At 63.4% G+C, this 57,492-nt stretch carries 51 protein-coding genes and 1 riboswitch (1 of these 52 running past the window's edge); of the genes, 32 read left to right on the top strand and 19 right to left on the bottom strand.

Features of this window, described 5'->3' with window-relative positions; translation table 11 throughout:
* On the top strand, positions 1-293 hold the 3' end of the coding sequence (locus ADIAG_RS07280) for a cystathionine gamma-synthase (protein ID WP_007270693.1). Its footprint begins 916 nt before the window's first position; the window shows 293 of its 1,209 coding nt (coding positions 917-1,209); its start codon lies off the left edge, out of view; the stop codon is at positions 291-293.
* Positions 294-500: 207 nt separating this feature from the next.
* Entirely contained in the window at positions 501-1,508 is a 1,008-nt protein-coding gene (locus ADIAG_RS07275) for a bile acid:sodium symporter family protein (RefSeq protein ID WP_007270692.1), read from the top strand.
* A 174-nt stretch (positions 1,509-1,682) separates the two neighbouring features.
* Here ADIAG_RS07275 and ADIAG_RS07270 read toward each other — a convergent pair whose 3' ends face one another.
* Positions 1,683-1,982 carry a hypothetical protein gene (locus ADIAG_RS07270; protein ID WP_007270691.1) on the bottom strand — a complete coding sequence of 100 codons (300 nt, stop codon included), beginning with the start codon at positions 1,980-1,982 and terminating at the stop codon, positions 1,683-1,685.
* 549 nt (positions 1,983-2,531) lie between these two features.
* Between ADIAG_RS07270 and ADIAG_RS07265 the strand changes: the two genes are divergently transcribed.
* The gene (locus ADIAG_RS07265; RefSeq protein WP_007270690.1) at positions 2,532-4,061 is read left to right on the top strand and encodes an FAD-dependent oxidoreductase; all 1,530 of its coding nucleotides are present in this window, start codon (positions 2,532-2,534) and stop codon (positions 4,059-4,061) included.
* Between the two features lie 50 nt (positions 4,062-4,111).
* Here the strand turns inward: ADIAG_RS07265 and ADIAG_RS07260 are convergent, their stop codons facing one another.
* The 3 genes from ADIAG_RS07260 to ADIAG_RS07250 all read right to left on the bottom strand — a co-directional run bounded on the left by ADIAG_RS07260 (position 4,112) and on the right by ADIAG_RS07250 (position 6,427).
* Positions 4,112-4,708, bottom strand: coding sequence for a hypothetical protein (locus tag ADIAG_RS07260; RefSeq protein WP_007270689.1), 597 nt, complete (start codon positions 4,706-4,708; stop codon positions 4,112-4,114).
* Between the two features lie 95 nt (positions 4,709-4,803).
* Positions 4,804-5,862 (bottom strand): Gfo/Idh/MocA family protein, encoded by a 1,059-nt coding sequence (locus ADIAG_RS07255; RefSeq protein WP_007270688.1) that lies wholly within the window; start codon positions 5,860-5,862, stop codon positions 4,804-4,806.
* Between the two features lie 40 nt (positions 5,863-5,902).
* Positions 5,903-6,427, bottom strand: a complete 525-nt coding sequence (locus tag ADIAG_RS07250) for a gamma carbonic anhydrase family protein (RefSeq protein WP_007270687.1) — start codon at positions 6,425-6,427, stop codon at positions 5,903-5,905.
* 281 nt (positions 6,428-6,708) lie between these two features.
* On the opposite strand from ADIAG_RS07250, the gene ADIAG_RS20045 reads away from it, so the two are divergent.
* The 3 genes from ADIAG_RS20045 (at position 6,709) to ADIAG_RS07235 (ending at position 9,984) form a co-directional block, all read left to right on the top strand.
* Positions 6,709-7,296 carry a hypothetical protein gene (locus tag ADIAG_RS20045; protein WP_007270686.1) on the top strand — a complete coding sequence of 196 codons (588 nt, stop codon included), beginning with the start codon at positions 6,709-6,711 and terminating at the stop codon, positions 7,294-7,296.
* Between the two features lie 96 nt (positions 7,297-7,392).
* Positions 7,393-7,857, top strand: a complete 465-nt coding sequence (locus tag ADIAG_RS07240; protein WP_007270685.1) for an OsmC family protein — start codon at positions 7,393-7,395, stop codon at positions 7,855-7,857.
* A gap of 267 nt (positions 7,858-8,124) precedes the next feature.
* Complete coding sequence (locus ADIAG_RS07235) at positions 8,125-9,984, top strand: heavy metal translocating P-type ATPase (protein ID WP_007270684.1); 1,860 nt, start codon at positions 8,125-8,127, stop codon at positions 9,982-9,984.
* Positions 9,985-10,062: 78 nt separating this feature from the next.
* On the opposite strand, the gene purU is transcribed toward ADIAG_RS07235, so the two are convergent.
* On the bottom strand, positions 10,063-10,911 hold the full coding sequence (gene purU / locus ADIAG_RS07230) for a formyltetrahydrofolate deformylase (protein ID WP_007270683.1): 849 nt from the start codon (positions 10,909-10,911) through the stop codon (positions 10,063-10,065).
* Positions 10,912-10,972: 61 nt separating this feature from the next.
* Complete coding sequence (locus ADIAG_RS07225; protein ID WP_007270682.1) at positions 10,973-12,079, bottom strand: flavin-containing monooxygenase; 1,107 nt, start codon at positions 12,077-12,079, stop codon at positions 10,973-10,975.
* Between the two features lie 92 nt (positions 12,080-12,171).
* A riboswitch (ZMP/ZTP riboswitch) is annotated at positions 12,172-12,259 on the top strand.
* A gap of 62 nt (positions 12,260-12,321) precedes the next feature.
* Between ADIAG_RS07225 and glyA the strand changes: the two genes are divergently transcribed.
* The 7 genes from glyA to ADIAG_RS07190 all read left to right on the top strand — a co-directional run bounded on the left by glyA (position 12,322) and on the right by ADIAG_RS07190 (position 20,658).
* The gene (glyA, locus tag ADIAG_RS07220; RefSeq protein WP_007270681.1) at positions 12,322-13,608 is read left to right on the top strand and encodes a serine hydroxymethyltransferase; all 1,287 of its coding nucleotides are present in this window, start codon (positions 12,322-12,324) and stop codon (positions 13,606-13,608) included.
* Positions 13,609-13,670: 62 nt separating this feature from the next.
* Complete coding sequence (locus ADIAG_RS07215) at positions 13,671-14,552, top strand: bifunctional methylenetetrahydrofolate dehydrogenase/methenyltetrahydrofolate cyclohydrolase (RefSeq protein WP_007270680.1); 882 nt, start codon at positions 13,671-13,673, stop codon at positions 14,550-14,552.
* Between the two features lie 119 nt (positions 14,553-14,671).
* The gene (locus tag ADIAG_RS07210; protein ID WP_007270679.1) at positions 14,672-14,998 is read left to right on the top strand and encodes an SHOCT domain-containing protein; all 327 of its coding nucleotides are present in this window, start codon (positions 14,672-14,674) and stop codon (positions 14,996-14,998) included.
* A gap of 345 nt (positions 14,999-15,343) precedes the next feature.
* Positions 15,344-16,459: a fatty acid desaturase family protein gene (locus ADIAG_RS07205; protein WP_007270678.1), complete on the top strand. Its 1,116-nt coding sequence runs from the start codon at positions 15,344-15,346 to the stop codon at positions 16,457-16,459.
* A 457-nt stretch (positions 16,460-16,916) separates the two neighbouring features.
* On the top strand, positions 16,917-17,951 hold the full coding sequence (locus ADIAG_RS07200; RefSeq protein WP_007270677.1) for an iron ABC transporter substrate-binding protein: 1,035 nt from the start codon (positions 16,917-16,919) through the stop codon (positions 17,949-17,951).
* A gap of 5 nt (positions 17,952-17,956) precedes the next feature.
* The gene (locus tag ADIAG_RS07195) at positions 17,957-19,549 is read left to right on the top strand and encodes an ABC transporter permease (RefSeq protein ID WP_051059853.1); all 1,593 of its coding nucleotides are present in this window, start codon (positions 17,957-17,959) and stop codon (positions 19,547-19,549) included.
* A 38-nt stretch (positions 19,550-19,587) separates the two neighbouring features.
* Complete coding sequence (locus tag ADIAG_RS07190) at positions 19,588-20,658, top strand: ABC transporter ATP-binding protein (RefSeq protein WP_043473985.1); 1,071 nt, start codon at positions 19,588-19,590, stop codon at positions 20,656-20,658.
* Between the two features lie 85 nt (positions 20,659-20,743).
* On the opposite strand, the gene ADIAG_RS07185 is transcribed toward ADIAG_RS07190, so the two are convergent.
* Entirely contained in the window at positions 20,744-22,144 is a 1,401-nt protein-coding gene (locus ADIAG_RS07185; RefSeq protein WP_007270674.1) for an MFS transporter, read from the bottom strand.
* A 134-nt stretch (positions 22,145-22,278) separates the two neighbouring features.
* On the opposite strand from ADIAG_RS07185, the gene ADIAG_RS07180 reads away from it, so the two are divergent.
* Positions 22,279-23,196: a LysR family transcriptional regulator gene (locus ADIAG_RS07180; protein ID WP_007270673.1), complete on the top strand. Its 918-nt coding sequence runs from the start codon at positions 22,279-22,281 to the stop codon at positions 23,194-23,196.
* 87 nt (positions 23,197-23,283) lie between these two features.
* On the opposite strand, the gene ADIAG_RS07175 is transcribed toward ADIAG_RS07180, so the two are convergent.
* The 4 genes from ADIAG_RS07175 to ADIAG_RS07160 form a co-directional block, all read right to left on the bottom strand.
* The gene (locus ADIAG_RS07175; protein WP_007270672.1) at positions 23,284-24,684 is read right to left on the bottom strand and encodes an MFS transporter; all 1,401 of its coding nucleotides are present in this window, start codon (positions 24,682-24,684) and stop codon (positions 23,284-23,286) included.
* Positions 24,685-24,767: 83 nt separating this feature from the next.
* Positions 24,768-26,018: an NAD(P)/FAD-dependent oxidoreductase gene (locus ADIAG_RS07170; RefSeq protein WP_007270671.1), complete on the bottom strand. Its 1,251-nt coding sequence runs from the start codon at positions 26,016-26,018 to the stop codon at positions 24,768-24,770.
* Positions 26,019-26,023: 5 nt separating this feature from the next.
* Entirely contained in the window at positions 26,024-26,347 is a 324-nt protein-coding gene (locus ADIAG_RS07165) for a 2Fe-2S iron-sulfur cluster-binding protein (RefSeq protein ID WP_007270670.1), read from the bottom strand.
* 65 nt (positions 26,348-26,412) lie between these two features.
* Entirely contained in the window at positions 26,413-27,705 is a 1,293-nt protein-coding gene (locus ADIAG_RS07160; protein ID WP_007270669.1) for a cytochrome P450, read from the bottom strand.
* A gap of 114 nt (positions 27,706-27,819) precedes the next feature.
* On the opposite strand from ADIAG_RS07160, the gene ADIAG_RS07155 reads away from it, so the two are divergent.
* A complete protein-coding gene (locus ADIAG_RS07155) occupies positions 27,820-28,716 on the top strand; it encodes a LysR family transcriptional regulator (protein ID WP_007270668.1) in 897 nt (298 codons plus the stop codon).
* A gap of 256 nt (positions 28,717-28,972) precedes the next feature.
* Here ADIAG_RS07155 and ADIAG_RS07150 read toward each other — a convergent pair whose 3' ends face one another.
* A complete protein-coding gene (locus ADIAG_RS07150; RefSeq protein ID WP_007270667.1) occupies positions 28,973-29,686 on the bottom strand; it encodes a response regulator in 714 nt (237 codons plus the stop codon).
* Positions 29,683-30,918 (bottom strand): sensor histidine kinase, encoded by a 1,236-nt coding sequence (locus ADIAG_RS07145; RefSeq protein ID WP_007270666.1) that lies wholly within the window; start codon positions 30,916-30,918, stop codon positions 29,683-29,685. The genes ADIAG_RS07150 and ADIAG_RS07145 overlap by 4 nt, the downstream gene beginning before the upstream one ends.
* A 244-nt stretch (positions 30,919-31,162) precedes the next feature.
* Between ADIAG_RS07145 and ADIAG_RS07140 the strand changes: the two genes are divergently transcribed.
* From ADIAG_RS07140 to ADIAG_RS07115, 6 genes are all read left to right on the top strand, one after another.
* Entirely contained in the window at positions 31,163-31,990 is an 828-nt protein-coding gene (locus tag ADIAG_RS07140) for a GAP family protein (RefSeq protein ID WP_007270665.1), read from the top strand.
* 175 nt (positions 31,991-32,165) lie between these two features.
* Positions 32,166-32,690 (top strand): hypothetical protein, encoded by a 525-nt coding sequence (locus ADIAG_RS07135; RefSeq protein ID WP_007270664.1) that lies wholly within the window; start codon positions 32,166-32,168, stop codon positions 32,688-32,690.
* An 82-nt stretch (positions 32,691-32,772) separates the two neighbouring features.
* Positions 32,773-33,618, top strand: coding sequence for an exodeoxyribonuclease III (locus ADIAG_RS07130; RefSeq protein WP_007270663.1), 846 nt, complete (start codon positions 32,773-32,775; stop codon positions 33,616-33,618).
* Positions 33,619-33,634: 16 nt separating this feature from the next.
* Positions 33,635-34,672, top strand: a complete 1,038-nt coding sequence (gene trpS / locus ADIAG_RS07125; RefSeq protein WP_007270662.1) for a tryptophan--tRNA ligase — start codon at positions 33,635-33,637, stop codon at positions 34,670-34,672.
* 2 nt (positions 34,673-34,674) lie between these two features.
* Positions 34,675-35,232 (top strand): 2'-5' RNA ligase family protein, encoded by a 558-nt coding sequence (locus ADIAG_RS07120; RefSeq protein WP_007270661.1) that lies wholly within the window; start codon positions 34,675-34,677, stop codon positions 35,230-35,232.
* Positions 35,213-36,400, top strand: coding sequence for a YihY/virulence factor BrkB family protein (locus ADIAG_RS07115; protein WP_007270660.1), 1,188 nt, complete (start codon positions 35,213-35,215; stop codon positions 36,398-36,400). The genes ADIAG_RS07120 and ADIAG_RS07115 overlap by 20 nt, the downstream gene beginning before the upstream one ends.
* A 44-nt stretch (positions 36,401-36,444) precedes the next feature.
* Here the strand turns inward: ADIAG_RS07115 and ADIAG_RS21605 are convergent, their stop codons facing one another.
* The 6 genes from ADIAG_RS21605 to sdhC all read right to left on the bottom strand — a co-directional run bounded on the left by ADIAG_RS21605 (position 36,445) and on the right by sdhC (position 41,684).
* Positions 36,445-36,603, bottom strand: a complete 159-nt coding sequence (locus ADIAG_RS21605) for a hypothetical protein (RefSeq protein WP_161623946.1) — start codon at positions 36,601-36,603, stop codon at positions 36,445-36,447.
* A gap of 283 nt (positions 36,604-36,886) precedes the next feature.
* Positions 36,887-38,110 (bottom strand): IS4 family transposase, encoded by a 1,224-nt coding sequence (locus tag ADIAG_RS07105; RefSeq protein ID WP_007270658.1) that lies wholly within the window; start codon positions 38,108-38,110, stop codon positions 36,887-36,889.
* Between the two features lie 105 nt (positions 38,111-38,215).
* Positions 38,216-38,998, bottom strand: a complete 783-nt coding sequence (locus tag ADIAG_RS07100; protein WP_007270657.1) for a succinate dehydrogenase iron-sulfur subunit — start codon at positions 38,996-38,998, stop codon at positions 38,216-38,218.
* Positions 38,998-40,785 (bottom strand): succinate dehydrogenase flavoprotein subunit, encoded by a 1,788-nt coding sequence (gene sdhA, locus ADIAG_RS07095; protein WP_007270656.1) that lies wholly within the window; start codon positions 40,783-40,785, stop codon positions 38,998-39,000. The genes ADIAG_RS07100 and sdhA overlap by 1 nt, the downstream gene beginning before the upstream one ends.
* Positions 40,786-40,838: 53 nt before the next feature.
* Positions 40,839-41,285: a succinate dehydrogenase hydrophobic membrane anchor subunit gene (locus tag ADIAG_RS07090; RefSeq protein WP_007270655.1), complete on the bottom strand. Its 447-nt coding sequence runs from the start codon at positions 41,283-41,285 to the stop codon at positions 40,839-40,841.
* 3 nt (positions 41,286-41,288) lie between these two features.
* Complete coding sequence (gene sdhC, locus ADIAG_RS07085) at positions 41,289-41,684, bottom strand: succinate dehydrogenase, cytochrome b556 subunit (protein WP_083873975.1); 396 nt, start codon at positions 41,682-41,684, stop codon at positions 41,289-41,291.
* A 252-nt stretch (positions 41,685-41,936) separates the two neighbouring features.
* On the opposite strand from sdhC, the gene ADIAG_RS07080 reads away from it, so the two are divergent.
* From ADIAG_RS07080 to ADIAG_RS07030, 11 genes are all read left to right on the top strand, one after another.
* Complete coding sequence (locus tag ADIAG_RS07080; RefSeq protein ID WP_007270653.1) at positions 41,937-43,049, top strand: mannose-1-phosphate guanylyltransferase; 1,113 nt, start codon at positions 41,937-41,939, stop codon at positions 43,047-43,049.
* Positions 43,050-43,235: 186 nt separating this feature from the next.
* Positions 43,236-45,428 (top strand): choline BCCT transporter BetT, encoded by a 2,193-nt coding sequence (gene betT, locus ADIAG_RS07075; RefSeq protein ID WP_007270652.1) that lies wholly within the window; start codon positions 43,236-43,238, stop codon positions 45,426-45,428.
* Positions 45,425-46,933 (top strand): aldehyde dehydrogenase family protein, encoded by a 1,509-nt coding sequence (locus ADIAG_RS07070; protein WP_007270651.1) that lies wholly within the window; start codon positions 45,425-45,427, stop codon positions 46,931-46,933. Before betT ends, ADIAG_RS07070 begins: the two co-directional genes overlap by 4 nt.
* A 2-nt stretch (positions 46,934-46,935) precedes the next feature.
* Positions 46,936-48,540 carry a GMC family oxidoreductase gene (locus tag ADIAG_RS07065; protein ID WP_007270650.1) on the top strand — a complete coding sequence of 535 codons (1,605 nt, stop codon included), beginning with the start codon at positions 46,936-46,938 and terminating at the stop codon, positions 48,538-48,540.
* Positions 48,541-48,726: 186 nt separating this feature from the next.
* Positions 48,727-49,932 carry an amidohydrolase gene (locus ADIAG_RS07060; protein ID WP_007270649.1) on the top strand — a complete coding sequence of 402 codons (1,206 nt, stop codon included), beginning with the start codon at positions 48,727-48,729 and terminating at the stop codon, positions 49,930-49,932.
* Positions 49,933-50,203: 271 nt separating this feature from the next.
* Positions 50,204-51,310, top strand: a complete 1,107-nt coding sequence (locus ADIAG_RS07055) for a BMP family lipoprotein (RefSeq protein WP_007270648.1) — start codon at positions 50,204-50,206, stop codon at positions 51,308-51,310.
* A 209-nt stretch (positions 51,311-51,519) separates the two neighbouring features.
* On the top strand, positions 51,520-53,058 hold the full coding sequence (locus ADIAG_RS07050) for an ABC transporter ATP-binding protein (RefSeq protein ID WP_043473733.1): 1,539 nt from the start codon (positions 51,520-51,522) through the stop codon (positions 53,056-53,058).
* Positions 53,055-54,341 (top strand): ABC transporter permease, encoded by a 1,287-nt coding sequence (locus ADIAG_RS07045; RefSeq protein WP_007270646.1) that lies wholly within the window; start codon positions 53,055-53,057, stop codon positions 54,339-54,341. The genes ADIAG_RS07050 and ADIAG_RS07045 overlap by 4 nt, the downstream gene beginning before the upstream one ends.
* Positions 54,338-55,630, top strand: coding sequence for an ABC transporter permease (locus ADIAG_RS07040; RefSeq protein ID WP_007270645.1), 1,293 nt, complete (start codon positions 54,338-54,340; stop codon positions 55,628-55,630). The genes ADIAG_RS07045 and ADIAG_RS07040 overlap by 4 nt, the downstream gene beginning before the upstream one ends.
* Positions 55,631-55,634: 4 nt before the next feature.
* Entirely contained in the window at positions 55,635-56,039 is a 405-nt protein-coding gene (locus ADIAG_RS07035) for a cytidine deaminase (protein WP_007270644.1), read from the top strand.
* Between the two features lie 75 nt (positions 56,040-56,114).
* Positions 56,115-57,428 (top strand): thymidine phosphorylase, encoded by a 1,314-nt coding sequence (locus ADIAG_RS07030; protein WP_007270643.1) that lies wholly within the window; start codon positions 56,115-56,117, stop codon positions 57,426-57,428.
* Positions 57,429-57,492: the final 64 nt, after the last annotated feature.

The raw sequence follows: 57,492 nt of genomic DNA, 5'->3' as shown, positions 1-57,492 counted from the left end.
GCTTCGGCGGGATCGTCTCGATCCAGTTTGCCGGCGGGGAAGCCGCGGCCCGGGCGTTTGCCGAGTCGATGAAGCTCTTTGCGCTCTCGGTGTCTCTGGGCGGGGTCGAGTCGCTGGTTTGCTACTCGGCGGAAATGACCCATGCCTCGGTGGTTGGCACCCCGTGGGCGGTGCCGCGGAACCTGGTGCGCCTGAGCGTCGGAATCGAACAGGTCGAGGACCTCATCGCCGATCTGGAGCTCGGGCTGGCCGCCGCCCGGGACGCCTCGCGCCAGTACGTCGCGGTCAGATAAAGACTTGCGGTGGTCCCTTGCGCAGGTCTGAGGGGGCTGGAGAGGGACCACCGCATTCCCGTCCGGAACGACGGCGGTAGGAAATACGTGAAGCTCACGAAGTCGGATTGCCGCGATAAGTGGTATTTTTTCTGCGGCGAGCGGCTGGTGATCAACATATTGCTGTCACAAGTGGACACCGGTTGATCAGTTTGCGACTATCTTTCCATGTCAACTGAACGAAATGTGCAACCAGGGACCACGCTTGATGGCGAAGAACGCAGCGCGAAGGTCGCCGTGACGCTCTTCCCGCTGTTGGTGCTGGCAGGAGGGGCCTTGGCCCTGCTATCCCCGGATACCTTCAGCGGATTCTCCACGGCGATCAACCCGCTGCTGATGGTCATCATGTTTGGCATGGGCCTGACGCTGACGCTTCCGGACTTCGCGCTGGTTGTACGCAAGCCTCTTCCGGTCCTCCTGGGAGTGCTTGCGCAGTATGTGGTCATGCCGCTGCTGGGTCTGGGCATTTCGATGCTGTTGCAGCTTCCCCCGGCGCTGGCAGCCGGCGTCATCCTGGTGGGCTGTGCACCGGGCGGCACCTCTTCGAACGTGGTGACGTATCTGGCCAAGGGAGATGTCGCGCTCTCGGTGACCATGACCTCGATTTCCACCCTCTTGGCACCCATCTTCACCCCGCTACTGACCCTGTGGTTGGCGGGCCAGTACCTTCCGGTGGACGCCGGGTCGATGGCCGTATCGATCGTGCAGATCGTGCTGATCCCCGTGGTCCTGGGCCTGGTGCTGCGCGTGATCATGCCACGCCTGGTTGCCAAGGTGCTGCCTGCACTTCCCTGGGTCTCGGTCATCGCCATCACCGCGGTGGTGCTTATCGTGGTCGCCGGCAGCGCCGCGGCCATCTTCAGTGCAGGTCTTTTGATCCTGCTGGCGGTCATCATGCACAACGCCGGCGGCATGGCGCTTGGCTACGGAGTCGCCAAGCTCTTCAAGCAGCCCATGGCCACCCGCCGCACCATGGCCATCGAGGTCGGCATGCAGAACTCCGGGCTGGCCTCGGGCCTGGCCAAGACCTACTTCGCACCCGAGGCGGCCCTCCCGGGTGCGGTGTTCTCGGTCTGGCACAACCTCTCCGGTGCGATCATCGCCGCCTACTGGCGCCGCAGCAGTGCCAAGAACGCTAAGCGCGACGCCGCCGAAGCGGCGCTTGTTTCCAAGTGATCAATGATGGATCCGAACTTCCCGAAGGTTCTCTCGATGCGCCGCAAGGCAAGCGATCAGGGAACCTTCGGCGATTAACTGCACTATTGGATGGCCAAGGAACTTGTCTGATCGCGGATACGGCGATCGATCACGGGGAACCGTATGGGCGGCGTCATCACGCAAATTGCTGGTCTATTCGATGCCGTCGTCCAAAACGGTGGGCTTCACCGGGTTCCCTTTGACGTGGCGTGAGTGTGCGCGCCCATAAGGGCTGCGTGAATTTTGTTTCCACCACCACCAATCGGCGTGTGAGGCGGTCCTGCGCAGGAGGTCTGCACTGAGTGGAGCAAACCCGCTGGCGACCAGTTCTTGGTGGATGTCCTCGGCCGCACCATAGGCCATGTATTTCCACTGTTTGCGGCTGCGCACACCATGACGGTGGTCCTTGCACCACGCGTTGAGTCTGCCAAAGAGCTCTGCCCCTGTGTCCATGGTCGATTCTCCTAGCAGCTCGGGTTTTCCGAGCCAGGGATTTTCATGATTCCTCCCGGTGCCGGCGCACGTTGGGTACAAGCTGATTCTCGGTCGGGGAGTGGCCGTTATGCAAGCATAATTTTCCGGACCCGACTCCGAATTGGTTCCAGGGGCCAGAACCACCGCGGCTCTGGCAGCTGCTCGGTAAGCTGCCGGCCGGGTCCAAGGGAACCGAAGAGGCCAAGCGCCACACCGGCCCGACCCACGGCGGAAATTCAGGAGTATCCAAGGTTCTTGGCTTGGGTCGCTGCATGCCATTGATAAACCGGTGGCCACGGGTCATGATCGAGACAAGTCCACGATCGGGTCACGTTTTTGTGGGAGGAGGCATCGAGGGCGTGCAACCATCCCTCCCCGTGCATGGTGGTGGACTTCTCTCCCCTGGCGTTGCTCGCTCGCGGCTCTTGGCCCGCCGCGGCATCCCGGGGTCTCGCGACCGTCCTGCGCTCACGTCACCGCGGAACCCGAGAACCAACGACTCATGCTGGGCAACCCGAAGGAGACACCATGAACACCGCAGCGAACAGTGAACGGCTCGAGGGCGATCCGGTCTCCCTCTGGGTGGCCACCGGCGGGACCACCGATTACCCTGCCCTGCGCGGAGACGTGGAGGTGGATGTCGCGGTGATCGGCGCCGGCATCGCCGGGTTGACCGCGGCGTTGACGCTCAAGCGAGCTGGCCGGAGCGTCGCGGTCCTCGAGGCCGCTCGCGTGGGAACCGGCGTCACCGGCCACACCACCGGCAAGGTCACGTCCTTGCAACGATTGGTCTACACGCAGCTGCGTGAGAGCCATGGCACGGACACCGCCCGCGCCTACGGACAGGCCAACGAGGCGGCGCTGCGCCACATCGCGGACGTGGTGGCCGTCGAAGGCATCGACTGCGATTTCCGCCGCGTCGCGAACTACACCTACGCCGAATCTGACGATGCCCTGGCCCTGGTGCACACCGAGGCGGAGCTTGCCGCGGAGCTGGGCCTTCCCGCCACCTTCACCACCGACGTTCCGCTGCCCTTTGAAGTCAAGGGCGCGGTGAAGTTCGACGAACAAGCACAGCTGCATGCCGTGAAGTACCTCCAGGGCCTGTCCCGGGCGGTCCACGGGGACGGCAGCTACGTCTTCGAGCAGGCGCGCGCGCAGGGCATCGAGGAAGGCTCGCCCTGCATCGTGGGCCTGGAGAACGGCAGCGTCCGTGCACGCGATGTCATCGTCGCAACCAATGTGCCCTTCGGCGACAACGGCCGTTTCGACGAACGGTGCCATGCCCACCGTTCCTACCTCGTCGCTGGCCCAGTGGACACCGCACCGCTGGATGCCACGTTCATCAGCGTCGACGAGCCGATGCGCTCCATCCTGACGGTCGGCATCGACGGGGTGAGCTACATGCTCGTCGGTGGCGAGGGCCACCCGGCTGCGGAGTCCGGGAACTCGGCCCAACGGTACCGGCGGCTGGCTTCCTTCGCCCGCGACCGCCTCGGTGTTGAGGAAGTCGCCTACCGGTGGTCTACGCAGGACGGCATCCCGGTTGACGGCTTGCCTTACGTCGGGCCGATGACCCCCGAGTCCCAGCACGTGTACGTGGTCACCGGTCTGCGTAAATGGGGATTGACCAATGGGACCGCGGCGGCGCTGATCCTTGCCGACACCATCACCGGCCGGGAAAACCCCTGGGCGGCGATGTTCAACAGCAACCGCGCCGCCACGGCGGAAGCAGTGAAGTCGACCGCCGGGCGGGAGACCGAGGCAACGGAGGCCGCCGACGTCGGCGATTCTTCCGGGGTACGCACCCCTGCGGAACTGGCCCCCGGACAGGGCACGGTCATCGAGGCCGCCGGGCAGAGCACCGCAGTCTACAAGGATGCGGAAGGGGCACTCCACGCCGTATCCGCCGTTTGCACGCACCTGGGCTGCATCGTGGAATTCAATTCCGCCGACACCACCTGGGACTGTCCCTGCCACGGGTCGCGCTTCTCCACCGACGGCAGCGTCATCCAGGGTCCCGCCGTCGATGCCTTGGAGGCCAAGCCGGCACCCTGAGCGTGCCGCCGGGCCAGGACCGGAATTCGTACGGGCGCATTCCGGTGCGTCTACCCATCAAAGGGAGCAGGCAAGATGTCGCGGTGCGAAACGATGGACACGACTTCCAGCCGCGGGTCTTGGTGCAACGCCCGGAACAGCGCCGGCGCTGCGGCAATGACCAAGGAATCCGGGTACAGGCAGGTGCCCCAGGCGAAGGCATGGTGGGGATCCTCAACGAATTCCGGGACCTGGTCCCGGACGCCACGGAAGATGATTCCCTCGAGGCCAAGGTCTTCGTGGAGGTATTCCCGGCCGTGAAAGAGGCTGGTCAGTGCCTGGGGCGTAAAGGGGCGCGAATGCCCGATCCAACTCCGGGTGTGCAGCTGCACCTCCGCGTCCAAATGCGCACCCAGGATCTCGCGCAGGGCGGCCGCGGTTTCCCTGTCCAACCCGCCCAACGGGGCATCAGGCAGTTCGGTGCCGGGATGATCCACCAGGAAGGCGCACCAGAGTTCGTTCCAGTCCGCCGAAGCCTCCAACTCGGCCCCGGGAGGCAACAACGACGACCACCGCAGAGGGGCCTCGCTGCGGTCATGGGCCGGCAGGAAGAGTCGCAGCAAGTGCAGGGAACGGAATTTATCGCCGATGTAGTCACGGGCCAACATGGGCGGGGTCCTTTCGATGGGCGGCGGAAACGACAAAGGGTTTCGCGGTGCCTGAACCTGCCCCGACACTGCGAAACCCCTCGACGTTTTGCCGGCTACGCTACATAGGAATCGTTGGGATAGCGGATCCCCAACTGATGGCGGATTCCGTCGAAGATCGCCATGGTGTTCACCGAATGCTCCCACGGCATGGTGGGTGACTCGTTCAGTTCCGCCTGGATGCAACGGGTCGCTTCGCGGAACTCATAGGTGTAGTTCTCGCCCACCGGTTCGAAGACCTCGGTCCGCGCCGGTCCATTGAGTGGATGGATGAAGAGCTTCGTGGGGTTGTGCAGCGGTGCGTTGGTGCCCAACCACCCTTCGGTGCAAGCCACCCGGGCTTCCTTCGTCGGGGAGCTGGTCAATGAAACCATCAGCTGGGCGTGACGCACCCCGGAATAACCCAAGGTGATCGCGGTCTGGATGTCGACGCCGTCCTCATTGAGGTCGCCGCTGGCCTGCACCGAGGTCGGGAAGCCCATGGCCCCAATGGCCCAGGTGAGCGGATAGACCGCCAAGTCCAGCAGCGCCCCGCCGCCGGCGGCAGGATCGTAGAGCCGCCATTCTGGATTGTAGGGAGCCAGGAAGCCCAGGTCGGCTTGGACCCAGGAGGGATCGCCAAGCTCCCCGGATTCCAAGATCTCCATGGCCCGGGCGAAAACGGGGGTGAAGCGGGTCCAGACTGCTTCCATCAGGAACAGGTCCTGTTCCTCGGCTTCGGCGACCAGGACGCGGGCCTCCGCGGCGTTGATGGTCAGGGACTTCTCACACACCACGTTCTTGCCGGCCTTCAACGCGGCCATGGTGATCTCGAAGTGCTGTCCGTGCGGGGTGGCGATATAGACGGCCTCGATCTCCGGCTCGGCAAACATGGCTTCATAGGAGTCGTAGGCCCATTCGATGTCATGTTCGTCGGCGAAGGCGCGGGCACGTTCCTCATTGCGCGAGGAAACGGCAATCACATTGGCGTCCTCCAAGGACTGGAGATCGGCAACAACCTTCGAAACAATGTGCCCGGTGGAGACGATGCCCCAGTTCAGTGAGCGGCCCGTGGCCTTGATCGGCGAGGGGGCGCTTGAACCGGCGGCTGGTGGTGTCTGGATATAACGAACCATCGTACGTGTGCTCCCTATGCAGTTGGGCTTGGTGGTGCGCTTACAGTGCTGCGTTTGCCTCGCGGTGCTTGGCGGCCAGCACCAGGTAGTGTGCGGCGTTTTCCTTCAGGGACTCGACCTCCTCATCGCTGAGTTCGCGGCGAACCTTGGCCGGAACCCCGGCCACCAGCGAGCGTGGCGGGACTTCGGTGCCCTCGAGCACCAAGGCTCCTGCGGCAACGAGGGAATTGTCCCCGATGACCGCACCGTTCATGATGGTCGCACTCATGCCAATGAGGCAGTCGTTGCCCACGGTGGCCCCATGGACCACTGCCGAGTGGCCCACCGAGACGCGCTCGCCGATGGTGCAGGGGAAGCCCGCATCGCCGTGCAACACCACATTGTCCTGGAGGTTGGTGCCCTCCTTGACAGTGATGGTGTCCGAGTCGCCGCGGACCGAGACGCCGTAGAAGGCACTGGTGTTTGCGCCCAGGGAAACGTCCCCGGACAGTGTTGCTGTTGGTGCCACGAAAGCGGTGGCATCGACGGACGGAGTGTTTGAATCAATGGTGATGATGTGGGCCATGACACCCACTCTATCCGGTGCCCTGCGGGCTATTTGGTTGCGCGACACGACGTTGTCGATGGCGAATGCGGGACCGGGGGAGCCCCTGCCGGGGCCATGCGCCCAGGGAACCTGCCAGGCAGGTCACCGGAGGGCCACGCCCGGTCGGACGGAAGCGCGGGACCGGTGCGTGGTGGCCACTGGCCGGGGCAAGCAGATAGTGTTGATGCTTGGCTCCGTACCATGGGACTGCAGGGTATTTCATGGGGATCGGACACAGCAGAACAGGAGCAGCCGGGACAATGTGGCCGCAGCACAAGGTTGAGGTTTACGAGCGGATGGTCGCAGAACTCCGACACACCCTCGAGGGGCAGTCGCAGGGCATCCCGCCCCAGGTCCGGGAGCGGCTGGAGGGGATCATCCAAGGAGCGGTCCACACCATCGAGACCGGCGCCGAAATCGTGGCGGTGGGTCTCCCGGACCTCGCACCCGAGACGGTCGAGTTGCCTCCGGTGGACTCCGCAGTGGTCGGGCCCGTGGTGGCTGAACCTGAACCGGCTGAACCCGCACCGGCCGCCGCCAAGCCCGCCATCGATCCCTTCCGCCATGGCGCACACGCCGAGGCCAACAGGCTGGTCAAGGCCAGGCAGCTGGCCCGCTGGCTCTGGGACCGCAACATCACCGGCGAGCAGGTCCTGGGCTTCACCAACAAGTGGCGCAACAAGATTGCCCGGGCAGCCGGCGTCAATCCGCCCTCGACGCTGGAAACCTGGACGGTCGCGGTGGACCTGATGGCGCGCATGGAAGAACTGGCCGCTTCCGGGACCCAACCGGAGGCCAGCGAGCGTCACCACCTGGACGAGCACGAACAGTGGGCCACCGAAAGCTAGCCGGGGCGGATGCCTGCTCGTCCATGGGGAACGTTGTACACCACCCCCGTCTGTCGCGTGCGGAATCGGCCGGCGCGCTGGTGGCATGATGAATCCATGAGCGAAAACGAAGATCCCATGCTGCGTTCCGTCGAGCTGACCCGCACGGCAACCGGCCGTTACACCGTGCGCAATGCCGCGGGTGCGGAAATCGAATTCGGCCACGGCGAAGGGCTGCTTAGCCCGGTGGAGTTGCTGTTGGCAGCAATCGCCGGCTGTTCGTCGATCGACGTGGACACGGTCACCGCCCGCAGCGCAGAGCCCACGTCATTCAAGGTGGCGGCCACCGGCCGCAAGGTAGTTGAGGACGGCGCCAGCCGGGTGGACGGGCTGCACCTGTCCTTCAACGTGGAATTCCCCGACACGACCGAAGGCCAAAAGGCCGCAGGCATGGTCGAACGCCTGGTGGAACTCTCGCACGAGAAGTACTGCACGGTGTCACGGACGGTGGAACGCGGCACTGCCGTCACGAACGAGGTCCACGTGGGGCTCGGGGACAGCGGGCAGCCAAGACAGCAGTAGGGGCACCACCGGCGGGCAGCGCCCCGCCCGGAGCGTCGCTGTCCGGCAACCCGAGACGGCATGGGGTGCTCCGCCGTGCCTGCCGGTTCGTGCCGGGCAGTGCCTGGTGCGCTGCCCATGTTTGCTCCGTTCCGTCCCCTTGGGGTGGGGTGCGCCGTGGGAAGGTGAGCCTGTCCACGCTGGCAAGGAACCCCTTAACCGTCGAGGATGGGGGTGGGGAACCTTTCCCCTGTCTACAGACAAAGGTGAGATTGACCCGTGGGCCTGATGAAACGTTATCCGCTGGTGGTGGCAACGCTCGTGGTGCTGTCCGGCACGCTGCTGCTGCTTCCGTTCGGGATGGGCGAGGCTGCGCGCTGGATCGCGGGCATCTTTGCCCTGGGGGTCGCGCTGCAGCTGGGCTGGGGCATGGTGAAGGATATCGCCCGGGGGCACTGGGGCATTGACATCCTGGCGTTCACCGCCATCCTGGCCACGGTGTTCGTGGGGGAATGGGTCGCGGCACTGATCATCTGCCTGATGGTCTCCGGGGGCGAGGCCTTGGAAGACTATGCCCAGGTCCGCGCCACCCAATCACTTTCCGAGCTCATGGACCGGGTGCCAACCCGGACCCGGCTCATGGACGCCGCCGGGAATCTCACTGAGGTGCTGGTGGAGGCGGTGACCGCGGGGGACGTGCTGCTGGTGCGGCCCGGGGAAGTGTTGCCGGTGGATGGGGTGCTGCTTGAGGGCGAGGCGGACTTCGACGAATCCTCGTTGACCGGCGAATCGATGCCGGTGCACAAGCTCGCCGGGGAACAACTGTTATCCGGCTCCGTGAACGGGACCCGTGCCATCAGCATGCGGGCCGCTGCCAGCGCCGCCGACTCGCAGTACTCGCGCATCGTCGAACTGGTCCAGGAAGCCTCAAGCTCTCGGGCGCCGATGGTGCGCCTGGCCGACCGGTACGCCGTCCCGTTCACGCTGCTGGCCTACGTCATTGCCGGTGCGGCGTGGTGGGTCAGCGGGGACCCGGTGCGTTTTGCCGAGGTGCTCGTGGTCGCCACGCCCTGCCCGTTGCTGATTGCCGCACCGGTGGCCTTCATGGGCGGGATGAGTCGCGCGGCCAAGGGAGGAATCATCGTCAAGGACGGCGGCACCCTGGAAAAGCTTGCCGCGGTGCAATCCGTGGCCTTCGACAAGACCGGGACGCTGACCCGGGGCACCCCGGAACTGCGCGGCGTCAAGCCGGTGGAAGGGTTCGGTGCCGATGAGCTCCTGGGCCTGGTGGCCGCCGCTGAGCAGTACTCCTCGCACGTGCTGGCCGCCTCGATCGTGGCCGCCGCCGGGAAGCGCGCGCTGCCGATCGCCGAGGTGCAGGATGCCAGCGAGGAAGCGACCCATGGAGTCAGCGCCCTAGTGGGCGGGCGCCGAGTGCTGGTCGGCAAGCCGGCCTGGGTGGCGTCGCTGGCCGCCGGGGTGGTGCGCCGGGAGCTGGGTCCGGGGGAGTCCTCCGTCTACGTTGCGGTGGATGGCGTCTTTGCCGGGGTGCTGCTGCTGGCCGACGAGCTGCGCGAAGACGCAGGAGCGACGCTGGAGCGGCTGCGCGCATTGGGCGTGAAGGAAATGCTCATGCTCACCGGCGACCAGCAGGCCACGGCCGACCACATCGCCGCGGAGATCGGCCTGGACACGGTGTATGCCGAGTGCCTGCCCGAGGACAAGGTCGTGCACGTGCGCAAGCTGGAGCACCGCCCGGTGATGATGGTCGGTGACGGGGTCAACGACGCCCCGGTGCTGGCCGCGGCCGATGTGGGCGTGGCCATGGGGGCGCGCGGCTCGACCGCCGCCTCACAAAGCGCCGACGTGGTCATCATGACCGAGAACATCTCCCAAGTGGCGCACGCGGTGCGGATCGGCAAGGACACCCTGCGCATCGCGGTGCAGTCCATCTGGCTGGGCATCGTCTTCTCCGTGGTGCTGATGCTGGTGGCCGCCACCGGGGTGCTGCCGGCGGTGGCGGGAGCGCTGAGCCAGGAGGTCGTGGACCTGGTCGCGATCCTGTCCGCGCTGCGTGCCCTGAAGGGCGGGCGGAAGAAGGCCCCGGTGAGCCGGCCGGCACCCGCTGGATCGACAGTGGTGCGCTGAGCCGGACACCAAAAGCCATGGGCCGGCAGCAAGAAGAAAACCTGCTACCGGCCCATGCCCTTGGAGGAACCTTGTTCGCTAGGAGAACACCACGGTGCGGTAGCCGTCGAGCATGACCCGGCGCTCGGCATGCCAGGCCACGGCGCGGGTGAGCGTGCGCCCCTCCACGTCGCGACCCATGGCCACGAACTGTCCGGCAGTGCGCGCATGGTCCACCCGGATGACCTCCTGTTCGATGATCGGCCCCTCGTCCAGGTCCGCAGTGACGTAGTGAGCGGTCGCGCCGATGAGTTTCACGCCGCGAGCGTGGGCCTGGTGATAGGGCTTGGCCCCCTTGAAAGAGGGCAGGAACGAGTGGTGGATGTTGATGGCCCGACCGCTCAACGCGCGGCACAAATCGTCCGACAGGATCTGCATGTAGCGGGCCAGCACCACCAGCTCGATGTTGTGCTCGTCCACCAGGGCCAGCAGCTGTGCCTCGGCCTGGGCCTTGGTCGCTGCGGTGACCGGGATGTGGATGAATTCGATGCCATGGAAGTCGGCCATGGGCTTCAGATCAAGGTGGTTGGAGACGATGACCGGGATTTCCACCGGCAGGGTTCCGGCACGCTGGGCAAAGAGCAGGTCGTTGAGCGCGTGGCCTTCCTTGGACACCATGATCAGGGTCGTCACCCGGGAACCGGCTGCGGTGATGCCCAGTTCCATGCCGAATTCGTCGCGAACCGGACCCAGCGCGTTGCGCACAGCATCAATGTCCTGGGCTGTGGCCACGGCGATGCGCATGAAGAAGTTGTGGGTCTCGGGGCTTTCGAATTGCTGCGACTCGGTGATGTTGCAACCCGCGCTGAGCAGGGCTCCTGAAACGGCGTGGACGATGCCCGGACGGTCGGGACAAGACAGGGAGACAATGAATTCGTTGGTGGTCACGTATTCACGCTACATGCAGGTATCGCCGTGGCTGAATCCGGTGAAGGGAATGCGAACGCAACTATCGGGAATCGGCGGTGGCGGTATCGGCGGCCGCAGCTTCCTGGAGCCTGCCGGCGGCAACCGCTGCGGCCCTCCCGGCCCGGGTCGCCCCGATGGTGGATGCCGAGGCTCCGTAGCCCACCAGGAACAGGCCCGGGACCTTGGGGACAGACACCGAATCCTCGCCCATGAGGATCCCGCCGCCGGGTTCGCGCAGGCCCAGTGGCGCCAAGTGGTCAAGGGAAGCCCGGAACCCGGTGGCCCACAGGATCACGTCGATCTCCTCGGTGCTGCCGTCAGAGAAGGTGACCGAGCGGGCAGAGAGCGAGTTGATCGCACCGCGGGAGACCAACACCCCGGAATCGATGCCCGCCTGGTAGAAATCGGTCAGGGGGAGGCCCGTTACCGAGACCACCGACAACGGCGGCAAGCCGGAACGGGTACGGGCATTGACGTTGTTCTCAACCTCGATGCCCCACGCCTTGTTCTGTGGCGCTTCCCTCCACTGCGGCGCTCGCCGAGTGGACCATAGGGTGTCGATGCCCAGCGTGGAAAGCTGCAGGAGGAACTGGGCGGCGCTGGTTCCCCCGCCCACCACCAGCACGCGTTGTCCCAAGAGCTCCTCCGGCGCCACAAAGTCGTGGGTGTGCAGCTGGCGGCCGGTGAATCCGCGTTGCCCGGGGTAATACGGCCAATACGGCTTGTCCCAGGTTCCGGTGGCATTGATCACCGTGGCCGCGCGAATGGCGCGTCCGTCGGTGGCAGTGATCGTGAATCCGTCCTCGAGGGAACCCGTGACGTTGCGCACCTTAAACGGACGGACTACCGGCAGGGCAAAGGCCAACTCGTAGGCCCCGTAGTAGCGGGCAACCACCGCCGAGGCCGGCTCGCGGGGGTCGGGGGTGGCAAGGTCCATGCCGGGAAGCGAATGCAGCCCGTGGGCCCGGTCAAAAGTCAATGAATCCCAGCGGTGGCGCCAAGCCCCGCCCGGGCCGTCATTGGCGTCAAGCACCATGAAATCCTCAAAAGGTACAAGGCCCCTGCGCCGCAAATGGTGGGCCGCCGAGAGCCCCGCCTGTCCGGCACCGATGACGACCGTGCGCATTTGCCTGCTCGTGGACCGCATTCCCGGTTCCCTCCTTCAAGGACGTATCAGTTGAAGATTCAACGTTCTTAGTGTGTAACAGTCCCAACCGCGGGCCTATTCCGACTAATATTGGATGGTGTCGCAACTGGCGTTGGGTGGGATGAACCACCGGGGAGCGGCACATGAGCTAACCACGGACCGCGCGCCTGGGTCCGGGGGTTGAATGATTCGCAATGTGTACCTGCCCGAAGACCAACCCTCACCCATTGGAGTTCAACATCATGAGCAAGAATCCCGTGACCAACCAATCCCTCGCAGAGCTCGATCCGGAAATCGCCGAAGTCCTCAGGCTTGAGCTGGGCCGCCAGCGCGACACCCTGGAAATGATCGCCTCCGAGAACTTCGCCCCGCGCGCCGTCCTTGAGGCCCAGGGTTCGGTCCTGACCAACAAGTACGCCGAGGGCTACCCGGGCCGCCGCTACTACGGCGGCTGCGAGCACGTGGACGTGGCCGAGAACCTGGCCATCGAGCGCGTGAAGACACTCTTTGGATCCAAATTCGCCAACGTCCAGCCGCACTCCGGAGCCAGCGCCAACGCCGCTGCGCTCTCGGCCATGATCAAGCCGGGCGACAAGATCCTGGGACTGTCCCTGGCCCACGGCGGACACCTGACCCACGGCATGAAGCTGAACTTCTCCGGAAAGCTCTATGAGGTCGCCGCCTATGAGGTCGACCCCGAGACCTTCCGGGTGGACATGGACAAGCTCCGTGCGCAGGCGCTCGCCGAGAAGCCACAGGTCATCATCGCCGGCTGGTCCGCCTACCCCCGGCAGCTCGACTTCGCCGAATTCCGCTCCATCGCCGACGAAGTCGGCGCCAAGCTCTGGGTCGACATGGCGCACTTTGCCGGACTGGTAGCAGCGGGACTGCACCCGAACCCGGTTCCGTTTGCCGACGTCGTGACCTCCACGGTGCACAAGACCCTGGCCGGTCCGCGCTCGGGCCTGATCCTGACCAACGACCCGGAAATGGCCAAGAAGATCAACTCCAATGTCTTCCCCGGGCACCAGGGCGGACCGCTGATGCACGCCATCGCCGGTAAAGCCGTGGCCTTCAAGATCGCCGCCGGCGAGGAATTCGCCGAACGCCAGGCACGCACCCTTGAAGGTGCCACGCTGCTGGCCGAGCGTCTCACCGCGGCGGACGTCACCGAGGCAGGCGTCTCGGTGCTGACCGGCGGCACCGACGTGCACCTGGTCCTGGTGGACCTGCGCAACTCGGAGCTTGATGGCAAGCAGGCCGAGGACCTGCTACACGAAATCGGCATCACCGTGAACCGCAACTCGGTGCCCTTCGACCCGCGCCCGCCGATGACCACCTCGGGCCTGCGCATCGGCACCCCCGCGCTGGCCACCAGGGGCTTCGACTCCGCTGCCTTCACCGAGGTCGCAGACATCATTGGCATCGCCCTGCGCGAGGGACGGAACGCCGACATCCCGGCCCTGGCCCAGCGCGTGGAAAACCTGGCCAAGGCCTTCCCGCTCTACGAGGGCCTCGAAGACTGGTAAACGGCCACCGGCCCCCATCACGCGTGAGCGAACATACTTCCCTGAATGGAGCACCACTCAACATGACTGCACAGATTCTTGACGGCAAGGCAACCGCAAAGGCCATCAAGGCCGAACTGACCGAACGGGTCACGGCCCTGGCCGCCCGCGGCATCGTCCCCGGGCTGGGAACCATCCTGGTGGGCGAAGATCCCGGATCGAAGTGGTACGTCGGCGGCAAGCACAAGGACTGCGCCGAGGTCGGCATCAAGTCGATCCGCGTGGACCTGCCCGATGACACCACGCAGGAAGCGTTGCTGGCCAAGGTCCGCGAGCTGAACGAGAACCCGGAATGCACCGGCTACATCGTCCAGCTGCCGCTTCCGGCGCACATCGACCAGGACGTCATCCTCGAGGCCATGGACCCGGCCAAGGACGCCGACGGCCTGCACCCGATGAACCTGGGCCGTCTGGTGGCCAACGTGAACCGCCCGATGACCTCGCCGCTGCCGTGCACGCCCAAGGGCTGCGTGGAGCTGCTGGCCCGCCACGGCATCGATTTGAACGGCAAGAACGTGCTGGTCGTCGGTCGCGGGGTGACCATTGGCCGCCCGATCGGGTTGCTGTTGACCCGCCGCAGCATCAACGCGACCGTCACCTTGGCCCACACCGGAACCACCGATCTGGCCCGGCACCTCGCCGAGGCAGATGTGGTTATCGCCGCGGCCGGACAGCCTCACATGATCAAGGCCAAGGACCTCAAGCCCGGCGCCATCGTGCTGGACGTGGGCGTCTCGCGTGTCAACGATGAAAACGGCAAGGCAGTAGTTACCGGCGACGTGGAACCTGCCGCCTACGAGGTCGCATCCTGGATCTCACCGAACCCGGGCGGCGTGGGCCCGATGACCCGTGCCATGTTGCTGGCCAACGTGGTTGAGTCCGCGGAGCGCGCCGCCGGACTCTAAACACGTCCGCCACCGAGCAATGACGGCCCGTGTGGTCTCCCTTCACCCGAAGGGGGAACACGCACGGGCCGTTTGCTGTCCGGAACAGGACGCTGAAGCCCCTTGGCTAGGATTGCTCCATGACCGCCCGCAGCGCATCTGCCACGCGACGGCTCCGCCCGCCGCGCCCGCGGTGGGTCATCGGTCTGCTGGTGTTCGCAGCAGCCCTTCCCGCACATGCGTGGGAAACCGGACGCGGGCCGGGCTGGTTCATTCTGATTCCGATCTTCTGGATCCGGGTGATTGGCACGTTTATCTTCTTCAGCCGCCGCAGGTACTGGCGCCACCGGATGCAGGGCGATCCCACCAGTGCCGAAGGAGTCCTGCGCGAACGGTACACACGCTGGGACATCGACGAGACGGAATACCGGAAGCGCCTCGACGTGCTGCGTAGCAATCGGAAATAGAGTCCCAAGGGACCACTTTTCGGGCCGACCCCCAGGTGTTCCAACCTGGGGGTCGGTCCGTTTTTGCAGGCATTTCACAAGTGTGAGGCAGACAACAAATTCTCCAAGTGTTATATGTCGCGCCAATTTTGGGAACGAGAAATATCCCGGAATGACGGGACAGGATCGCTTTCGCCGTGGATTCACGCGGAATTCATGCGCAGAATTGAATCCAGATAATTAGTATCAACACTCAACGATCAGGCGCTTCACATGCGTAGCACGTAAGATCGAAGACATAGGAACCGAGACTTTCAGTTCTTACGACTGAAATTGTCGCCCTACCTCGCTTATCGGGAGTGACCCTTGAACAGTTCGAGTTCTACATTGTCCCCTTCGGCCCCGGAACAACGTGTTTCGCGTGGTTCTGCAGGAGCCAACAACTACCGCCACCTGAAAATTAAGGTTCGTGACGCTGGCTTGCTTGGCCGCCGCAAGGGGCACTACCTCGGGCTTGTCAGCGTCTTAGTGCTGCTCTTGGGTGGCGCAGTCACCGGTTTTGTCCTGCTCGGGCACAGCTGGTTCCAGCTGCTCATCGCTGCGGCGATCGGCATCATCCTGACCCAGTTCGCGTTCCTGGCCCACGAAGCCGCGCACCGCCAGATCTTGACCTCCGGACCGGCGAACGATCGGGTCGGTCGCTTCTTGGCCAACTTCGTGGTTGGCATCAGCTACCAGTGGTGGATGAACAAGCACAACAAGCACCACGCCATGCCCAACACCGTTGGCAAGGACCCGGACATCGAATGGGACACCATCTCATTCCAGACCGAGGATGCGAAGAAGCAAAAGGGCTTCCTTAAGTGGATCACCGAGCGTCAGGGATACCTGTTTTTCCCGCTGTTGACCCTCGAAGGGCTTAATCTTCATATGCGGTCGATGATCTACCTGTTCACCGGAGAGCGCGTCAAGGACCGTCGCCGCGAGATCATTTCGATCATCGTACGGCTGACCCTCTACGTGGCCGCCATCTACATCTTCCTGCCCGTGGGCATCGCTTCGGCCTTCATTGGCGTTCAGCTTGCCGTCTTCGGCGTGTACATGGGTGCCTCATTCGCACCGAACCACAAGGGCATGCCGATGATCCCGAAGGAGTCGCGCATCGACTTCTTCTCACGCCAGGTGCTGACCAGCCGCAACGTCATGGCCCGCTCGAAGTTCGGAAACCGAGTTCTTTCGCATGTCTTTGGTGGTTTGAACTACCAGGTTGAGCACCACCTCTTCCCGTCGATGCCACGCGCCAACCTCGCAGGTGTCGCGGCGATCGTGCGTGAATACTGCCAGGAGCTCAAGGTGCCTTACACAGTCACCTCGGTGAGCCAGTCCTATGGCCAGGTCATCACGTACCTCAACAAGGTTGGCCTGTCGGCCCGTGATCCGTTCGACTGCCCGATGGTCGGCGAATTCCGCCCGTACAAGTAGGCCGGAGCCCGTCACGGCAATGACCGTCGCGGCTTCCATTCAAAACGCATAACATTTGTTGCCCCCGGTGCCCACGTGGCACCGGGGGCAATATGCTTTGCGCTCGTGGCTCAGGGGTGGGGAGCGAGACAAATGTGACGCTGTACCAAGGGGTATGCTGTCCGGCCCGCCAAAGCGGCGCCGTCTGGTGAAAAGCGGGTGCCTAGCGGTCCGCTAGAGAAGCGAAAACGTCAACTCAGTAGGCCGAATTCGAGCATGGATTTGTTCGTTAAATCCAGTACTCTGCGCGGGATTCCCGGCTGTGTGCGGGAATTCCGTCTCGGCCTGCAGTCAAGGCGTGGAGAAGATGAGCATTTTAGTAGCGAATGAGGTAAGTCTTACCTAAGCTATATGAGCGGGCTCCTCGTCAATCGTTGGGTCCCACCGGAAGAATTCACTCCATAGAAAGCGCCGTTTCATGACGATTCGCAAAAACGTGCTGACTGGCCTCGCACTCTTGGCCACCGCAGCCCTCAGCCTGACCGCATGCTCCTCAGACGCTCCGTCCACCGACGCATCGGACGCGGGAGAGATCACGGTCTACAACGCTCAGCACGAGTCCCTGGCCAAGGAATGGGTCGACGCTTTCACCGCCGAGACCGGCATCAAGGTGACAGTACGCAACGGCTCGGACACCGAGATGTCCAATCAGATCATTCAGGAAGGCGATGCCTCGCCGGCGGATGTCTTCCTAACCGAGAATTCCCCCGCAATGACGCAGGTTGAAAATGCCGGTCTCTTTGCAGACATCGACGAGGCCACCGTCGAACAGGTTCCTGCCGATTTCCGTCCGTCCACCAACAAATGGATTGGCATTGCCGCGCGATCGACCGTGTTCGTATACGACGCCAAGAAGATCGACGAGGACCAGCTGCCCCAGTCCATGCTCGATCTGGAGAAACCGGAGTGGAAGGGCAAATGGGCCGCGTCCCCGACCGGCGCCGACTTCCAGGCCATCGTCGCTGCCCTGCTAGAGCTCAAGGGCGAAGAAGCCACCGCGCAGTGGTTGGCGGGCATGAAAGAAAACGTCACCGCCTATAAGGGCAACTCCACTGCCATGAAGGCAGTGAACGCCGGGGAAATCGATGCCGCGCTGATCTACCATTACTACTATTACGGCGACCAGGCCAAAACCGGCGAGAATTCAAAGAACGTCACCCCGTACTATTTCAAGAACGAGGATCCTGGGGCTTTTGTCTCCGTTTCCGGCGGTGGCGTCCTGGCTTCGTCCAAGCATGCTGAACAGGCCCAAGAATTCCTGAAGTTCGTCACCGGCAAGAAGGGCCAAGAAATTCTGAAGACCGGTACCTCCTTTGAATACGCTGTCGGATCCGATGTCGCTTCCAACGAAAAACTGGTTCCGCTGAAGGAGCTCCAGGCCCCGAGCATTGACCCGGCCAAGCTAGATTCGGCCAAGGTTGCCGAACTGATGACCAAGGCAGGACTGCTGTAACACTCATGAGTATGACTCCACTGGTGCCTGATACATCTCGGGACCCAAACATGGCGGGCAAGGGCGGTAGGCCTGGCCCGCCATCGGGCGCTACGACTCTGGTCATTCTGGCAACACTCATTGCCGCGTTCTCCCTGGTTCCGTTGGGCTACGTCGCTTTCATGACGTTGACCACCGGGTGGGACACCGTCATGGAGCTGGTTTTCCGACCACGTGTCGGAGAACTGCTGCTCAACACGATCCTGCTGGTGGTGGTCACGCTGCCGCTGTGCCTCGTGCTGGGAGTGGGAGGCGCCTGGCTGGTGGAACGCACGGATCTGCGCGGACACCGTTGGTGGGCGCTGGCCCTTGCCGCCCCGCTGGCGATTCCTGCCTTCGTCAACAGCTACGCCTGGGCCTCGACGATTCCCTCGCTCGCCGGTTTGGGTGCCGGTACCCTGATCGCCACGCTGTCCTATTTTCCTTTGATCTACATCCCTGTCGCAGCGACTCTGGGCCGACTGGACCCGGCCATCGAGCAATCCGCGGCTTCCCTGGGTTTGGGGCCGTGGGCCGTGTTTTTCCGTGTGGTGCTGCCGCAACTACGCATCGCGATGGCCGGCGGCTCCCTGTTAGTGGCATTACACCTGCTCTCCGAGTACGGCGCCTTCGCGATGATCCGTTTCGACACCTTCACCACCGCAATCATGATCCAGTTCCAGTCCACCTTCAACGGGGCCGCCGGCAACATGCTCGCCAGCGTCCTAGTCCTGCTGTGCCTTCTGCTCTTGGTCTCCGAGGCCAAGATCCGTGGCAACGCCCGATACTCACGCGTCGGATCCGGCGCCCAAGGGCTGGCCATCAGGATGCGGCTCGGACGCCATGAGATCGGCGCCCAATCGCTCTTGGTTGCCGTCCTGGTGCTCTCGGTCTGCGTGCCCTTGTACTCGGTGGTGCGTTGGCTCATCGCCGGGGGAATAGCCATCTGGGACCCCACCGAGTTCTTCCCCGCGCTCGCCCAGACCATGGGCTACGGACTCACCGGCGCCCTGGTGACCTGTGTCGTGGCCTTCCCCATGGCATTCTTGGCCGTGCGCCATGCCAATTGGTTCAGCAAGCTGCTGGAACTGTCCAACTACATCACCAGCTCGATGCCGGGCATCGTGGTGGGTCTGGCTTTCGTCACGGTCGCCATCCGATTGGTCCCGGGGATCTACCAGAGCGCCTACGTGCTGCTGGCGGCCTACGTGCTCCTTTTCCTGCCGCGCGCGTTGGTGAACCTGCGCGCCGGGCTTTCCCAAGCGCCGCGCGAACTTGAGGAAGCTGCACGCTCACTGGGCCGCTCACCGGCGGTGGCTTTCTTCCGCGTCACCTTGCGCCTGTGCGCTCCGGCGGCTGCCGGGGGAGCTGCACTGGTGTTCCTGGCCATCGTCAACGAACTGACCGCCACCTTGCTGTTGGCACCCAATGGAACCCGCACCCTAGCAACAGCATTCTGGGCCAAGAGCAGCGAGATCGACTATGCCGGGGCCGCGCCGTACGCGTTGCTGATGATCCTGATATCCATCCCCATGACCTACGTGCTGTTCCAACAGTCAAAGAAAGCGGCCGGCCAGTGACTACCGAAATCCCTCAGGCCCATAAGTTCTACGGACTCATGCCTGCCGTCAAGTTCCTGCGCACCAGCAATCTGGTGAAGGGCTTTGGTTCCAAGGAAGTCCTCAAGGGAGTCGACCTTGCCCTGAATGAGGGAGGAACCACGGCGATCGTTGGCCCTTCGGGATCGGGAAAGACCACCTTGCTGCGGCTGATCGCTGGCTTCGAGACCCCGGATGCCGGGACGATCGAACTGAACAACCGGATGGTCGCCGGGGACGCCTGGGTACCGGCGCACCGGAGGGAAATCGGGTACGTGGCGCAGGACGGTGCACTGTTCCCACACCTGACGGTGGCCCAAAATATTGGCTTCGGGTTGGACCATGCCTGGAATCCCGTGGGGCGGGCCGCCAATGCCAAGCGCGTGGCCGAACTGCTGGACATGGTTTCGCTTGAGTCCGCCATGGGTGAGCGACGCCCGCACGAACTCTCCGGCGGCCAGCAGCAGCGCGTGGCCCTGGCCCGGGCGCTGGCCCGCAAGCCCAAGCTGATGTTGCTGGACGAGCCATTCTCGGCACTTGATGCCGGGTTGCGCGTGGCCACCCGCAAGGCCGTGGCCGATGTCTTGCATGCCGCGGAAATTACCACGATTCTGGTCACCCACGATCAAGCTGAGGCATTGTCTTTTGCCGACCAGGTGGCAGTCATGCGCGGGGGAACCCTGGCGCAGACCGGCACACCGTTCTCCGTTTACACTCGGCCCGCGGACCTGGATACCGCCGAGTTCCTGGGCGACGCAGTGATGCTCGATGCGCTGCTTCAAGGATCCTTGGCGACATGTTCCTTGGGCGGCATTCCGGTGCGCCATGCAACGATCCAAGGCCGGGTGCGGCTAATGCTGCGCCCCGAACAGATCCGTATCACCGCTGATGGGCCCATCAGGGGGACAGTCGTCGACACCGTGTTCTTTGGTCCAGAAACCACGGTGCGGATCAAGCTTTTGCCGGTCCCGGGTTTGGACGGCGGCGGCGAGATCATCACCATCCGACATTGGAATGCCTCCATGGCGCGGCCCGGCATGGAACTGAACCTGCGGGTCATCGGCGAGGGCGTGGCCTTCGCCGCCGAATAGCCGGACGCTATCCACTACAGAAATAGCTGTGGCCCGCACCTCGTAAGGCGCGGGCCACAGCCGTTTCCGCAAAATGCGGGGGGCGTTAGCCGACGGTGACGGCGGGGGCTTCTTCGACGTGCTTGCGCTTGTCGAAGATGGTGGCCCCGATTTCCTGTTCGGCCTGGTTGTTGATCGAGAGGTCGATGCCCTGACGGTCGCGCAGCAGCGACACCGCGGTCAGTGAAATGAGCGTCATGATCACGAGATAGATCGAGACCGAAGTCGTCGATCCCGTGGCCTGCACCAGAGCGGTGGCGATCATCGGGGCGAAGGCACCGCCGATGATGGCACCCAGGGCGTAGGAAATGGATACGCCGGAGAAACGGACCGATGCCGGGAACAACTCGGAGTACAAGGCCGCCTGTGGGCCATAGGACAGGCCCAGACCGACCGCGAAGAGTGCGAAGGCGAGGTAAAGCATGGGCAGCGAGGCGGTGTTGATCATCCAGAAGAGTGGGAAGAGCACCAACGCCTGGGCTGTGAACCCGATTTGGTAGGTGCGCTTGCGTCCGATCTTGTCAGCCAGATAGCCCGAGAGCAGGGTGAAGATTAACCACATGGCTGCGGCAAAGGCGATGGCGATCAGCACATCTGTGCGCTCAAAGCCGATGGGCCCGTCGGGGTCCGTGGTGTAGGCCTGGATGAATCCGCCGGTGGTCATGTAGCCGGCAGCGTTGTTGCCCGCGAAGACCAGTGCGGCGAGGATGACCAGCAGCCAGTGCTTGCGGAAGAGCTCGACGATCGGGACCTTGGTCTGCTGCTTCTTGGCGGCGATCTCCTCGAAGATCGGGGATTCTTCCACCGAGCGGCGCACCAGGAAGCCCACGACGATCAGCACGATGCTCAAGAGGAACGGCACGCGCCAGCCCCACTCGATGAACTGCTCCCCGGGGGAGATAACCCCCGTCATCAGTGCCATGACACCGGAGGCCAGGAGCATGCCCAGTGGGACACCGAGCTGTGGGAAGGCCCCGGCGCGGCCGCGGCGGTCCTTGGGTGCGTGCTCGACGGCCATCAGAACCGCCCCGCCCCATTCGCCGCCGGCGGAGATGCCCTGCAGGATGCGCAGTATCAACAGCATGATCGGTGCGATGACCCCTGCGGTGGCGTAGGTCGGCAGCACACCGATGAGGGTCGTTGCTGCGCCCATCATGATCAGGGTGATCACCAGCATCGCCCGACGGCCGATCTTGTCACCGTAGTGTCCGGCCAGGAAGGCGCCCAGCGGGCGGAAGAGGAACGAAATGCCCACGGAGGCGAAGGCCAGCAACAAACCGATCTGGGCGCCGGCCGGCTTGAAGAACAGCTCGGCGAAGATCAGCCCGGCGGCGGTTGCGTAGACAAAGAAGTCATACCACTCGATGGTGGTGCCGATAACCGTGGCAAAGGCGACCCGGCGCTGGGTGGCGCGCTGGGCCGTGGTGCGGTCGTGGGTGGTGCTCATGGTGCTCCTCTTCGAGCGGGGTGCTCTGACTTGATTGACCCGCTCGCGTAAGCACGGTCACACGCTAGTGTTGCAGGCCACGATGATTGAGTAAACTTCAAATAGGTGTACATCATCTTTGATTGGACTGAAGAATGGTACGTTTTTCCCTACGCCAGCTTGAACTGCTGGCCGAGCTCCCGCGGCACTCAACCTTGGGGTCTGCGGCCTCGGAACTGAACATCTCCGAATCAGCGTTGTCCCAGGCGATCACCGCGGTGGAACGGATCGCCGGGGAGCAGCTGTGTGTGCGCCGCAAATCCCTCGGGGTGCGGATGACCCCGGCAGGCCAGTACTTCGCGGCGCGGGCCGCGCGCATTGTTGCCGACGCCGAGGAGCTTGGGGACTCCTTTCCCCGTTCCGATGGAACGTTGCGGGGTCCGGTGTCCATGGGCTGCTTCTCGTCCTTTGCCAGTCATGTGGTTCCCTCGATGCTCGAGGGATTCCGTGCCGTGCAACCGGGAATCGACGTTAAAGTCAGTGTTGGCACCCACGACGACCTGCTCCCGGCGCTGGAGAGTGGGGAACTTGATTTTGCCCTGGTCTACGACCTGCTGCTGCCCAGCGGTTTCACCAAACGCACGATCTACGAGACGCAGCTGGAAGTGGTGTTGCACCCCGGTCACCGGCTGGCAGCCAAGGAATCGATTAGTCTGGCCGAATTGGAGGCTGAGCCGCTGGTCGACTACGAATCCAGTCCCAGCACCGAAAACACGCGCAGGCTTTTCGCCGAGGCCGATCTGAGTCCCAACATTGCCTATACGCTTCCCCAAGTGACTCTGGTCAACGCCATGATCGGCCGCGGGCTGGGCTACGGACTGCTCTATTCACGACCCAACAATCCGCCACACACCTTGGAAGGGTTGCCCGTGGCCCTTCGTGAGCTTGAACCGCCCAACAGCCCCACCTCCGTCGTGGCCATCTGGCCGAGGTCTTCCACCCTCGGGCCGCGGGCGCTCACCCTCGTGGAGCACGGCATCCAGACCATGGCCGGGGCCTGGAACCAGGGCTGAAGCAACACCGACCGCTCTCCATGTCCCCTCATCACGGGGAATGGACAGCGGTCTAAAAGTGCTGGAAAACCGAAGGCGGTGCAGCGCCTAGCCGAGGGTGTTGGCTGGTTGCCCGGTGCTTGGGGTTCGGGTGTCGAAGATGGTGGCCCCGATTTCCTGTTCGGCCTGGTTGGTGATCGAGAGATCGATTCCGCTGCGGTCGCGCAGCAGGGACACCGCCGTGAGTGAGATCAGGGTCATGACCAAGAGATAGATCGATACCGAGGCTGTGGTGCCGGTTGCTTGGACCAGCGCAGTGGCGATCATCGGTGCGAATGCTCCGCCGATGATCGCACCCAGCGCATAGGAGATGGAAACTCCGGAGAAACGCACCGAGGCTGGGAAGAGCTCCGAGTACAGAGCGGCTTGGGGCCCGTAGGTCAGCCCCAAGCCAACGGAGAACAGTGCAAAGGCGAGATAAAGCATGCCCAAAGAGCCGGTGTTCACCAGCCAGAACAGCGGGAAGACGCACAAGGCCTGAGCGACGAAGCCAATCTGGTACGTGCGTTTGCGTCCGATTGCGTCGGCCAGGAAGCCGGAAAGCAGGGTGAATGCGAACCACATGATGGCGGCAAAGGAGACGGCGATGAGCACGGGGGTGCGTTCCAGCCCGACCGGGCCTTCCGGGTTGGTTGTGTAGGCCTGGAGGAACCCACCGGTGGTCATGTAGCCTGCGGCGTTGTTGCCCGCGAAGACCAGCGCGGCGATGATGACTAGCCGCCAGTGCTTGCGGAAGAGTTCGATGACCGGAACCTTGGTCTGCTGCTTCTTGGCGGCAATTTCTTCGAAGATCGGCGATTCCTCCACGGTGCGGCGGATCAGGTACCCCACGATGATCAGCACAAAGCTGAGCAGGAAAGGCACGCGCCAACCCCACTGGATGAACTGTTCGCCGGGGGACACGATCCCGGTCATGATCGCCATCGTGCCCGAGGCCAGGAGCATGCCCAGCGGAACCCCGAGCTGTGGGAAGGCCCCGGCGCGGCCGCGACGGTCCTGGGGCGCGTGCTCGACGGCCATCAGGACCGCGCCGCCCCATTCCCCGCCAGCGGAGATGCCTTGCAAGATTCTCAGGAGCAACAACAGGATCGGGGCAATGACCCCGGCCGTGGCGTAGGTCGGTAGCACTCCGATCAGCGTGGTCGCGGCTCCCATGGCGATCAGGGTGATCACGAGCACGGCTCGGCGGCCGATCTTGTCACCGAAGTGCCCGGCAAGGAAGGCCCCCAAGGGACGAAAGAGGAACGAAATGCCGACCGAGGCGAAGGACAACAGCAGACCAATCTGTGCGCCTGCCGGCTTGAAGAACAGCTCGGCGAAGATCAGGCCGGCAGCGGTGGCATAGATGAAGAAGTCGTACCATTCGATGGTGGTGCCGATGACGGTGGCAAAAGCGACCCGGCGCTGGGTGGCGCGTTGAGCCGGGGTGCGGGTGTGGACGAAGCTCATGAAGTGCTCCTGCGATATGTGACTGTGGGCGATGGGAAGGTTTTCCGCGGCTCGGTGATAGCTCACCGGAACCCGCGCGGGGCTCAAGCCGGAACGGCCAACACCGTCTTTGCGAAGTTCTTGAGGGAGAACCCTGGAGCAGAGAGGACCTCCATCGGTAGGGCCACCGACGCGGCAACCAACTTTCGGGCGGCAACGTGGTCTGCCGGACTGTTGATGGACTCCACTGCTGCCAACACCCCGTCTCGCAGTAGTGCGATGGAGAATTTCCCGTTTGCAGGGTCGCCGAGTACCACTGGCTCGTCCGAGGGGTCAGAGATTCCGGCAATCTGCAGGCGGATTCTGCCTTGGGTGCTCCAGAACCACGGGGTTTGTGCATAGTCGGTGTTCTGACCCATGATGCTGCGGGCTGCATGTCTCCCATGATCGGTGGCGTTCTGCACCGATTCGAGCCGGATACGTGCTCCGGTGCCCGCCTGGGGGAAGGACGCGCAGTCGCCGATTGCCAGGACACCGTCCACCGCGGTGCGCAGCGAGGAATCTACCAAGATCCCGTTGTCTGTGGCCAAGCCCGCGGCCTCGGCCAGTTCCGTGCGCGCGTTCACGCCCACTCCGTAGAGCACCAGGTCCGCCGGGTAGTGGCTGCCTGCCGTGGATTCGACGGACAGCCCCGCGCCCTCGGTGTGGATGGCCGTCACGCCCTCGTTCAGGCGCAGATCGATCCCATCGCTGCGGTGCCGCGCGGCGAACCAGTCGGAAGCGGTGGCCGAGAGTGCCCGTCCCATGGGACGCGGTGCGTATTCGAGCACCGTGACCTCCACGCCGCGGGCCCGGGCGGCGGCAGCGAACTCCAGACCGATGAACCCGGCTCCGATCACCACAACCTTGCGTGCGGTGGCCAGCGCCGCCTGCAGGCGCTCGGCATCGAAGAGCGTGCGCAGTGCGTGCACTGCGGGCAGATCGGCACCTGGGCAAGGCAGTTGGCGATTGGCCGCACCGGTGGCAAAGACCAGGTGCGTGTAGTCCAGAGCCGAGCCATCCGTCAGGGTGACTCGGCGTGCCTGAGTGTCCACGGCTGCTGCGGCACCAGGATGCAAGGTGATGTCCTGGGTGGTGAAGAAGTCCGGTCCGCGCAGCGGAAGGGCAGTAGCTGGTGAATCGATACCCAGGTAGTCCTTGGATAAAGGTGGGCGCTGGTAGGGGAGGATGGCCTCGCCATTGAGTAGGGTGATGGGCCCGGCAAAGCCTTCGCTGCGCAGTGAGTCGGCAACTTGGAGACCAGCCTGGCCCGCACCGATGATCACGACGGAGTCCTTGGCGGACACGTTGTTCATGGCTATTACTCCTGGTCCGAGGGAACATCGACGACGATGCTCGACAGCTGATCCGTCATCTTAACCTGGCAGCCCAGCCGTGAGGCGTCGGTGCGCTCGGCGGTGGTGCAGTCGAGCATTTCGTCTTCGTCGTCGCTGATGGGCGGCAGCTGGTCGGCGAACTCGGGGCGGACGTAGATGTGGCAGGTGGCGCACATGGCTTGGCCTCCGCACTCGCCGACGATGCCCTCGACGCCGTTGGTGACGGCGGCGCGCATGAGGGAGGTGCCCTCAGCGACGGCAATCTCGGTGGCCTCGCCGGTGGGCTGGGTGAAGGTGATGGTAGGCATGGGGCGTTCCTTAGGAGGGCTCGAAGAATGGGGGTGGGTGGTGTGGATTCCGGCTTATCGCGGGACTATCCCCAGGTGACTGGCATTTTGGTCATGCCGCGGAAGACCCAGCCGGCGTCGACGCTGACGGCCGAGGGATCCAAGCGCAAGTCCGGGATCCGTTCGAAGAGTGCGGGCATGGCGATCTGGGCAACCTGGGCTCGGGCGATCCACGTTCCGGCGCAGAAGTGCACGCCGCCGCCGAAACCCAGGTGCGGTTTCTTGGGGCGGAAGATATTGAAGGCCTCCGGGTCTTCGAATACCTCGGGGTCGCGGTTGGCTGCACCCAGCACCACGCCGAGCCGGGAGCCCTGGGGCAAGCTGACTCCCTCCAGCACCACATCCTGGGTGGTCTCGCGGGGGTACATGCCAATGGGCGCGACCCAGCGTACGGATTCTTCGAAGGCCGTCGCGTGCAGCTTGGGATTTTTCTTCACTGCTTCGAGCTGATCCGAGTGGTTCAGCAAGGCCCAGACGGTGGTGGCCAGCACGTCGCGTGGTTCGTTCAGTCCGCCTCCGATGGTCATTTTCAGGTTGGCCCGGATGGCTTCGAGCGGGATGGGTAGGGAAGCGAGTCCGGAGAGCAGGGAGTTGTCCGGGTTTTTGGCCAGGAGGGGCAGCATCTCGTCGATGGCCGCATCGACCTCGGCCGAGGAGGCTGCACTCTTGTCCCATACGTCTGGATCGTCGGCGTAGTTTCCGGTCCCGTCGATCATGGTCTGGCTCCAGCGCTGCAGGTCTTCCTGCGTGGCGTTGTGGAAACCGCAGATCAACCGGAGGTTCTCGGCGGTGTAGGGCGCCGCATAGTCCCAGACGAAATCGGCGCCGGGGCCTTTGGCAAGCAGCTCACCGAGGTACTTCTCGTTGTTGGCCGCGAAGATCTCGTTCCAGTGCTTCTTGATGGTGCCCGGACGCAGCGTGGAACCGTAGGAATCGCGGTCCACCTGGTGCTCGGGGTTGTCTTTGCGCAGCATCGAGTGTCCCATGGAACGCTTCATCAGGGAGTTTTTTTCGTCGGCGGAGAATCGGTCTTCGTCCTGTTCGATTTCGTGACAGGCGGCGTAGGAAGTCACCATGTAGCGGTTGACCGCCGGTACCCAGTGGACCGGCGACTCGGAGCGCATGCGCTGGTAAATCGGGAAGGGGTCCGCATACAGATCCGGGATGGTCACCCAGTCCGCCACGGGCGCTTCTACTCCGGCCGACGTCTGCGGCAGCCCAGGAACCACCGAATCCCGAAGGTTTTCCGAAGAGGGTGCGGGGGTTCCGGTGTCTCCGGAAAAGGGGCACGTGGCTGCGGGGGCATTGGTTGCGCTCATGGTTGTGGATCTCCTGAGATATCGGCCGACTACTTGCCCACCAGTGTGACCCAACACATAACATCGGGTAAAGTACGAGTTTCAGGGAAGTATCCACGGTTTTAGTGAGGTGTTGTGGCGCGGTTTACCTTGCGTCAGCTGGAATGCTTTGTTGCAGTTGGAGAGCACGGCTCCATCGCTGCGGCGGCAACCGCCATGCTGCTCTCGCCCTCGGCCATTACCGGGGCGCTTAATGAACTCGAGCGCGCCTTCAATTCCCAGCTGACCATCCGGCGCAAAGCCCACGGAGTTAGCCTGACCCCTTCGGGGCAGTACGTTTTGTCCCAAGCCAGGGGACTACTGCATGCGGCCACGGATCTGCAGGGCATGGCAGCCGACGCCGGCAGCACCCTGCGCGGCAAGGTCGCTGTTGGGTGCTATCTGTCCCTGGCTCCCACGCTGTTGACCGAACTCATGGCCGAGTACGGGACCCGGTACCCGGAAGTGGAACTGGACTTCTATGCTGGCACCCAGCAGGAAATCCATGAGCGGTTGCTCTCCGGCGAACTGGATCTGGCCATCGCCTATGAACTCACGCTCCCGTCCGGGTTGGCCCACAAGCGGTTGGGCGATGCCGTACCTGCGGTGGTGCTCCCGGCCGAGCATCGCTTGGCCGCACAGCCCCAAGTTGCCCTGGCCGAACTCGTCGATGAGCCGATGATCCTGCTCGATGTGAACCCGAGCCGCGAAAACACCGAAATGATGTTCTCCGCGGCAGGGCTCTCACCATGGATCCGATTCCGCACCACCGACTTCGAGGTGACTCGCTCAATGGTCGCTCGCGGCATGGGATACGCCATCCTGGTCCAACGGCCCGTCTCTGACTTGTCCTACGAGGGACGGTCGGTGGCGGTCCGGCGGATCCATCCGGCCACGCGCACCGTACCGATTTCCATGGTCTGGCAGGACGGTGTCAGGCTATCCAAAAGTGCGGAATCCATGCTCGAACTTGCCATCGAACTACACCGCTAAGAGACCCTCGCCTGCGACACCGTCGTGAGCACCGCAGCTTGCGCCACGATGTGGTCAAGAACGCAGGCCCAGGGCCATCGGGAATCACGGTGCTTGGAGGAGATAGCGCCGAAGCTGAAGTCCTCGTTGGGGGTGCCGAATCAAAGAGCTGTCGCGTGTAGCTGGATCCGCAGAAGCACACCCGTTTTTATCAGGATGGTGGCCGGCCGTGGGTGCGTATTTCTCGGCGCGGTGGCTGGGGCGCGGAGAACAGGGGTCAACCGCGGGTGAAGGTCATATGCGCGATGAGTGCTGCCTGGACCCGAGAAGAAACCCCCAGCTTGGCCATGACCCGTGAAACATGCGTTTTCACCGTAGTTTCGCTGATTCCGAGGTTTCTCCCGATCCGATGATTGGTCAGGCCTGCCCCGATCTCCCGGAGAACCTGCAACTCCCGGTCGGTGAGCACCTCATGCGGGTCGACGCCTTCAATGGCAGGTGGGTGCTCCGGTTTCGCTTCGATGGCCGCCTTCACGATCTGGGCGGTGACTTCAGGGGCAAGGACTTGGTCGCCATTGAGCACCGCACGCATGCCCGAAATGATGGCCTGCGGGGACGCACTCTTGAGCAGGAATCCCTGCGCGCCCGCAGCGAGGGCACCGAAAAGATATTCGTCGTGATCAAAGGTCGTGAGCACCAACACCTTGGACAGTTCCTCGGCGGTGATTTGCTTGGTTGCAGCGATCCCGTCCATCACTGGCATCCGCAGATCCATGAGCACGACATCTGGTTGCAGCTCGCGAGCCAGCTGGATCGCCATGGCACCGTTGTCGGCCTCCCCGACCACAGCGAACCCTTCGGTGGATTCAACGATCATGCGCATTCCCAATCTGACGGCCGTGTGGTCGTCAACGATCAAGACGTTGATCGTGCCCGGGGCAGATGGCCCAAATGCTTCGGCATCCTGCCGGGGTGACTTGTCGGTGTTCAATTTTTACCTTTGTTGACGCGTTCGGGGCTCTTCTGGGGACCTGGAATCGAGGCTTCACCCGGGCTTGCCGCATTCGGGAAGCTGGTGTGTAGGGGTAACAGCATGCATACGGCGAACGTATCGAGTTCCGTTGAGACACGGAAGGATCCACCCATTTCCTTGGTTCTTGCACGCATGCTCAGCAGCCCGGTGCCCGTCCCGCCGGCAGCTGCGGCTGTTTCCTGGGTCGAAGTTCGCGGAACAGTCGGATTCGAAGCCGAGAATTGCACCGATCCTTGGTGCAGTGCCAAGGAGATGGACAACTCGCCTTCGGGTGCGTGCTTGGAAAAGTTGATCAGGGTTTCGTTGATGCTCCGATAGATGGTTGCCTGGGTCAAAGCGTCCAGGGCCGCACCCGAGGCCGGCAGTGCGTTGGCGTACGAGACGTGGAGTCCGGAGTTGCTGAAGAGCTGGATCAGGGCAGGGATGTCGCGCAGCGATCCAGCTGGTTCGAGTGGATCCCCACGATGGAGCATGCGGATCATGGAGTTGAGTTCCTCGATGCCGTTGACGCTCTGGGTGCGGATCTCCTGCATCGCTCGGGACGCGAGCGCCGAGTTCTCCGGAACATTCAGCGATGCTCCGCTCTGCAATGCAATTGCTGAAAGCCTGGCCGAGAGCACATCGTGTACTTCGCGAGCCAGCGTGGTGCGCTCGGCCACCAGCAACCGTTCATACTCTGCACTTTGTGCTTCGGCACGAGCTGCGGCTGCCTCGGCCACCGCAGCAGCGGTCCGGGCTTCGCTGGAGGCCAGTTCACGGGCGTGACGAACATTTCCTGCCCATTGCGCGGGCATGAGCAGCACCATGGCGGACACTATGGCCAGGGTCACGGTGATGGCCGCTGAGCCGGTGACGAAGTACATCCCTATCGTCAGCAGCGCGGTCAATACCAAGGTGCCATGTTCCGTGAGCTTTGAGACCCGGGCACCGCCGAAAAGGACAAGCGTGAAGATGCATTCAAAGATCAGGAAGAATCCGCCAGTACTCCCGATCAGCAACAACGCCATGCCGGCAAGGGCCATGACTACTGAGCTGGTCAGGATCCTGGGTCCGCGCAGTGCAACAGCCGCGCAACCAACGGCCAACAGCAGTGGCCACCATGCGGCGAACCGCTGGAATCCCCAGAGCGCATCGTTGTTCATCGCCAGCGCATGCAACAGCCAGGTGATCCCGGCATAGCCCAGCGCCAAGGCGAGATCCTGTGGACGTATCCGCCCACGACGATCGGGTTCTATCGTCGGGGCCACGTTTGTTTCGGCTGGCACCCTCTCATCGTGGTACGCCCGGACGCTTTTACCAAGAGCGGATCGGCCGTGCGTCGCAAAGAACCCCCTTGTCTCGGCGGTTTCCTTGCCGCAGCGTCCTACGAAGGGATGACCCCTGATGCTCCGGACGCAGGACGAAAAGCGTCCCGATCCAAGGGAAGCTGGAAGCATGATGCTTGGAACTGCCGGACTATTCGCCTCCCTGGCCCTGCTGGCCCTGATCGATGCCACCAGTATCGGAACACTGGTGATACCGGTGTGGCTGGTGCTTCGTGCAAAAAAGCGCGGCGACCTGGGGTCGGCCGTCGCTTACCTCGCAGTCATCGGCGCCTTCTATTTGGCCGTTGGTCTGCTCATGCTCGGAGGGGTGAACCAGATCAACACCGGATTCACTGACGCACTCATGGGCTCGCCCGGCTTCCGCTGGGTGGTGCTTCTGCTCGGAGCAGGGATGATCGCCTGGTCGTTTAAGAAAAAACCGATCCTGAGTAAGCCGCTGGCGCCGAACCCGGTGACTGTCACCGGTGAGGTCCCCAGAGCCGGAAGTGGCGATGGATGGACGGCAGGCACCAGTGCCGGGCAGCCTGTTACAGCTCCGGCGGCGGAGGGTCGCTGGAGCCGCCGTCTGGACAAAGCACTCGACAGCAAATGGGGGATCGCAGTTCTGGGCGTCACGGCCGGACTGCTGGAGCTACCCACCATGCTCCCCTACCTTGCAGCCATTGGACTGCTAACTCAAAGCAATTACGCAATGCCCGTGCAAGCCGGGCTGCTGGTGGTTTACTGCCTGGTGATGCTGCTTCCGGGGTTTGTCGTCATCGGTGTCAGGGCGGTTGCGGGCCAACGGCTGCAAAGGTCCTTCGAACGACTGTCGGCATGGCTCACCAAATCATCAGCGGAAATGATGCCGTGGATCGTGGGTATCATCGGATTTTTGCTGGTGCGCTCATCGTTGACATTCCTGTTTCCCACGGCGGGCTGGAACCCGTTCAAATAAGACGGGGCACCCGTTCCCGGCGGCCGTAGAACACGACGCCTGGGGAACCCCGGGCAATGCTCGGGACCGTCCCCGGATGAAGCCGCGCCCCAGGGACGCTGAATCCGATTAAGCTAACAATCGTAATTCAGGCTTGGATACGATGACGCTCGCGCGGATTTGAGAGAATAAGACCATGGAACCCCTCGGAAGTAGCTCGGCCCCCGCGCAGGGCAAAAAAGTCACGATCAATGCATCCACCCTCTCGTTGGCCGTCATGGTCACGATCTTTCTGGTGGCAGTCGTTTTTGCGGCAAACCAGAACGACGTCATTGGCTGGTTGGTGGTCGTGATCTCGCTGGGTTGGCTGTTGCTTTCGGCATTCCTGGTCTTTGGTCTCAAACGTGGCGCGGCAAAAATGACCAGCCAGCTGAAGGCTGCCACCGCGGCCGCGGCATCGCAGGGCCGAAGCGGTCCCTCGGCGGGACCCGTGGTGTTGGACGAAGCCACCCGGAATCGCGATCTGAAACTTGATCATTCGTTCAAGATCGTCCAGGTGCAGGTCGGCGTCGTGAACGAATACCGTCTCAAGGAAGGCGAAGACGCCCAGGGCATGGTTGACCGCGCGTTGGAGACCATCGAAATCACGGCCTCCAACGCCCGTGACATGATGAAGCCCTCCGGCCGTGGCGAACCGATGACCGGCGAGGTCATCGACTAATTTCCGGTGCTACCGCCGGCTTGACGACACCCCGATGCCGGGACCGGCAAACCCTTGAACAACTATCTGTAAGCTGGATGGCGTGATACCTACCTCAGAAGAGATCCTGGCCAAGTCCGAGCGCGCGCTGCGCGTTGCCTCGGTGAATGTCAACGGCATCCGTGCTGCCTACAAACGCAACATGGCCGATTGGATCGCCGCTCGCGACGTGGATGTGCTGTGCCTGCAGGAAGTCCGCGCACCCGATGCGATCGTGCGCGAGCTGACCGGCGAGGGCTGGCACATTCTGCACGCCGAAGCCAAGGACAAGGGCCGCGCCGGAGTGGCGGTGCTTTCGCGCGCCGAGCCGACCGCCGTGCGCGGGGACATCGGCGAGGAATACTTCGCCGAATCCGGGCGCTGGGTGGAAGCGGACTTCACCATGGAAGACGGCAGCACGCTGTGCGTGGTCTCCGCCTACGTGCACTCCGGGGAGCTGAACACCCAGAAGCAGGTGGACAAGTACCGTTTCCTGGAGCGCATGAATGTGCGCCTGGTCGAGCTGAAGAACGAGAAGGACCACGTGCTGGTGGTGGGCGATTTGAACGTCGTGCACACCGAGAAGGACATCAAGAACTGGAAGCCGAACCACAATAAGCGCGCCGGCGTGATGGACGAGGAGATCGCCTACTTCGACGGGTTCTTCGGCGAGGACATTGGGTACAAGGACGTTGCACGCGAACTGGCCGGCCCCGAAGCCCAGGGTCCCTACACTTGGTGGTCCTTCCGCGGACAAGCCTTCGACAATAATGCTGGTTGGCGCATCGATTACCACATGGCCACCGCGCAGCTCACGGCGAAGGCCATCAAATCCCACGTAGACCGTGCCTCGGCCTACGATCTGCGCTTCTCCGACCACGCACCGTTGGTTATCGACTACCAGTTCTAAAGGACCACTTCATCCCATGAGCGAAACACTCGCCACCACCAACCGCCCGCGCGTCCTATCGGGCATGCAGCCCTCCGCGGACTCGCTGCACCTGGGCAACTACCTCGGTGCACTGGTCAACTGGGTCAAGGCCCAGGACGACTACGAGGCGTTCTTCTTCATCCCCGATATGCACGCGATCACCGTGCCGCAGGAGCCGGCCGAGCTGCGCAACCGCACCCGGGTCACCGCAGCCCAGTACATTGCCGGCGGCATCGACCTTCAGAAGTCAACGCTCTTCGTCCAGTCACAGGTCCCCGAGCATGCTCAGCTGGCTTGGGTATTCAACTGCATCACCGGCTTCGGAGAGGCCAGCCGGATGACTCAGTTCAAGGACAAGAGCTCCAAGGGCGGTGCGGACGTCGCATCGGTGGGACTATTCACCTACCCCGTGCTGATGGCCGCCGACATCCTGCTCTACCAGCCCCAGGGTGTCCCGGTGGGCGATGACCAGCGCCAGCACGTGGAGCTGGCCAGGGACCTGGCCAACCGCTTCAACCACCGTTTCGGTGAGACCTTTGTGGTCCCGGAGGCCTTCATCCAGAAGGAGGGGGCGCGCATCTACGATCTGCAGAACCCCACCTCGAAGATGTCCAAATCCGCGGCCAGCCCCAACGGCCTGATCAATGTGCTTGACGAGCCGAAGCTTGTGGCCAAGCGCATCAAATCCGCCGTCACCGACGATGACACGGTGGTGGCGCACGACCGAGCCAATAAGCCCGGGGTCACCAACCTGCTAGAAATTCTCTCGGCCGTCACCGGGACCGCTGTCCCCGTCCTAGTCAACGAGTTTGAGGGCAAAATGTACGGGCACCTGAAGGTTGCCGTTGCCGATGCGGTGGTCGAGGCCCTGACCCCGGTGCGCACCAGAACGCTGGAACTGCTCGAAGACCCGGCGGAACTGGATTCGATCCTTGCCGCCGGCGCACTCAAGGCCCGCGAGGTGGCCTCGAAGACCCTGGCCGATGTCTACGAACGCGTTGGCTTCATGGCACCGCTGGGTGGGATCCGCTAAGTATGGTCTCAAAAGCGGGGGAGGAGACCCAAGGGGCCGTTGCGCAGGCAACGGCGCTGGGGGTCGTCATTCAGCTACCCTCCCCGCTTGATGCGACCCTGCGCGAATGGCGCAGGCGTTATGGCGGGCAGGCCGCAGCGGCCATCGCCCCGCACATCACCTTGGTCTCCGGTTCCACCACCGATTGGGACTCCGCGGTCCGGCATGTGCGCAAGGTCGCCGCACACATGCCCGTTTTCCGGGTTGGAATCCGTGGCACCGGAACCTTTAGGCCCATCTCCCCGGTGGTGTTCATGAACGTCATCGAAGGGGCGCAGGCCTGCGGCCGACTGCATGATGCGTTGGTCGATGGACCGTTGCGGCACGAGCTCAGCTATGGATACCACCCGCACCTGACCATCGCGCACGAGGTCGAGGATTCCATCATGGACTTGGCCCAGGAAGAGCTCAGCGGCGAATCCATGACCTTTCCCGTGGACTCTATCGGACTCTTTGGTACTGATTCCGCCGGCGCCTGGTCGCTTCGCGAGGAGTTGGAACTTGGCGGGCCGACGAGCTAAGCGGCCCCGCACGGTGCTTTCGACGGCGTCCGGGGCCGCGTCGCCGGATGTCGCCGCAGAGTCCTCGGTTGATCGAGTCGCCTCTGAACTTGGCACCCGCGCACCCGGCCTGGTGGCCCGACGCTTTATCGGTGCCCCGGTCGATGCCCCGGCTTCCCCGCTTGACCCGCGGGCACTTCATGCTTTCATCAGGGTCAAGACCCAGGAACTCTATGTGGCCCGAGCCACGGGCACGCCTTGGCAACGGCTGAAGGCATTCTTCATCATGCTAACCGCCATGTTTTATGCGCTGTACCCGATGCGGGTGTGGAACCTGTATGTCAGGCGCCGCGGGCCGCTGTTGGCTGCCGGGGGTGCCTACCGGATGTTCTTCTCCATTGCGGCGATGCTCGTGGCAGGTTTTGCGCTGCTGGGCATGTTCGTCTACGACAACCCGGTGTTGCGCGACGGGATCATCGAAATGGTCGCCGCGAGCACGCCGGGGCTCATCGACACCGGGCAGGGCGGATTGGCCAAGCCCGAAGACCTGCTGGGACTCGGCGGCTTCGGGGCGACCTTGGCCATTTCCCTGGGCGCCCTGGTCTTCACCTCCTTGGGATGGTTGACGGGTCTGCGCGAGGGCATCCGCACAGTCTTCGGTCTGCACCGCGACAGGTCCAATCCGGTCATCTCCAAGCTACGTGATGCGCTGCTGTTGCTGGTACTTGCCGTGGCGCTGGTGGTATCCAGCGGGCTGGCAGTGGTTTCTTCTTCGATGATCGACTCGCTGGGGCACTTGTTGAACTTGGATGGCTGGTGGACCAGCGCGCTGAGCCGGATCGGTTTCATCGTGGCCATGTTTGCCCTGGACTGCGCGACGGCCTGGGTGCTGCTGCGGGTGGCCTCACGGGTCACTGTCATTGCCGGGGGACTGGTTGCCGGTGTGCTGCTGGCGGGCGCCGGAGCCACGATCCTGCGCTTCCTCTCGGCGACCTTGTTGGCGTCACTGAGCAACAATGTGGTGCTGGCGCCGTTCGCGGTGATCCTGGGGCTCTTTGTGTGGTTCAACCTGCTGAGCCAGACCTACCTGCTCTCCGCTGCCATCGTGGCCGTGCGTTCCGCCGACGTCGAACGCGTGCGCGCCCAGAAACAGGAGAGATCCGTCGGCGGGAAACGTCGGCGGGCCTGAGCAGGAGAGCCGAACCTCCGTCGCCGGTTCTGCCGTGGGGACATCTAACGCGCAGAAATTGCTCGCTTGTACGGGAGGATTTCTCGTTCTCGGCGTTCCTCGCAGATTTCCCGGACAACCTCATCGAGAGGTTTCTCCTCGCGAGCTTTCTGAGCGGCTTCCCTGGCCCGAATGACTTCTTCAGAAAGGCGGATCTTGCTCATGCGGTGCTCCTTGTCGATTGGATCAAGCTTGTCCCTGGAAAAGCCGTGGAGATCGCAGATCGGAAGGATCTCGACCTGCATGCGGTGGAGAACACAGAATTCTCACTAGAACTCAACGGGCACTTGTCAACACGTGGTTAACCCCAATGCCGTTTACTTAGCTTTTGTCACTTTCTTGACCGGCCATTTGGACATCTTCCGCTTGACGACGCGGAGGACGTTGCGATGTCTGCGTGGGGGCAGGAGTTCGTGGAGTATTTCTTGGCAAAAAATGACGAAGGTTTCAGCCAGCTTCCGAGGGGGAAAAAGCCGGGCGCCCGGCCAATGATCGCCGTGCGGCCCGGAGGGTGCGTTTGAAGGAGAACTTCAGGGGGTCTTCGTCGAATTCGTGGGCGACAGTGCCGATCAGGGACCGGATCGCGTAGTGCGTGCACAGATGCCCATAGATTTCCTGCAGCACCCCGTCGGGTGTTTTGGAGCGCAGCACGTTGCCGGGGCCGCGTTGGTGGGTTTTAAGTTCACCGAAGCTTGACTCGATTTCCCAGCGTTTGGCATAAAGATCGGCCAGATCCTCGGCCGGGGCCAACACGGGGTCCAGCAGGGAGGTAATCAGCCGGAAACTGCTGACCGTCTCACCCCCATCCGTCGGGGTGGTGACCTCGTACTCGATGACCCGCACCGGGATCCCCGCGGTCTTCTTGGCCCGGTCCTTGCTGCTTGGATACACCGCCGAGCGGTAGGACCCGTCCCCAAGTTCCTCCATGCTCGGCAGGACGCTGTTGGCTTTCATCCGCCACAACAGCTCCACTCCCGTCGCGATGCTGTCCTTCCATCCCTGATAGGAGAAGAAGCCCCGGTCCGAGGTCAACAGCATGCCCTCGGCCAGGTCCGCCAGCAGCCCCGGATACATGTCATGTTCGGAGGTGTTGTGGCTGGCGACCACGGTGGAGAAAGCCGCATGGGTGCCGCATTCCACCAAGCCCAGCAGTCGCGCCTGCGGGAAGGCGCTCTTGAACTGAGTTTTCGTCCCGGGCCGCCCGTAGGCCTTTTCGTTCGCCGGGGTATCGGCCAGATCCATGGTCGTCCCATCCACGGCCACCAGCCGCCAATCCTTGTAGAACCCGTTGCCTCCCGGGGCGGCGAAGGGTTGGGCGACCTCGGCGAACAACTCAATCATCACCGCGGAACCCAGCCGGTTCCTTGCCTTGTAGATCGCCGCTTTCGTCGGCATCGTCCACTCACGGAACCGACCGGTGATCCATTCCATCCCGGCCAACAGCGAGCGCATGACCTCCTCGTAGGACCCGCTCGAAAACAGGGCCAGGGCCATCACGTAGTAGACCATCAGCCGTGAGGGCAGCAATCGGGTTCGCTGCTCCATGGTGCCGGTGCGCTCGATCACCGCATCCACGACCCCGGGCGGGAACGCCTTCGTCAATACGCCCAGGGAGACGTGGTCAGTCAATCGTTCGGGACCCTCGGGGGTCACCCATCCGCTACGTGCCATGCCGAAAGATTAACACATCTCGTCTAAGTAAACGGCATTGTGGTTAACCCAGTGTGGTCCGGTTTCCCCGAAGGGAAACCGGACCACGGCACTGCTTGGCTTGAACTAGATCGAGCGAGCCAAAATGGCCTGCTTGACCTCGGCAATTGCCTGGGTCACCTGGATACCACGCGGGCATGCTTCGGTGCAGTTGAAGGTCGTACGGCAACGCCATACGCCTTCCTTGTCGTTGAGGACCTCAAGACGCATGTCCCCTGCATCATCGCGCGAGTCGAAGATGAAGCGGTGTGCGTTCACGATGGCCGCCGGGCCGAAGTACTGACCGTCGGTCCAGAACACCGGGCAGGACGAGGTGCACGCGGCGCAGAGGATGCACTTGGTGGTGTCCTCGAACTTGGCGTGGTCCTCTGCCGACTGGTAGCGCTCCGCCGAGGGCTCGTGGCCCTTGTTGATCAAAAACGGCATGATCTCGCGGTAGGACTGGAAGAACGGCTCCATGTCAACGATGAGGTCCTTTTCAAGGGGCAGGCCCTTGATGGCTTCAACGGTGATTGGCTTGGAGTGGTCCAGGTCCTTGAGCAGGGTCTTGCAGGCCAGACGGTTGCGACCGTTGATGCGCATGGCATCGGAGCCGCAAACGCCGTGGGCGCAGGAGCGGCGGAAGGACAGCGAACCGTCGTGGTCCCACTTGACCTTGTGCAGGGCGTCCAGCACGCGGTCGGTGCCGTACATGGTCAGCTCAAAGTCTTCCCAGTAGGCGTCTGCGGTGGTCTCCGGCAGGTACCGGCGAACACGCAAGGTGATGTTGAACTGCGGGATTTCTCCGCCGCCGCCAACGCCTGGCTTCAGCTCAATCTTCGATGCTGGTTCCGGAAGTTCCGTGCTCATTAGTACTTACGCTCCATCGGCTGGTAACGGGTGAAGATAACGGGCTTGGTTTCCATGCGGATGCCGGGAATGCCCTCGGTGGTGGCCGTTGCGTCGCGGTAGGACATCGAGTGCTTCATGAAGTTCTCGTCGTCGCGATCCGGGAAGTCCTCGCGGTAGTGGCCACCACGGGATTCCTTGCGGTGCATGGCGGCGGCGGTCATGACTTCGGCCATGTCCAGCAGGAAGCCCAGTTCGATGGCTTCGAGCAGGTCGAGGTTGAAGCGCTTGCCCTTGTCCTGCACTGCAACGTTCTTGTAGCGTTCGCGCAGATCTTCGATGACCCCAAGTGCACGGGTCAGTGAATCCTTGTCGCGGAACACCTGGACGTTGGCATCCATGATGTCCTGCAGTTCCTTGCGCAGCACTGCAACGCGCTCGGTACCGGTGGAATTGATCATGGACTCGATCTGGTTGGCGGTGAACGCCTCCGGATCCTCGGGAAGATCAACATACTCGGCGTCCAGGGCGTACTTGGCCGCGGAGATGCCTGCGCGCTTGCCGAACACGTTGATGTCCAGCAGCGAGTTGGTACCCAGGCGGTTGGAGCCGTGCACCGAAACGCAGGCTACCTCGCCGGCGGCGAAGAGGCCCGGGATCACGGTGTCGTTGTCCTGTAGGACCTCGGCATCGATGTTGGTCGGGACCCCGCCCATGATGTAGTGGGCGGTCGGGAACACCGGCACCGGCTCGGTGTACGGCTCGACACCCAGGTAGGTGCGAGCGAACTCGGTGATGTCCGGGAGCTTGGCATCGATGTGTGCCGGCTCCAGGTGGGTCAGGTCCAACAGGACGTAGTCCTTGTTTGGTCCACAACCGCGGCCTTCGCGCACCTCGTTGGCCATCGACCGGGCGACAATGTCACGCGGCGCGAGGTCCTTAATGGTGGGAGCGTAGCGCTCCATGAAGCGTTCACCCTCGGAGTTTCGCAGGATGGCGCCTTCGCCACGTGCTGCCTCGGAGAGCAAGATGCCCAGGCCGGCCAGGCCGGTCGGGTGGAACTGGACGAACTCCATGTCCTCCAGCGGGATGCCCTTGCGGAAGGCGATGCCCATGCCGTCACCGGTGAGGGTGTGGGCGTTGGAGGTGGTCTTGAAGACCTTGCCGGCACCGCCGGTGGCGAAGATGACGGACTTGGCCTGGAAGATGTGCAGTTCTCCGGTGGCCAGGTCATAGGAAACCACGCCGGCAACGCGCTTCTGCTTGTAGGCGGTGCCGTCCTCGCGGAAGGCATCCTCCTCAACCATGAGCATGTCCAGGACGTAGAACTCGTTGTAGAACTCGACGTTGTGCTTGACGCAGTTTTGGTACAGCGTCTGCAGGATCATGTGACCGGTGCGGTCAGCTGCGTAGCAGGCGCGGCGCACGGCGGCCTTGCCGTGGTCGCGGGTGTGGCCGCCGAAGCGACGCTGGTCGATCTTGCCTTCGGGGGTTCGGTTGAACGGAAGGCCCATCTTTTCCAGGTCGAGCACCGCGTCAATGGCTTCCTTCGCCATGATCTCGGCCGCGTCCTGGTCAACCAGGTAGTCGCCACCCTTGACAGTGTCAAAGGTGTGCCATTCCCAGTTGTCTTCTTCTACGTTGGCCAATGCTGCACACATGCCACCCTGCGCCGCACCAGTGTGCGAACGCGTTGGGTAAAGCTTGGTGAGAACGGCCGTACGTGCGCGCTGGCCGGATTCGATGGCTGCGCGCATGCCTGCGCCGCCAGCTCCGACGATCACGACGTCGTACTTGTGTACCTGCATACCTGATGCTCTCTTTTCTTGAATTCTTTGCTTCGGCGAACGGGGACCGAAGATTACTTGCAGGCCGCGATGGTGTTACCGGCGATGCAAGGATCGAAGGTGAAGATCACCATGGTGCCCAGAAGGACGATGACGACGGTGGCAACGTAGAGGATGCCCTTGAGCCACACGCGGGTGGCAGGCTTCTCGGCGTAGTCGTTGATGATGGTGCGCACACCGTTGGTGCCGTGCAACATCGCCAGCCACAGCATGGCCAGGTCCCAGAACATCCAGACCGGATCGGCCCACTTGCCGGCAACAAAGCCGAAGTCGATGGCGGTGATGCCGTCGCCGACCATCAGGTTGGCAAAGAGGTGCCCGAAGATCAGTACGACCAGCGCGACGCCGGAGAGACGCATGAAGAGCCATGCGACCATTTCGAAGCTGCCGCGAGACTTGCGCGCGCGAACATACTTCGGGTCGAGTCGTTGGCTGCGAGGTGCAGCGATATCAGCCGACATGGGTTAGTGACCTCCAAAGGCGATAGACAGGTGGCGGATCGAGAACGCCACCATGGTGACGACCCAAAGGGCCAAGACACCCCAGAGCATCTGACGGTGGTACTTGGTTCCCTGCTTCCAGAAGTCAACCAGGATCAGGCGCAGGCCATTGAACGCGTGGAAGACGATGGCGGCCACCAGGGCGGTCTCGCCCAGAGCCATCAGCGGGTTCTTGTAAGTGGCCATGACCGCGTCGTAGGCACCGGGGGATACCCGGACCAACGATGTATCAAGCACGTGGACCAAAAGGAATAAGAATATAACGACACCTGTTATGCGATGCCCTACCCAAGACCACATGCCTTCGCGGCCGCGGTAGAGGGTGCCTGACGAAGCCTTCGACACTGAATTAACCTCCATGACTCACAAGGGCGCATGTGTATCTTCCACACAATAAATTGACGCCAGAGTGCGAGCGTTCCTTTGCCCGATCTTAGACCACCTAGGACGGGGCTGCCCATTCTTTGTGCGCGGCGTGTGAGTAGCCTCACGTGATCACTGGGTTGAACGCGGAAATATGCGGAAAATAGCCGAAATACAATAGATTCGGGTGCCCTATTTCATTTAGTGCAAACGCGGCATTATCCAGCTTCATCCATTAGCCTTAGTCGGATGAACGCAGAACTCTTGGCACGTTTCCACGGGGTCATCCCCGCAGGCGGTGTCGGTACCAGACTCTGGCCGCTTTCGCGCGCCGCGGCCCCGAAATTCCTTCACGACCTGACGGGCTCCGGATCAACACTTATTCGTGCCACGTATGAGCGGCTCATTCCCCTGGCTGGTGAGAATATTATGGTGGTCACCGGCCGCGCCCACCGCGCAGCGGTCTTGGCTCAGCTGCCGGAGCTCGATGACTTGAATCTGGTCCTCGAGCCGGATCCGAAAGATTCGGCCGCGGCGATTGGCCTCGCTGCAGCGATCCTTTATCTGCGAGATCCCGAAACCATCATGGGTTCCTTCGCCGCCGACCAAGTCATTGTCCCGGTGGAGGTGTTCCAGGATGCTGTGCGCGAAGCCATCCACACCGCCGCTACCGGCAAGATCGTCACGATCGGCATCCGCCCGACCATGCCTTCCACCGGTTTCGGCTACATCCGTGCCGGGGAAAAGCTTGATATCTCCGGTGCTCCCACGGCGCGCGACGTCGTCGAATTCGTGGAAAAGCCGGATGAGGACACCGCCCGCCGCTACCTGGCCGATGGCGGCTACCTGTGGAATGCGGGCATGTTTGTTGCCCCGGTGTCTTTGATGCTCAAGCACCTTCAGTGCAGCGAGCCGCTGCTGTATGCGGGTCTGATGGAGATCGCCGAGGCTTGGGAAACCGGTGATCGCGTCGAGACCATCGACCGCATTTGGCCGACTCTGCCCAAGACCGCGATCGACTACGCCGTGGCCGAGCCCGCGGCAGCTGCAGGAGACGTGGCGGTGATTCCCGGCGTGTTCAATTGGGACGACGTGGGCGACTTTGCCGCCATTGGCCGACTGAATCCGGCCAGTGAGAAGACCGGTGTCACGGTCGTCGGCGCCAACCCGCGGGTCTATTCGGACAACGCCACCGGCGTGGTGGTCACCGATTCCAAGCGCGTGATTGCGCTGATCGGCATCGATGACGTCGTGGTCGTCGACACCCCGGACGCGTTGCTGGTGACCACCAAGGAGCATGCCCAGTCCGTGAAGGGCACCGTAGAGAAGCTCAAGGCCGAAGGCGCAGTGGACGTTCTCTAGGTCGCAGGGGGGCGGGCGATCCGTCAGTGATCTTCCGAGGGCTTGCGTCTACAAACCACAAAGTTACCGCGAAGTAACATTCTTTTGGCGTGAGTGCAAGCCTCGTGAAGATTCTCACGGAAGTTCATGTGGTAGACGCGCCCCAGCAGGTGCATGCGCACGAACACCTTGCTAGGCTCTCGAAACATGAGTGCCGTCAAGAGTTCCGAAGGCCCCGCAAGACCAACAGACAACAAGGAAAGTGCCGTCCCACCCGATGCAGGCCCGAACCGCATCAACAAGGTGGTGTTCTTCGGGTCCGCCGCGGCGATCCTGAGCTTCGCGCTGTGGGCCATGATTGACCAAGACGGTGCCGACCTCGTCATCAGCACCGCCGTCGGCTGGGTCGGATCCACCTTCGGCTGGTGGTACTCGCTGGTCGTCGTGGCGGTGCTGGCGTTTGTCATCGCCATCGCCGTCTCCAAGGTTGGTAAGACTCGTTTGGGACCCGACCACTCGCGGCCCACCTTCAACCTCTTCACCTGGACGGCAATGCTTTTTGCCGCGGGCATCGGCATCGACCTGATGTTCTTCTCGGTCTCCGAACCGGTGGCCCAGTACCTCGCTCCGCCGGCCGGCGACGGCAGCACCGTCGAAGCCGCCCGCCAAGCCCTGGCTTGGACGCTCTTCCACTACGGCCTGCTCGGCTGGGGACTCTACGCCCTGATGGGGTTGGCCCTGGGCTACTTCGCCTACCGCCACAACCTGCCGCTGTCGATCCGTTCGGCGCTCTACCCCATCCTGGGCAAACGCATCCACGGACCGATTGGCCACGGCGTGGACATCGCCGCGGTGCTGGGTACGATCTTCGGCATCGCCACATCGCTGGGCATTGGTGTCGCCCAATTGAACTTCGGGCTCACCTTCATGTTCGGCATCGAAGAATCCCCAGCGGTGCAGATCGCGCTCATCGCCATTGCGGTGGTCATGGCCACCATCTCGGTGCTTACCGGCGTGGAAAAGGGCATCCGTAGGCTTTCCGAGCTCAACGTGCTCCTGTCCATCGCCCTGATGCTCTTCGTGCTCTTCGCCGGCAACACCCGCTACCTGCTCGACGGGATCATCCTCAATATCGGAGATACGCTCTCGCGCTTCCCCGGCATGGCCCTGAACACCTTCGCCTACGATCGCCCCGATGACTGGCTCAACGGCTGGACCCTGTTCTTCTGGGCCTGGTGGATCGCATGGGCCCCATTTGTCGGGCTCTTCCTGGCTCGCATCTCGCGCGGGCGCACCATCCGCCAGTTCGTCACCGGCGTACTGGTGGTTCCTTTCGCCTTCATCCTGCTGTGGATCTCCATCTTCGGCAACAGCGCGCTCCACCTAGTGCGCGGCGGCAATTCCGAATTCGGTGATGTCGCCATGAACCAACCCGAGCGGGCCTTCTACTCCCTGCTGGAGCAATATCCGGCAGTGCCCCTGATCGCGGCGATTGCCACGTTCACCGGGCTTCTCTTCTACGTGACCAGCGCCGACTCCGGTGCCCTGGTCATGGCCAACTTCACCTCACACCTCAAGGACGCCGAATCCGACGGACCGAAGTGGGTGCGGGTCTTCTGGTCGGTAGCCACTGGCCTGCTGACCCTGGCCATGCTGCTGGTCGGCGGGGTGCCCACCTTGCAGAATGCCACGGTGATCATGGGCCTACCGTTCTCCGTGGTGCTGGTGTTCATCATGCTCGGGCTGTACAAGGCGCTACGCGTCGAACGGGCCCTTGCCGGAAGCTACAAGAACTCCCTGCACTCGGTGCTCACCTCGCGTCCCGGCTCGACCGGGATCGACCAACGACGTAGCTGGCGCCAACGACTGGCCCGCACCATGGCCTACCCGGGCCAACGCCAGGCCCAGCGCTTCATCGAGGAGATCGTCCGTCCCGCCCTGGAGGAAGTGAACGACGAGTTCGCCCACTCCGGAGTCATCGGTGTCCTGGACACCGAGCCGATCGGCAAGCAAGGCGTCAGTTCCGTGGACTTGGTGGTTCAGCACGGAGGGGAGCGCCCCTTCAAATACCAGGTGTATCCGGTGCAGCTTAAGGTGCCCAGCTTCGCGAGGGACTCCTCCACCGGGGAGCAGTACTACCGCATGGAAGTCTTTTCGCAGGAGGGCAGCCACGGGTACGACCTGATGGGTTGCACGCGCGAACAAATTATCTGTGACGTCCTTGACCAATATGAAATCCACCTCTCGTTCCTGCGCGAGCAGGAGAATATCGACGGTCCCAGCCAGATTGCCGAAGCCACCCTTCCCAAAACCGATTGGGATTCTGACTTCGACAACGTGCAGGACGCCGAGACGCCAGACACGACCCCCGAGACCCCCACGGAAGAAGCAACGCCATGACAAGCACTATCTACATCAACGGGGCCTGGGCCCCGGCAGCGCTCGGCGGAACCCGGGACATCATTTGCCCGGGAACCGGCGAGCACGTCGCCACCGTCTCCGAGGGCAGCGCGGAGGATTCCGAGCGCGCCATTAAAGCGGCCCGAGCTTCCTTCGACTCCGGGATCTGGTCCTCGGTGCCAGCCCCCGAGCGTGGAGACTTCCTGCTGAAGGTCGCCGCCCGGCTGCTCGAACGCCAAGAGGAATTTGCCCGCGCCGAGGCCCTGGACACCGGCAAGCGCATGTACGAGGCACGCCTGGACATCGAGGACATCGCCGCGAGCTTCACCTACTTCGGTAAGCTTTCCGGCCAGGAATCGGGCCGTGTCGTGGATGCCGGGGACCCCAATGTGGTCTCGAAGATCGTCTACGAGCCGGTGGGCGTGGTCTCGATGATCACCCCGTGGAACTACCCGTTGCTGCAGGCCGCCTGGAAGATCGCCCCGGCACTGGCCGCGGGCTGCTCCTTCGTCCTGAAGCCCGCCGAACTGACCCCCTCCACCGCCATCTTGATGATGGATGTGCTGGAAGAACTTGGCCTGCCGGCCGGCATGGCCAACCTGGTCACCGGTGCCGGATCCGAGGTCGGTCCGCCGCTCTCGAGCCACCGCGACGTGGACATGGTCTCCTTCACCGGGGGACTGGTCACCGGACGGGTCATCGCCGCCGCCGCGGCAGGCACCGTGAAGAAGGTCGCCCTGGAACTGGGCGGCAAGAACCCCAACGTGATCTTCGCCGACGCCGACTTCGACGCAGCGGTGGACAACGCCCTGAACGGCGCCTTCGTCCACGCCGGCCAGGTCTGCTCCGCCGGAGCCCGGCTGGTGGTTCAGGAATCCATCGCCGAGGCATTCGTCGATGAGCTGGTCCGTCGCGCCAAGCTGATCCGCCTGGGCGGGCCCTTCGACGAAAACGCCGAGAGCGGCCCGTTGATTTCCGCCGCTCACCTTGCCAAGGTCGACGCGTACGTGCAGTCAGGCATCGCCGAGGGCGCCCGGCTGCGCTGCGGTGGCCGCGCTGCAACCAATCAAGACGGCAAGGACCTGGAGGCCGGGCACTTCTACCTGCCCACGATCCTGGACCAGGTCACCGGCGAGATGGGTGTGGCCCACGAGGAAGCCTTCGGCCCGACGCTCACGGTGGAGACCTTCAAGACCGAAGACGAGGCAGTGGCTATCGGCAACGATACCGAGTACGGGCTGGCCGGGGCCGTCTGGACCCAGGACGCCGGGCGTGCCCAGCGGGTGGCAGGGCGCCTGCGCCACGGCACCATCTGGATCAACGACTTCCACCCGTACCTGCCACAGGCCGAATGGGGCGGCTTCGGCGCCTCCGGCGTGGGCCGCGAGCTGGGCCCCACCGGCTTGGCCGAGTACCAGGAAGCCAAGCACATCTACCAGAACCTCAACCCGGCGGTCACCGGATGGTTTGAGGACCAGGCACAGACACCGGCACAGGACAGCTAGGGATGGAGAAGAGCAACGTGAAGAACAACAACGCACGGACCGCTGAGACCGAGTTCGACTACATCATCGTTGGTGGCGGCTCTGCCGGCGCCGCGACGGCGGCCCGGCTGTCCGAGGACCCGTCCGTCACCGTCGCCCTGGTCGAGGCAGGTCCCGACGACCGTGGGATCGACGAGGTGCTGCAGCTGGACCGCTGGATGGAATTGCTGGAATCCGGCTACGACTGGGACTACCCGATCGAAGAGCAGGAGAACGGCAACTCGTTCATGCGCCACTCGCGGGCCAAGGTTATGGGTGGTTGCTCCAGCCATAACTCCTGCATCGCGTTCTGGGCTCCGGCCGAGGACCTGGACGCTTGGGAAACCGAGCACGGGGCCACCGGCTGGAACGCAGCAACCGGCTACCGGCTCTACAAGCAGCTGGAAACCAACGAGGATGCAGGGCCGGATGCTCCGCACCACGGGGACTCGGGCCCGGTGAAACTGATGAACGTCCCGCCAAACGACCCCTGCGGTGTCGCGGTGCTTGATGCCTGCGAACAGGCAGGCATCCCGCGGGCCACGTTCAACAACAATGAGACGGTGCTCAACGGGGCCAACTTCTTCCAGATCAACAGGTTGGAAGATGGGACCAGGTCCTCCTCCTCGGTCTCCTACATCCACCCGATCGCGCAGCGGGAGAACTTCACGCTGCTCACCGGACGCCAGGCCAGGAAGCTGCGCTTCAACGAGGCCAAGGCCTGCACCGGCGTCGACGTGGTCGAGGGAGCCTTCGGGCGCACCACGCAGCTGAGCGCCCGCCGCGAAGTCATTGTCAGTGCCGGTGCGATCGATTCGCCGAAGCTGCTGATGCTCTCGGGCATCGGACCGGCGCAGCACCTGGCCGAGCACGGCATCGAGGTGCTCATCGACTCCCCGGGCGTGGGATCGAACCTGCAGGACCACCCGGAGGCAGTGATCCAGTGGGAAGCCAAGAAGCCCATGGTCACCGAATCCACCCAGTGGTGGGAAGCCGGGATCTTCACCCACACCGTCGAGGGCCTGGACCGTCCGGATCTGATGATGCACTACGGGTCGGTTCCCTTTGACATGCACACCCTGCGCCAGGGCTACCCGACCTCGGATAACGCCTTCTGCCTGACCCCCAACGTGACCCGGGCCAAATCCCGCGGCACGGTGCGGTTGCGCAGCAGGGATTTCCGCGACAAGCCCAAGGTGGACCCGCGCTACTTCACCGATGAGCAGGGCCACGACATGAGGGTGATGATCGCCGGGATCCGCAAGGCCCGCGAGATCATCGCGCAGCCGGCCATGGCCGAATGGGCAGGAACCGAGCTGTACCCGGGGCAGGAGGTGCAGTCCGACGAGCAGATCGCCGACTACATCAGACGCACCCACAACACCGTGTACCACCCTGCAGGGACGGTCCGCATGGGCGCCGACGACGATGAAATGTCTCCGATTGATGCGCGGCTGCGCGTCAAGGGCGTCACCGGGCTGCGCGTGGCAGATGCCTCGGTGATGCCGGCGCTGGTCACGGTGAACCCGAACATCACGGTGATGATGATCGGTGAACGTTGTGCCGAGTTGATCAAGGCCGACGCCTAGCAAGACTTTTTGCCAGGAACCCCTCAAGGGGGTCCGGTGCTTGGGTGCGTAGTGCATCCGGGTATCGGGCCCCCCTTGGTGGTGTTGCCGGGGCGGGCGCCAGAGGAGAAAATCGTAGGCAACAATTCGAAGCAGACTGCCCACAGGCGCCTTCCAACGCGTAGTGTCGGTCAGGTGCGCACCAGTATGAATGAAGACGTGTTATTGCCCTCCGTCAAGCCGTGGGTTAAGCCGCTGATGGGGGAGCTGGTGGATTTCCGCCGCGAGGTCCACGCCAACCCGGAACTCTCGTTTGTGGAATATCAGACCACCGAACGCATCCTGAGCCGGCTGCGCGATGCCGGACTGAACCCGGTCGCCTTAGAAGAGACCGGGGCCTATGTAGACATCGGCTCCGGGCCCATCGCCCTCGCGTTGCGAGCCGACATCGACGCCTTGCCGATCCTGGAGGAAACCGGGCTCGAGTACGCCTCGGTGGTGGACGGGGTGGCACACGCCTGCGGGCACGACATCCACACCACCGTGATGCTTGGGGTGGCCAAGGCGCTCAAGGCGATGGACGACGCTACGGGCCTCGGTGCCCGGATTCGGGTGATCTTCCAACCCGCCGAGGAAAAGATGCCTGGCGGTGCCCTGGCGGTGATTGCCGCCGGCGTGCTGGATGAGGTCCCGCGGATCTTGGCCCTGCACTGCGAGCCACGTATCGACGCCGGGAAGATCGGCACCCGCATCGGGGCCATCACCAGCGCCTCGGACACCATCAAGATCGAGCTCACCGGCCGCGGCGGGCACACCTCCCGCCCGCACCTGACCGAGGACCTGGTCTTCGCGATGAGCCAGATCGCCACCAATGTCCCGGCCGTACTGGGCCGGCGCATTGACGTGCGTTCCGCCGTGTCGGTGGTCTGGGGACAGATCCATGCAGGCAGCGCCCCCAACGCGATCCCAGCCACCGGCTATTTGGCCGGGACCATGCGCTGCCTGGACGGCGAAGCCTGGGAAGGCGCAGGTGACCTGCTCGATGAGGTCGTCCGCCAGGTCGCCAGCCCCTACGGTGTCGAGATCAAACTCGAACACATCCGCGGGGTGCCCCCGGTGATCAACACCGAGGAAGAAACCGACCTGATTGAGGATTCTGCCCGCGCGGAGATCGGTTCGGCCGCGATTGTGCTGACCCCGCAGTCCATGGGCGGGGAGGACTTCGCCTGGATGACCAATAAGGTCCCCGGTGCCATGATGCGCCTGGGGACCCGGACCCCCGGCGGGGAGGACTACGACCTGCACCGTGGGGATTACATCCCCGACGAAGCGGCCATCGAGGTGGGCGTCACGGTGATGACTGCCGCGTCAATGCGCGCGATTGCGCAGCTTTTGGCCGAGACCAGCGACTGAACCACCGGCACAGAGTTATCTGGTTGTAACAATTTCTCTGTCGCGTCAAGCGTTTTACAGGTTAGGCTATGTGGATGTGAAGAGGTCCTTTCCGATCACTGCTGTCCTTCGGTTCCGAAGCGATGCGGCGATCGATGAGGACCAGACTCGCATCTGGCATCACCGGTCGCTGGCGACAACAAGTCTCCGGCGCGGTGTCGGAATCGGCATGGGGCGCCCAACGCACATCCAAGCCATGACTTGTAGCTCGTAACCTTATGGAGGAAACCCCATGCGCAATATCTCGCGCAAGACTGGCATGGCAGCTGCCATGCTCGGCATTTCTGCTCTCGTCCTCACCGCCTGTGGCGCCGCACCCGAGGCGGCCCCTTCGGCCAGCGGCTCGGCCCCGGCCGGCGCATCGGACTTCACCGGCTGCATCGTTTCGGACTCCGGCGGATTCGACGACCGCTCCTTCAACCAGTCCTCCTATGAGGGTCTGATGCAGGCGAAGACCGATCTGGGTATCAACGTCAAGCAGGCCGAGTCCAAGGCCGAAACCGACTTCGGCCCGAACCTCAACGCCATGGTCAAGGGCGGCTGCGACCTGACCGTCACGGTCGGCTTCCTGCTCTCGGACGAGACCAAGAAGGTCGCTGCGGCCAACCCGGACAAGCACTTTGCGATCGTTGATGACAACGCCATCGACGCCAAGAACGTCAAGCCGATCATCTACGACACGGCCCAAGCATCATTCCTCGCCGGCTACCTGGCCGCGGGCATGACCGAGACCGGCAAGGTCGCCACCTACGGCGGCCTGAACATCCCGACCGTTTCGATCTTCATGGACGGCTACGCCGACGGCGTTGCTTACTACAACGAGAAGAAGTCCACGGACGTCAAGGTCCTGGGCTGGGACGTTGACAAGCAGAACGGCACCATTATTGGTGGCTTCGACGATCAGGGCAAGGGCAAGAACACGACCATCACCTTCGCCAACGAGGGCGCCGACGTGATCATGCCCGTCGCCGGTCCGGTCGGTCTGGGTACCATGGACGCCGTGAAGGAACTTAACGCCTCCGGCAAGAACATCAAGGTCATCTGGGTCGACGCCGATGGCTTCGAGGCCCTGGCCTCGGGCAACGAATTTGTGCTTTCCTCGGTGATGAAGGAAATGGGCAAATCCGTTGAAGACGTCGTGCGCTCCGATGTCGAGGGCAACTTCGATTCGACCCCGTACGTCGGCACCCTGGAAAATGGAGGCGTGGCGCTGGCTCCGTTCCACGACTTCGATTCGAAGGTCTCCGACGAGCTCAAGGCCGAACTCGAAACCCTGAAGGCCGACATCATCTCCGGTGCCGTCAAGGTCAAATCCGATTCCAGCCCGAAAACCAAGTAGCACCTTTCCCTAGGTAGCACGCCACGCGCGCCGTCCGGCCAGTAACTTCTGCTCACGCAGGAACACACCGGATGGCGCGTTTGGCTGTGCGCTTTCTTCCGGCATTCCACCCCAGCCCCCAGATGACTAGGGTGGGGGCTACTGGTAACTCCACTACAACCTCCCTCGACCCGCAGCGGGCCGGATTAGAAGGGGAACGGGTAACAGACGTGAAACTCGAGCTTCGGGGCATCACCAAAAAATTCGGCAGCTTCACCGCCAACGACCACATCGACGTCGTCGTCGAATCCGGGCAGGTCCATTCCCTGCTCGGCGAGAACGGCGCCGGCAAATCGACGCTGATGAATGTGCTCTTCGGCCTGTACGAGGCCACCGAGGGCACTATCCTCATCGATGACAAGCCGGTCACGTTCAACGGACCCGGCGATGCCATGGCGGCCGGGATCGGCATGGTCCACCAGCACTTCATGCTCGTGCCGGTCTTCACCGTCGCCGAAAACGTCGCCCTGGGCAATGAGGACACCGGCGCAGGCGGCGTCCTGCACCTGGAAAAGACTCGTACCCGCATCCGCGAGATCTCCGATCGCTACGGGTTCGGCGTGGACCCCGACGCGATCGTCGAAGACCTGCCGGTGGGCGTGCAGCAGCGCGTGGAAATCATCAAGGCCCTGGTCCGCAACGCCCGTGTGCTGATCCTCGATGAGCCCACCGCGGTGCTAACCCCGCAGGAAACCGACGAACTGCTGAACATCATCGGGCAGCTGCGCGACTCGGGAACCGCAGTGGTCTTCATTTCGCACAAGCTGCGCGAGGTCAAGGCCATCTCGGATGTCATCACGGTCATCCGCCGTGGCAAGGTCGTGGGCAAGGCCGAACCCAGTGCTACCGCCGCCGAGCTCGCCACCCTGATGGTGGGCCGCTCGGTGTCCCTGACCCTGGACAAGGACGCACCGAAGCTGGGGGAGGAGACCTTTACGGTCAACAACCTCTCGGTGCTTGCACCCTCCGGGCAGCTGCTGCTCGATTCGGTCAGCTTCGGGATCTCACAGGGTGAGATCCTTGCGGTGGCTGGCGTCCAGGGCAACGGACAGACCGAACTCACCGAGGCCATCATGGGCCTGGTGGATCACGCCAGCGGCTCGATCAGGCTTGACGGCAAGGAACTACTGGGCCGCTCGGTCAAAAACATCATCAACTCCGGGGTCGGCTTTGTCCCCGAGGACCGCAGCACCGACGGGGTCATCGGCACCTTCACCGTGACCGAAAACCTGGTGCTGAACCAGTACGACCGTGCCCCCTTCGCCCGCGGCCTGAACATGCGCCCCGCGGTGATGCTGAAGAACGCGCTGGCCAAGATCACCGAATTCGATGTGCGCACCCAGGGCCCCGAATCGATGGCCGGAACGCTCTCGGGCGGTAACCAACAAAAGGTCGTGATGGCCCGCGAGCTCTCCCGCCCGCTGAAGCTGTTCATCGCCTCCCAGCCCACCCGCGGTGTGGATGTGGGTTCCATCGAATTCCTGCACCGCCGCATTGTGGCCGAACGAGACGCCGGTACCCCGGTACTGATCGTCTCCACCGAACTTGACGAGGTCGCGGATCTGGCCGACCGCATTGCCGTGCTGTACAAGGGCAAGCTGGTCGGGATCGTCCCGGGGGACACCCCGCGTGACGTGCTGGGCCTGATGATGGCCGGGGCCAGCAACGAAGAAGCCGAATCGACCAGCGGAAACGAAGGCAAAGAATGAGCATGGATAAGTCCCCGGACCTGCCTCCGGCAGAACCAGCCGAGGCGCCGGCGGTGCCGCCGGCCGCACCCCTCGAGGAACACCCCGATAAGGATCAGTCGCTGATCAGCAGGATCATGTCCGGCAACGGCTTGGTCTCGGTGCTGGCCATCGTGCTCTCGCTGCTGGTCGGCGCGATCCTCATCGCCTTCACCGACGAGCGCGTCACCTCCACGGCCAGCTACTTCTTCACACGTCCCACCGACCTGCTCTCGGCGGTGTGGACCTCGGTCTCCGAGGCGTACCTGGCCTTGTTCCAATCCAGCATCATCAATTCCTCCGCGGACAGCTTCGCCGATGCCATCTATCCGCTGACCGAAACCCTCACCATCGCCACCCCGCTGGTGCTGGCCGGGCTCGGCGTGGCCCTGGCCTTCCGTGTGGGACTGTTCAACATTGGTGGCCAGGGACAGATCATCCTGGGTGCCACACTGGCCGGCTGGGTGGGCTTCACCCTGGATCTGCCGGTGGGCATCCACCTAGTCGTGGCAATGCTGGCCGGCATCATCGGTGGCGCCCTCTGGGGCGGCATCGCCGGATTCCTCAAGGCCCGCCGCGGTGCACACGAGGTGATCGTGACGATCATGCTCAACTACATCGCTGTATACCTGCTGCTGTACCTGCTCTCCACCCCCGCCTTCCAGCGCCCCGGTTCCAACAACCCGCTCTCCGAGCCGGTGGGCGTGAACGCCGCCTACCCGCTGATGTTCGGTGACGGCTTCCGCCTGCACTACGGCTTCCTGGTGGCCCTGGCCGCCGTCGCCTTCACCTGGTGGTTGCTGAACCGCTCCACCACCGGCTTCGAGCTGCGCGCCGTGGGCGCCAACCCCGTGGCAGCAAAAACCGCGGGCATCAACGTCTCACGGGCCTACCTGCTCTCCATGCTGATCGCCGGCGCGCTGGCCGGACTTGCGGGAACCGCCCAAATCCTGGGCACCGAACGCTCGCTCTCCGGCGGCATCGCCGCCAGCTTCGGGTTCGACGCGATCACCGTGGCCCTGCTGGGACGCTCTAACCCCATCGGCACGCTCTTCGCCGGGCTACTCTTCGGCGCACTGCGCGCCGGAGGCGTGGGGATGCAGGCCAACACCGGCATCCCCATCGACATCGTGCTGGTGGTCCAGTCCTTCATCGTGCTGTTCATCGCGGCCCCGCCGCTGGTGCGTTCGATCTTCCGGATCGGCACGTCCAAGCCTAAGAACAAGAAGGCAGCCGCACCGGCAGCCACCGGAGGTGCAGCATGAGTCACGCATTGGCTACCCGGAACACCGAGCCCGATTCCACGGGCCGCGGTGTGGTCCGTTCCTGGGCCGCACCGATCACCTATAGCCTGCTCGGGCTCGTGGCACTGCTCGGCTTTGCCTTCGGCAGCCCGCATGCCGAGGCCCGCTTCCGCATCACCGACGGATCACAGAAGATCTCCGTCCCAGACCTGGTGCTGGGCACCACGTTCGTGGGCTGGGCCGGCGCGGTCATCCTGCTGGGCATTGCCGCCTACTCGTTTGTGCTGGTCCGTGCCGGGCGCAAGCTGGCGCGCTGGATGCTGCCGGTCTTCGCCGCGGTGTTTGTCATCGCGTTCCTGGTCTGGGTCATCGGCAGCGCCAACACTCCCAATGTGTACCTCTCCGGGCTGATCGCCGGGTCCTTCACCCTGGCCATCCCGCTGATCTTCGGCTCACTCTCGGGTGTTTTGTGTGAACGTGCCGGTGTCATCAACATCGCCATCGAAGGCCAACTGCTGGCCGGGGCGTTCTGCGCAGCGATCGTCGGTTCGATGACCGGGTCGCTCATCGCCGGCGTGCTGGCCGCTGTGGTCGGTTCGGTACTGGTCTCCATGGTGCTGGCGGTCTTCGCCATCAAGTACCTGGTCAACCAGGTCATCGTCGGGGTGGTGCTCAACGTGCTGGTGGCCGGTCTGACCAGCTTCTTCTTCTCCACCGTGATGGCCGCGGACGCCGAGAAGTTCAACGCTCCTCCGTCCTTCGATGTCATCCGGATCCCGCTGCTGGCCGACATCCCGATCTTCGGCCCGATCTTCTTTGACCAGACGATCCTGGGCTACGGCATGTACCTGGCCGTGTTCCTGGTCTGGTTCGGGCTCTTCAAGACCCGCTGGGGACTGCGCGTGCGCGCCGTGGGCGAACACCCCAAGGCCGCGGACACCGTGGGCATCAAGGTCAACGCCCTGCGCTTCTGGAACGTGGTGCTCGCCGGGGTGGTCGCCGGCCTGGGTGGTGCCTTCTTCACGCTGGTCACCTCCTCATCCTTCAACAAGGAAATGACAGCCGGGCAGGGCTTCATCGCCCTGGCGGCGCTGATCTTTGGTCGCTGGAACCCGATCGGGGCCTTCTTCGCCGCACTGCTCTTCGGCTTCTCATTGAACCTGTCCTTCGTGCTCACGATCCTGGGCACCCCGGTGCCCAGCCAGTTCATGCAGATGCTGCCCTACGCCGTGACGATCTTCGCCGTGGCCGGGCTGGTCGGAAAATCCCGACCACCTGCCTCCAACGGCATCCCGTACGTGAAGGAATAGTTCCGTGAAAGACACCGAAGCGCTGGGCCCCGAAACCTGGGAAACACTGCGTCTTGCGGCAGTGGCGGCGATGGAGCGCGCCTACGCGCCCTACTCCGGGTTCAAGGTCGGTGCCGCGGCGCTGACCGAGGACGGGCGGATGATCTCCGGCTGCAATGTGGAGAACGCCGCCTATGGGGTGACGCTGTGCGCCGAATGCAATATGGTCGGCGAGCTCTTTGCCACCGGCGGCGGCAAGCTGCGCGCCTTCTCTTGCGTGGACTCCAGCGGAAACCCGTTGATGCCGTGCGGGCGCTGCCGCCAGCTGCTCTTCGAACACCGCGGGGAGGACCTGGAGCTGATGACTCCGCGCGGGATTCAAAGCATGGACCAGGTGTTACCCGACGCGTTCGGGGCGCACAACCTATGACCTTTCGTGCCCCGCCGCGCACCCTTTGAACAGGGAGTGCGGCGGGGCACGGTCCTTTTGAGAAACGGAGCATTCATGAGCATCGAAAATTTTGACGCGGTTGACATCATCCGCGTCAAGCGTGACCGCGGGACCCTGACCGGCGCGCAGATCGACTGGACTATTGACGCCTACACGCGCGGGGTCATTGCCGAAGAACAGATGGCGGCGCTGAACATGGCGATCCTGCTCAACGGGATGGATCGGACGGAAATTTCCCGCTGGACCACCGCGATGATCAACTCGGGTCAACGCATGGACTTCTCCACGCTGCGCAGCCCCGGCGGCACGCCGATGCGCACCACCGACAAGCACTCCACCGGCGGGGTGGGAGACAAGATCACTTTGCCCCTGGCACCGCTGGTCGCCGTCTTCGGCGTGGCAGTCCCTCAGCTCTCCGGCCGCGGGCTAGGACACACCGGGGGCACGCTGGACAAACTCGAGGCCATCCCCGGATGGCGCGCGGAGCTGAGTAACGAGCAGATGATGCGCCAGCTCTCCGAGGTTGGCGCGGTGATCTGCGCCGCCGGGGCATCCCTGGCCCCGGCCGACAAAAAGCTGTACGCGCTGCGCGATGTCACCGGCACCGTCGAAGCCATCCCGCTGATCGCCTCATCGATCATGAGCAAGAAGATCGCCGAGGGCACCGGAGCGCTGGTGCTCGATGTGAAGGTCGGTTCCGGAGCCTTCATGAAGGACTTCACCGATGCCCGCGAACTGGCCACCACCATGGTGAACCTGGGCACCGACGCGTCGGTGCACACCGTGGCGCTGCTGACCAATATGGACACCCCGCTGGGGCTCACCGCGGGCAACGCCATCGAGATCGCCGAATCCATCGAGGTACTTGCCGGCGGCGGCCCTGCCGACGTGGTGGAATTGACCGTGGCGCTGGCCACCGAGATGCTCGCCGGGGCCGGGATCCATGATGTTGATGTGGCAGCGGCACTGACTGACGGTAGGGCCATGGACAAGTGGCGTGCCATGATCGCCGCGCAGGGTGGGGACAACAACGCACCGTTGCCCGTGGCCAAGGAATCGGAAATTCTTTACGCGCAGGCCGACGGCGTCTTAACCTCCTTGGATGCACTGGACGTGGGTGTTGCTGCCTGGCGTTTGGGTGCCGGACGGGCCCGCCGGCAGGATCCGGTGCAGGCCGGTGCCGGGGTGCGCTTGCATGCCAAGCCGGGGGATCAGGTGCGTCGCGGGCAGCCGTTGGCCACCATGCTCACCGACACTCCCGAACGTTTTGACCGGGCCCGGGAAATTCTGGAGCAGGCGGCAACCATCGGTCCGGTCGGCAGCCGACCGGATATGACACTGATCCACGAGCGCATCACCGCCTCCTGATAAGCAGTTTTCCGGACTCTTCAATTTTTAGCGTGGTGACCCCGAAAAAGAAGTATGACAGTGC

The sequence above is a fragment of the Paeniglutamicibacter gangotriensis Lz1y genome (assembly GCF_000348945.1).
Lineage (GTDB): Bacteria > Actinomycetota > Actinomycetes > Actinomycetales > Micrococcaceae > Paeniglutamicibacter > Paeniglutamicibacter gangotriensis.
The sequence above is the reverse complement of the archived record's forward strand: the minus strand, read 5'-3'. Positions and strand labels throughout refer to the sequence as shown.

What these genes read in the sequence shown, in the direction of transcription:
- ADIAG_RS07210 (WP_007270679.1), top strand. Translation starts at nt 14,672, where the DNA reads ATGACCGCCCGCAGCGCATCTGCCACGCGACGGCTCCGCCCGCCGCGC.
- ADIAG_RS07180 (WP_007270673.1), top strand. Translation starts at nt 22,279, where the DNA reads ATGGTACGTTTTTCCCTACGCCAGCTTGAACTGCTGGCCGAGCTCCCG.
- sdhA (WP_007270656.1), bottom strand. Translation starts at nt 40,785, where the DNA reads ATGCAGGTACACAAGTACGACGTCGTGATCGTCGGAGCTGGCGGCGCA.
- ADIAG_RS07275 (WP_007270692.1), top strand. Translation starts at nt 501, where the DNA reads ATGTCAACTGAACGAAATGTGCAACCAGGGACCACGCTTGATGGCGAA.
- ADIAG_RS07250 (WP_007270687.1), bottom strand. Translation starts at nt 6,427, where the DNA reads ATGGCCCACATCATCACCATTGATTCAAACACTCCGTCCGTCGATGCC.
- ADIAG_RS07100 (WP_007270657.1), bottom strand. Translation starts at nt 38,998, where the DNA reads ATGAGCACGGAACTTCCGGAACCAGCATCGAAGATTGAGCTGAAGCCA.
- ADIAG_RS21605 (WP_161623946.1), bottom strand. Translation starts at nt 36,603, where the DNA reads ATGAGCAAGATCCGCCTTTCTGAAGAAGTCATTCGGGCCAGGGAAGCC.
- ADIAG_RS07080 (WP_007270653.1), top strand. Translation starts at nt 41,937, where the DNA reads ATGAACGCAGAACTCTTGGCACGTTTCCACGGGGTCATCCCCGCAGGC.
- ADIAG_RS07135 (WP_007270664.1), top strand. Translation starts at nt 32,166, where the DNA reads ATGGAACCCCTCGGAAGTAGCTCGGCCCCCGCGCAGGGCAAAAAAGTC.
- ADIAG_RS07185 (WP_007270674.1), bottom strand. Translation starts at nt 22,144, where the DNA reads ATGAGCACCACCCACGACCGCACCACGGCCCAGCGCGCCACCCAGCGC.
- ADIAG_RS07215 (WP_007270680.1), top strand. Translation starts at nt 13,671, where the DNA reads ATGACTGCACAGATTCTTGACGGCAAGGCAACCGCAAAGGCCATCAAG.
- ADIAG_RS07060 (WP_007270649.1), top strand. Translation starts at nt 48,727, where the DNA reads ATGAATGAAGACGTGTTATTGCCCTCCGTCAAGCCGTGGGTTAAGCCG.
- ADIAG_RS07055 (WP_007270648.1), top strand. Translation starts at nt 50,204, where the DNA reads ATGCGCAATATCTCGCGCAAGACTGGCATGGCAGCTGCCATGCTCGGC.
- betT (WP_007270652.1), top strand. Translation starts at nt 43,236, where the DNA reads ATGAGTGCCGTCAAGAGTTCCGAAGGCCCCGCAAGACCAACAGACAAC.
- ADIAG_RS07195 (WP_051059853.1), top strand. Translation starts at nt 17,957, where the DNA reads ATGAGTATGACTCCACTGGTGCCTGATACATCTCGGGACCCAAACATG.
- ADIAG_RS07255 (WP_007270688.1), bottom strand. Translation starts at nt 5,862, where the DNA reads ATGGTTCGTTATATCCAGACACCACCAGCCGCCGGTTCAAGCGCCCCC.
- ADIAG_RS07070 (WP_007270651.1), top strand. Translation starts at nt 45,425, where the DNA reads ATGACAAGCACTATCTACATCAACGGGGCCTGGGCCCCGGCAGCGCTC.
- ADIAG_RS07265 (WP_007270690.1), top strand. Translation starts at nt 2,532, where the DNA reads ATGAACACCGCAGCGAACAGTGAACGGCTCGAGGGCGATCCGGTCTCC.
- ADIAG_RS20045 (WP_007270686.1), top strand. Translation starts at nt 6,709, where the DNA reads ATGTGGCCGCAGCACAAGGTTGAGGTTTACGAGCGGATGGTCGCAGAA.
- ADIAG_RS07030 (WP_007270643.1), top strand. Translation starts at nt 56,115, where the DNA reads ATGAGCATCGAAAATTTTGACGCGGTTGACATCATCCGCGTCAAGCGT.
- ADIAG_RS07270 (WP_007270691.1), bottom strand. Translation starts at nt 1,982, where the DNA reads ATGGACACAGGGGCAGAGCTCTTTGGCAGACTCAACGCGTGGTGCAAG.
- ADIAG_RS07065 (WP_007270650.1), top strand. Translation starts at nt 46,936, where the DNA reads ATGGAGAAGAGCAACGTGAAGAACAACAACGCACGGACCGCTGAGACC.
- ADIAG_RS07160 (WP_007270669.1), bottom strand. Translation starts at nt 27,705, where the DNA reads ATGAGCGCAACCAATGCCCCCGCAGCCACGTGCCCCTTTTCCGGAGAC.
- ADIAG_RS07200 (WP_007270677.1), top strand. Translation starts at nt 16,917, where the DNA reads ATGACGATTCGCAAAAACGTGCTGACTGGCCTCGCACTCTTGGCCACC.
- ADIAG_RS07140 (WP_007270665.1), top strand. Translation starts at nt 31,163, where the DNA reads ATGATGCTTGGAACTGCCGGACTATTCGCCTCCCTGGCCCTGCTGGCC.
- ADIAG_RS07165 (WP_007270670.1), bottom strand. Translation starts at nt 26,347, where the DNA reads ATGCCTACCATCACCTTCACCCAGCCCACCGGCGAGGCCACCGAGATT.
- ADIAG_RS07240 (WP_007270685.1), top strand. Translation starts at nt 7,393, where the DNA reads ATGAGCGAAAACGAAGATCCCATGCTGCGTTCCGTCGAGCTGACCCGC.
- ADIAG_RS07235 (WP_007270684.1), top strand. Translation starts at nt 8,125, where the DNA reads ATGAAACGTTATCCGCTGGTGGTGGCAACGCTCGTGGTGCTGTCCGGC.
- ADIAG_RS07190 (WP_043473985.1), top strand. Translation starts at nt 19,588, where the DNA reads ATGCCTGCCGTCAAGTTCCTGCGCACCAGCAATCTGGTGAAGGGCTTT.
- ADIAG_RS07260 (WP_007270689.1), bottom strand. Translation starts at nt 4,708, where the DNA reads ATGTTGGCCCGTGACTACATCGGCGATAAATTCCGTTCCCTGCACTTG.
- glyA (WP_007270681.1), top strand. Translation starts at nt 12,322, where the DNA reads ATGAGCAAGAATCCCGTGACCAACCAATCCCTCGCAGAGCTCGATCCG.
- ADIAG_RS07105 (WP_007270658.1), bottom strand. Translation starts at nt 38,110, where the DNA reads ATGGCACGTAGCGGATGGGTGACCCCCGAGGGTCCCGAACGATTGACT.
- ADIAG_RS07170 (WP_007270671.1), bottom strand. Translation starts at nt 26,018, where the DNA reads ATGAACAACGTGTCCGCCAAGGACTCCGTCGTGATCATCGGTGCGGGC.
- ADIAG_RS07040 (WP_007270645.1), top strand. Translation starts at nt 54,338, where the DNA reads ATGAGTCACGCATTGGCTACCCGGAACACCGAGCCCGATTCCACGGGC.
- trpS (WP_007270662.1), top strand. Translation starts at nt 33,635, where the DNA reads ATGAGCGAAACACTCGCCACCACCAACCGCCCGCGCGTCCTATCGGGC.
- ADIAG_RS07120 (WP_007270661.1), top strand. Translation starts at nt 34,675, where the DNA reads ATGGTCTCAAAAGCGGGGGAGGAGACCCAAGGGGCCGTTGCGCAGGCA.
- sdhC (WP_083873975.1), bottom strand. Translation starts at nt 41,684, where the DNA reads ATGGAGGTTAATTCAGTGTCGAAGGCTTCGTCAGGCACCCTCTACCGC.
- ADIAG_RS07090 (WP_007270655.1), bottom strand. Translation starts at nt 41,285, where the DNA reads ATGTCGGCTGATATCGCTGCACCTCGCAGCCAACGACTCGACCCGAAG.
- ADIAG_RS07045 (WP_007270646.1), top strand. Translation starts at nt 53,055, where the DNA reads ATGAGCATGGATAAGTCCCCGGACCTGCCTCCGGCAGAACCAGCCGAG.
- ADIAG_RS07225 (WP_007270682.1), bottom strand. Translation starts at nt 12,079, where the DNA reads ATGCGGTCCACGAGCAGGCAAATGCGCACGGTCGTCATCGGTGCCGGA.
- ADIAG_RS07175 (WP_007270672.1), bottom strand. Translation starts at nt 24,684, where the DNA reads ATGAGCTTCGTCCACACCCGCACCCCGGCTCAACGCGCCACCCAGCGC.